The organism is Gluconobacter sp. DsW_058, assembly GCF_002153615.1.
Classification (GTDB): domain Bacteria; phylum Pseudomonadota; class Alphaproteobacteria; order Acetobacterales; family Acetobacteraceae; genus Gluconobacter; species Gluconobacter cerinus.
The window spans coordinates 286,816-343,467 of record NZ_JOPH01000005.1 but is presented as its reverse complement, the minus strand read 5'-3'; the positions used below and the strand labels follow the sequence as shown (position 1 = coordinate 343,467).

The following is a 56,652-nucleotide window of genomic DNA, read 5'->3' as shown; positions in this document are numbered from 1 at the left end:
CGATCACTACACTCTGGCAGATCTTCTTCAGCCTGCGGATCTGGCGAGACTGTTTCCAGAATTAGCCGAACCCCCGTCCAACAATATTGAAAAAAAACTGATTTCCCTGCCGCTCCAGCAGGGTTGAACCGCGTCCTTTGGGTGATCCGTGCAATGTGATTGGAAGAGTCTCCAATCCCGCGCGAAGGTCAGTCGTTACTTCTGGTCATGTGACTGAAGAAAAGGATGTAGTGTTCATGCCTGATGCAAAAATGGCCGAGCAGGTGTCAAAAACTCCCGGATTTATCGCGGCTCTTGATCAAAGCGGCGGATCGACTCCCAAGGCTCTGGCACACTATGGCATCGGGCCGGATGCCTACTCGAACGACGCGGACATGTTCCGTCTGATGCATGAAATGCGCGTTCGCATCATTTCCTCTCCTGCTTTCCAGAGCCACGAGGTCCTTGCCGCAATCCTGTTTGAGAAAACAATGGATGGCACGGTCGACGGCACTCCAGTGCCGTCCCATCTCTGGAAAACCTGTGGAATCGTCCCGTTTCTGAAGATCGATAAAGGTCTCGAAGACGAAAAAGACGGTGTTCAGCTCATGAAGCCCATTCCGGGCCTGGATGAACTGCTGGAACGAGCGGCGAAGCTTGGCATTTACGGTACCAAGGAACGGTCAGTGATCCGTCTGGCCAATCCTGCTGCCATTAAGAGCATTGTTCAGCAGCAGTTCGATATTGCGGCGCAGGTGGCATCGCACGGACTCGTCCCCATCCTTGAGCCGGAAGTCCTGGTGAAGAGCCCGGAAAAGGCTGAGGCTGAAGTGCTCCTCGAAGACGCTGTTCTGAGTGGACTGGAAGCGCTTCCGGGAGATTATCCGGTTATGCTGAAGGTGACGTTGCCTGAAAAGCCGGACCTGTATGCCCGCGTGATGAAGCATCCGCGCATGCAGCGCGTTGTCGCGCTTTCAGGCGGTTATCCTCTCGATGAAGCCTGCCAGAAGCTCAAAGCCAATCATGGCATGATCGCCAGCTTCTCGCGGGCTCTCGTGGATGATCTGCGCGTTTCACAGTCCGATCAGGCGTTCAACGAAACCCTGAGTAAGGTCGTGGACAAGATTTACGACGCTTCTGTTCACAAGATCTGAACAGCGGCTTGAGAGGCGGGTGAGCATACGAAATCCGCGCGCCATTCGCCTCTGATCCAGAAATTTCAGCAATCCAGCTTCGGGCTGGCAAAGGGCTTCCAGTTACTGAAAGCCCATAGGGAAGGCATGCGCCATGAGCACCACCCTCTGGCTAATTCGCCACGGCGAAACAGAATGGACCATCAGCGGCCAGCACACGGGGCGTACGGATATTGCCCTGACGGAAAACGGACGTAAGCAGGCGCGGTCTCTTAAGGGCCGTCTGGAACATCAGAACTTTGATCAGGTGTTCACCAGTCCGCTTCAGCGGGCGCATGAAACCTGTGTTCTTGCCGGGCTGGGCGAGCAGGCTCAGATCGAGCCTGATCTCATGGAATGGAATTATGGCGTGTACGAAGGGCTCACCACGCCGGAAATTTTGAAAGCCGAGCCCGACTGGTCTTTGTGGACGTCTGACGTGGAAAATGGCGAGACGGCTGCCCAGGTTCAGAAACGGGTCAGTGGCTTGCTGGAGCGGCTGACAGCACAGGGAGGAACAATTGCCCTGTTTGCACACGGTCATATTCTTCGCAGCTTGATTGGTGTGTGGATCCATAATGATGTGCGACTTGGAGAAAATCTGGCCCTGGATACGGCATCAGTGTCTGTTCTTGATGTTCATCGAGGCGTACGCGTTTTACGCAGGCTGAATGCCTGATCGGCAAGGATGAGGAGCCAGTGCCGCGTTCCTGCCGGGAGTTTTGTGCAACATAACGTCAGGGCAGACGATAGTGCCTTGGTTGTCATCAAACAGGCTGGCAGTCTCCCGTTCATTAAAGACTCATGGGAGCTGCCAGATGATTATTTCCTCAGCCACTGATTATCGTGAGGCAGCCCGACGCCGTCTGCCGCCTTTTCTGTTCCAGTATATTGATGGCGGTTCCTACGCAGAGCAGACAATGCGGCGGAACATCACAGACCTTGCAGATATTTCCCTACGGCAACGCATCTTGAAAAACGTGTCCGGTTTGACGACCGGGACTGAGTTGTTCGGGCGCAAACTGAATATTCCTGCGGTTCTTGCCCCTGTTGGACTGACGGGCATGTATGCTCGCCGCGGGGAAGTGCAGGCAGCAAGGGCTGCGGCGCGTAAGGGCATTCCTTTCACGTTGTCCACAGTATCGGTGTGCCCCATCGAGGAGGTGCAGGGTAGAAGCCCGGTGCCCATCTGGTTCCAGCTTTATGTTCTCAAAGACAGGGGATTCATGAAGAATGCCCTGGAACGCGCGAAAGCTGCGGGCATTACGACTCTGGTGTTCACCGTAGATATGCCGACGCCGGGTGCGCGTTATCGCGATGCCCATTCGGGAATGTCCGGCTCCCATGCCAACATCCGGCGTTACCTTCAGGCCGTGACACATCCTATATGGGCTTGGGATGTGGGTCTTCGCGGCAGACCGCACGACTTGGGCAATATTTCACGCTATCGCGGAAATCCAACCAAGCTGGAAGATTATATCGGCTGGCTCGCCAATAATTTTGATCCGTCCATTAGCTGGAAAGATCTGGAATGGATCCGCGAGTACTGGGATGGTCCCATGATTATCAAAGGTATTCTCGATCCTGAAGATGCCAAAGATGCTGTCCGTTTCGGTGCGGATGGCATTGTTGTTTCCAATCACGGCGGTCGCCAGCTTGATGGTGTCCTCTCCAGTGCCCGCGCACTCCCGCCGATCGTGGATGCCGTGAAGGGCGACCTGAAAATCCTGGCAGATTCAGGCATTCGATCCGGCCTCGACATCGCCCGGATGGTTGCGATGGGGGCGGATGCTGTTCTGCTGGGGCGCGCCTTCGTCTACGCGCTTGCTGCCGGTGGCCAGAAAGGTGTGGAGAATGTGCTCGACATCATGGAGAAGGAGCTCCGTGTTGCCATGACCCTGACAGGGGCCAGTGCCATATCCGATCTGACACCAGAGAGTCTTGCACGGCTGGCTGCGGAGTGCAGGTGATCTTTTTCAAACTCTGCCGCGTAAACTGAGGCGCTGTTCCAAACGCTATATCGGGGCGTTTTGACCCATCCCGCACCCGTTAAGGGGCAGATTTGATAATTGCGGATTAAAGAAAAAGATCCGCAATTTTAAAAGCTGTAGCAATCAGCCCTGGCTTAGGTTTGTCGTGATCAAAGGTCGCTCTATTCGCGAGCTCAAAGCATGTGCCTCAATGAATGGATACAGAAGAAATGTCCCAATTTTCTGCGAAACGTCACTAGAAGAGTAGCTCTAAAACTGGCGGCTCTCAGACTTGATACGGTTCTGGACTGAAGCCTGATGATCGGTCAGCATTCAGTAACTGCCGCTCGTCGTATGGCGGCGCTTCACGGGCTTTGCTCCACCCGAAAAGGATGATGTTCATGCTGCGCGGTATTGCTCTCACCCTAGTCCTTGTTACGACCACACTCTGTGGGTCCAGTCTCCAGGCTAAGTCACAGAGCCAGAGTAAGGGACGCGTACTGGTCGTTCTTTCCAGCGCAAATGAACTCACATTGCGCAGCGGTCAAAAGTATCCCACGGGCTTCTATCTCAATGAATTCGCAGTCCCGGTAAAAGCCCTGATCCAGGCTGGCTATGAACCCGTATTCGCTGACCCGAAAGGCAATGCTGTGAAGTGGGACGCACACTCTGCATCCCCTCGATATTTTGGAGGCAGTGAGAAAGCTCTACAGGATACGATACAGTTCGTCGAAGGCCTGGACTCACTCAAACATCCCCGCTCTCTCGCTTCGGTCAATGCTGAGGGGATTAATGCCTATGTTGGGATTGTTATTCCCGGTGGCCATGCACCACTAGAGGATCTGATGACCGATCCTGACCTGGGGAAGATCCTGCGTGCTTTCCACTCTGCTGGAAAAACGACTGCTCTGATCTGCCATGGTCCGGTTGCATTGGCGTCCAGCTTGCCAGATGCCAGCGGTTTTCATGACGCACTGATGACCGGCAATATGAATGACATTCGCCAACTGGCAGGAGGGTGGCCGTACGCAGGCTACCGTATGACTGTTTTTTCGATACCAGAAGAGCACTTCGCCGAAACGCATCAACTCAACGGACACGTTTTTTTCTACCCCGCTACCGCGCTGACGGATGCAGGAGCTACTGTTGAGACGGCCAAAGCCTGGACCCCTAACGTCGTGACAGACCGTGAGCTTATCACGGCACAGCAGCCGTTTTCCGATAAGGAATTTAGTGTGGCTTTAATAAAAGCTCTCGATAATCAGACAAAACCACAGGACGTGCCGTCGCTTAAATGACGTCTCCTGACAGCGTTCATGTCTGTGGTTGAAGGTGGAAAACAATAAATCCCGCCGCAGAAGTGCGAGTTAGCAGCAGGGATTTTCCAAAAAAATACCCCTCCGTTTCGGGAGGGGTATTTTAAAATCAGCGACCTTCGAAGAAATCACGGACCTTGGCAAAGAAGCCGCTGTTTTCAGGGCTTGCCTTGGCGTGATCGTCACCCGCTTCTTTCTCGAACTCTTCAAGAAGTTCGCGCTGGCGCTTGGTCAGGTGATGCGGTGTTTCCACCGAGACCTGAATGTACATGTCGCCACGGGCAGAAGACCGCAATACGGAGAATCCCTTGCCGCGCAGGCGGAAGGTTTCACCTGTCTGCGTCCCTGCAGGAATGCGGACGCGGGTGCGGCTTCCGTCAATGACTGGAACCTCAACCTCCGTCCCCAGTGCAGCCTGCGTCATGCGCAGCGGAACGCGGCAGTAGATATTGGCGCCGTCACGCTGGAAGATGTCATGCGACAGGACCGAGACGTGCACATACAGATCGCCGGGCTGCACACCTTCTCCCCCGGCTTCACCGCGGCCTGCCATGCGGATGCGCGTGCCATCCTCAACGCCAGCTGGGATTTCGATCTGAAGGGTCTCAGTCTTTGCCTGCGTGCCTGTGCCCTGACAGACCTTGCACGGATTGCGAACCGTACGGCCTGACCCATGACAGGTGGGGCAGGGACGCTCGACAAGGAAGAAACCCTGCTGCGCGCGGACTTTACCCGCACCGTGGCAGGTAGCGCAGGTCGTGCTGCCACCACCGGCATCCGCGGAGCCAGAACCATGACAGGATTCACAGGCAACGCGCGTGCGGACTTCAACGCTCTTGGTTACGCCGGAGAAGGCTTCGGTCAGACTGATTTCAACCTGAACCTGAACGTCAGCACCTGTACGACGTCCACCGCCACGGCGGCCGCCCATCATGTCTCCGAACATCTGGTCAAAGATGTCCCCAAGACCACCGGCGCCGAAACCACCAAAGCCTCCGCCGCCGCCGCCCATTCCACCCATGCCGCCGTCAAAGGCTGCGTGTCCGTACTGGTCGTAGGCTGCGCGCTTCTGCTCGTCCTTCAGGACGTCATAGGCTTCGTTGATTTCCTTGAATTTCTGCTCGGCTGCATCATCACCAGGGTTACGATCCGGGTGATAACGCATGGCCTGCTTGCGGAAAGCTTTCTTCAGCTCATCTCCGGAAGCAGTACGCGAAACTTCGAGGCTTTCGTAGTAATCGATCTTCGTGGCCATGATCGGTCCTTGTCTGAGGGCCGGAAACAAGAACGGCGCCCACCCCCTTGCGGGAACGGGCGCCCTTCGGAAAACAGGTCAGGTGGGGCGGGAAGCCCCACCTGGGGAAGTCACCCGATCAGTGCTTCTTGCTGTCGTCGACGTCTTCGAAGTCGGCGTCAACAACGTTTTCGTCCTTGGCTTCCGCACCCGCAGCTTCACCACCCTGCTGGGCCTGATCTGCCTGATACATGGCCTGACCAACCTTCATGGCAGCCTGCGTCAGACGCTCGCTTGCGCTCTTCAGCGTTTCGATATTCTCGCCACCCAGAGCTTCACGGGCTGCTGCGATAGCGGCTTCTGCTTCAGACTTGTCAGCCGCCGGAACCTTGTCGCCACCTTCCGTGAGGGACTTTTCGGTCTGGTGGATCATGCTCTCGGTGCTGTTGCGCAGCTCGACCAGCTCGCGCTTGGCCTTGTCAGCGGAAGCGTTGGCTTCAGCTTCCTTGACCATGCGATCAATGTCACCGTCGGACAGACCACCAGAAGCCTGGATCTTGATCTGCTGTTCCTTGTTCGTCGCCTTGTCCTTGGCGGACACGTTGACGATACCGTTGGCATCAATGTCGAACGTAACTTCAATCTGCGGAACGCCACGCGGCGCCGGAGCAATGCCCTGCAGGTCGAAGTTGCCAAGCAGCTTGTTGTCCGCTGCCATCTCACGCTCGCCCTGATAGACCTTGATGGTCACGGCGTTCTGGTTGTCTTCAGCCGTGGAGAAGGTCTGGCTCTTCTTGGTCGGGATCGTCGTGTTGCGGTCGATCAGACGGGTGAACACGCCACCCAGCGTTTCGATACCCAGCGACAGCGGCGTCACGTCGAGGAGCAGAACGTCCTTCACGTCACCCTTCAGGACGGCGCCCTGAACGGCTGCACCGATAGCGACCACTTCGTCAGGGTTGACGTTGCGTGCCGGATCCTTGCCGAAGAATTCCTTAACCGTCTCGATGACCTTCGGCATACGGGTCATGCCGCCAACGAGGATGACTTCGTCAATCTCGCTCGTGGACACGCCAGCATCCTTGATAGCGGAACGGCACGGACCAAGCGTACGCTGAACCAGATCGTCAACCAGGCTTTCCAGCTTGGCACGGGACAGCTTGACCACAAGGTGCTTCGGGCCAGATGCATCAGCCGTGATGAACGGCAGGTTGATCTCGGTTTCCTTGGAGGAGGAAAGCTCGATCTTGGCCTTTTCAGCGGCTTCCTTCAGACGCTGCAGAGCAAGCTTGTCGCCACGCAGGTCGATGCCCTGGTCCTTCTTGAACTCATCAGCCAGGAAGTCGATGACGCGGTTATCAAAGTCTTCACCACCCAGGAACGTATCACCGTTCGTGGACTTCACTTCGATCACGCCGTCAGAGATCTCGAGGATGGAAACGTCGAACGTACCACCACCAAGGTCATACACAGCCACCGTGCCGGAATCGCGCTTGCCAAGGCCATAAGCCAGTGCAGCTGCGGTCGGCTCGTTAATGATACGCAGGACTTCGAGGCCGGCAATCTTGCCAGCGTCACGAGTTGCCTGACGCTGTGCGTCGTTGAAGTAAGCCGGCACCGTGATGACGGCCTGTGTAACCGTTTCACCGAGGTAGGACTCGGCCGTTTCCTTCATCTTGCCAAGAACGAATGCAGCGATCTGGGACGGGGCGTAATCTTCGCCACGGGCGCGAACCCATGCATCGCCGTTGTCGCCCTTGACGATTTCGTAAGGGACCATGCCCTTGTCCTTGGCGACGGTCGGGTCATCGTAACGACGGCCAATCAGACGCTTGACGGCATACAGGGTGTTGGTCGGGTTCGTGACAGCCTGACGCTTCGCGGCCTGTCCAACCAGACGCTCACCGTTTTCGGTGAATGCGACCATGGACGGCGTCGTACGTGCGCCTTCGCTGTTTTCGATAACGCGGGTCTCGTCGCCTTCACGCACTGCAACGCAGGAGTTGGTCGTGCCGAGGTCAATACCGATGACTTTGCTCATAATATGTCCTTTCAGCGGCTCGCATCGGCCCTGTCAGGCACCGGGGCGAGCCCTTGTGACGTAAAATCCGATCCATCAAGGGATCGTGTTTCCGAGACCAGATTTAGGCGGGGCAGCAAAGTGTTTCAAGCCTTGGCGGTAACATCTTTCATGAAAAATATACGTTCGCATCATTCAGGAAACGGTTGTGACTTCCGCTTGGCCACGGAATGGTCCACTTTGAGATAAGTCATGAAAATTAATCTGATATTCCGGGCCACGCCCCTGGCTGCACTTATCTGTCTTGCTGCCTGTGGGCCGATAGGGCCATCCAGGCTTCAGCATGACGAGCTTGAATACTCGCGCGCTCTGGGCGAATCCCAGAAGCACGAGATGCTCCTGAATATCGTTCGCCTGCGCTATGCTGATCCGCCGACGTTTCTGGATACGACGCAGGTTATTGCCGGATATAGCGTATCCAAGAGCGTGAGTGGCGGGTTCTATGCCTATCCTGCCACTGCTGTCGGCAATTATCTCTTCGGAACGGGGACGATGACATCGGGTGAAAGTCCGACCTTCACCTATCAGCCGGTGACGGGGCAGCAATACGCCGAGAATATCGTGCGGCCGATTTCTCCCACTGTTATCATGCCCCTGAGTCTCGGTGGTCTTCCCATTGACACCCTCTTGCGCCTGACAGCGCAGTCGATCGATGGACTGTCCAACGTTCGGGGTTTGGGAGCAGGGCCATTTGGTGGAGGTTCTGTCCGCTTCTATCTTTTGCTGCATGATCTGCGTCAGCTTCAGATCGCAGGCGCGATGACTATCCGCATCACAACCGATGCGCCGCCTCCGACAGATGACAACAATACCAAGAAGAGTTCTTCCAAGCCGGAAAACGGCAACGGCCAAGAGCATTCCTATCTGGTGCTGTCTTCGACATCCGATAGCAGCCTCCTTTCGACGCAGGCGGAAGTGCGTCGCCTCCTGCATCTGGATGCCCAGGCTGAAGAGGCGGAAATTGTTTACGGCCCCTATCCCAAGCATCCTGGGCAGATTGCCATCCTGACGCGCTCGATGCTCGCGATGCTCACGCAGCTTGCTTATGAGGTTGAGGTTCCGGAAGAGGACATCAAGGTCGGCCGGACACCGCCAACGATCGGGCAGGTGGGTATTGAGAACCGGCCGGAAGTTGTCATCCATTCAGGACATAAGGTTCCCGACCGCCGATATGCGGCTGTTGAATATAATGATATGTGGTTCTGGATTGATGAGAAAGACTTCCAGAGCAAGCTCGCCTTTACAATGGTTCAGGTTCTCAGTGCTCTCGCTGCAACCAACCATACAGGTGGCGCAGTGGTCACGATTCCAGCTGGATAATGCTGATATTTGCTGAAATGATCATTTCTCAAATAGTTCTAAGCACATTTTTGTTACCGCAAACACGCCTTTGTTAAAGGATATTCAGAATAACTCTAATGGACCTCGCTGGATAATCGACATACCGTCCCGGGTATTCAGTCTGGGAGGCATCCGGTTATGCCGAATATTAACGGCACGAAGACTCTGACGGAGTGGCTGACGCTGCTTCTGGGGGTCGTTATTCTTCTTGTGGGCCTGATCTTTGTCATCATGGGGGCTGACCTCGCGATGCTGGGTGGCTCTGTTTACTACGTCATTTGTGGGATCGTGCTGGTTGCCAGCGGGGTGTTCATGGTGATGGGTCGCACGCTCGGCGCATTCCTGTACCTCGGCGCCCTGGCCTACACATGGGTCTGGTCCCTGTGGGAAGTCGGGGTTAGCCCGATTGACCTTCTGCCGCGCGCTTTCGGCCCGACCATTCTCGGCATTCTTGTGGTCCTGACCATTCCGGTCCTTCGCCGCCTGGAATCCCGCCGTACACTCAGAGGAGCCGTCTGATGCGTCGGTCTAACCTTCTCGCAACAGCCGCAGGCCTTGCACTCGCCTGTTCACCTCTCGCCGCCCACGCTCAGTTCGCTCCCGCAGGCTCGGGTGGTTCCCCGACCGCCGCAGTTCCTGGTCCAGGCAATGCGAATGAGCCTACTGAGAGCGGTCCTAAAGAGCAGAGCTATTTTGCCGGACCCTCTCCGTATGCCCCGCAGGCTCCGGGCGTAAACGCCGCGAACCTGCCGGATATCGAGTCAATTGATCCGTCAGAAGTGCCTGCCATGGCACCCCAGCAGAGCGCAAACCCTGCTCCTGGAGACTGGGTTGCTTATGGTCGTGATGATCATCAGACGCGTTATTCGCCGCTGTCTGAAATCACGCCTGAGAACGCTGGCAACCTGAAGGTCGCGTTCACCTATCATACGGGCAGCTATCCACGTCCGGGTCAGACCAACAAATGGGCGGCTGAAACCACACCCATCAAGGTGGGTGACGGCCTCTATATGTGTTCGGCCATGAACGACATCATGAAGCTGGACCCGGTGACGGGGAAGCAGATCTGGCGTCGGAATGTGGATGTGAAGTACCACTCCATTCCCTACACGGCAGCCTGCAAGGGCGTGACGTATTTCACGTCGTCCGTCGTGCCTGAAGGGCAGCCCTGTCACAATCGGCTTATCGAAGGCACGCTCGATATGCGCCTGATTGCTGTTGATGCGGCAACAGGTGAGTTCTGTCCTAGCTTTGGTCACAATGGTCAGGTCAATCTGATGCAAGGCCTTGGAGAGTCCGTTCCCGGTTTCGTCTCCATGACCGCTCCTCCGCCAATCATTAACGGTGTTGCGGTCGTGAACCACGAAGTGCTGGACGGTCAGCGTCGCTGGGCACCGTCTGGCGTGATCCGTGGCTACGATGCTGAAACTGGCAAATTCGTCTGGGCCTGGGACGTCAATAACCCGACCGATCACAGCCAGCCTACCGGCAATCGTCATTACAGCCGTGGAACACCAAACTCCTGGGCCACCCTGACCGGTGATAACGAGGAGGGCCTTGTTTACGTACCGACAGGAAACTCTGCAGCTGACTATTATAGCGCCCTGCGAAGCGACGCTGAAAACAAGGTGTCGTCCGCTGTTGTGGCTATTGACGTCAAGACAGGGTCTCCGCGTTGGGTTTTCCAGACGGCCCACAAGGACGTCTGGGATTATGACATCGGTTCCCAGGCAACTTTGATGGATATGCCGGGCCCGGATGGCCAGACGGTTCCTGCTCTCATCATGCCGACCAAGCGTGGTCAGACCTTCGTGCTAGACCGCCGTACAGGCAAGCCAGTTCTGCCGGTCGAAGAACGTCCTGCTCCGTCACCTGGCGTTGTTCCAGGCGACCCGCGTTCTCCGACGCAGCCCTGGTCTGTCGGGATGCCTGCTCTGCGCGTGCCTGATCTGAAAGAGACGGATATGTGGGGCATGTCTCCCATTGATCAGCTCTTCTGCCGGATAAAGTTCCGTCGTGCGAACTACGTTGGTGAATTCACGCCGCCGAGCGTTGATAAGCCATGGATTGAATACCCAGGCTACAATGGTGGCAGTGACTGGGGTTCCATGTCCTATGACGAGAAGAGCGGAATCCTGATCGCGAACTGGAACATCACCCCGATGTACGACCAGCTCGTCACCCGCAAGAAGGCCGACAAGCTTGGTCTGATGCCGATCGACGATCCTAACTTCAAGCCAGGTGGCGGTGGCGCCGAAGGTAATGGTGCCATGGACGGGACGCCATACGGCATCGTCGTGACGCCGTTCTGGGATCAGTACACGGGCATGATGTGCAACCGCCCGCCTTACGGCATGATCACGGCCATCGACATGAAGCACGGTCAGAAGGTGCTCTGGCAGCATCCGCTGGGAACGGCTCGTGCTAATGGTCCATGGGGTCTGCCGACAGGCCTTCCCTGGGAGATCGGAACACCGAACAACGGCGGTTCCGTCGTGACAGGTGGCGGTCTGGTGTTCATCGCCGCGGCTACGGATAACCAGATCCGTGCCATTGACGAACACACCGGCAAGGTCGTGTGGAGCGCAGTGCTCCCGGGTGGCGGTCAGGCCAACCCGATGACCTATGAAGCCAATGGCCATCAGTACGTTGCCATCATGGCAGGTGGTCATCACTTCATGATGACGCCAGTCAGCGATCAGCTCGTGGTTTACGCTTTGCCTGACGCCGTTAAGTAAAGCCGACGACTGTGGCGGATGTGCTGTGCACATTCGCTACACTCCATCGTCAAGGGGGGACTTCTGTGCTAGCAGGGCATGGACGTCTCCCTTTTTCGTTTCTGCCTGTTTTTCATTCTGAAAGCCTCAGGCGCAGACCGATCAGGAAGGCTTCTCGTTCGGATCAAATTTTCAGAATGGCCCGCCGAAACGCTCATGACTGACCGTTCTCCCGTGATCCTCCAGGTCCTTCCTGCACTCAGTACTGGGGGGCTTGAGCGCGGTGCCATCGAAATCGCCGCTGCCATCACTCAGGCAGGCGGGAAAGCCATTGTCGCTTCAAAGCCGGGCCCATTGCTGATCCAGCTGAGGCATGCCGGCGCAGTTCATGTGCCGCTCAACCTGAAATCCAAGTCACCTGTTGCTGTACTGCGCCGGGCCCGTGATCTTCAGAAACTGATCCGCCAGCAGGGGGTGGATCTGGTGCATGCCCGCTCCCGTATTCCTGCATGGGCGGCCTGGCTGGCCTGTCGTCGTGAAGGGATCCCGCTCGTCACGACATGGCATGGTGTTCATGGTGCGGGCTGGTGGGGCAAGAAGCTTTACAATTCTGTTTTGGCCCGTGGCACGCGCGTGATTGCCATTTCGAATTTCATCGCTGGCCGTTTGTCCGGGCAATATGGTGTTCAGTCAGATCGTCTGCGGACCATTCCCCGTGGGGCCGACCCCTCTCTTTTTGACCCGGAAAAGGTCTCCGGCGAGCGCATCCAGCAGCTTGCCGAAGCTTGGTCAGTGCCTCACGGCGCCCGCGTGATCCTGATGCCTGCACGTCTAACGGCGTGGAAAGGGCAGAGAGTCCTGATCGAAGCGCTGAAGTTTCTCAAACAGGTCTCTGTTGCTCCCTGGATCTGTGTTCTGGTTGGCCCGGAAACGGATCATAAATTCGCGCTTTCTCTTGGGCAAAGAATTCAGGAGCTGGGTCTGGAAGACAGGGTTCGCTTCGCAGGGACATGCCAGGACATGCCAGCGGCCTGCGCTTTGGCGGCCGTTGTCGTCGCACCGTCTCTGCGGCCTGAACCCTTCGGGCGAACGCTTGTAGAGGCGCAGATGATGGGCAAACCCGTTATCGGAACGGCACAGGGCGCCATGATGGAGACGGTACTGCCCGGACAGACCGGTCTCGTTATCCCTCCCGATAACCCTCAGGCATTGGCCGAAGCACTTGTCGGCATTTTGTCGGCCGATGATGAAACGCTTGCCTATCTGGCAGAAAATGCCCGTGAGCATGTCTTGCGAAATTATACGATCCGGCAGATGCAGTCGGCGACACTCGGTGTATATGACGAGCTGCTTGGAACGCATCTTCGAGCATCTTTCGACGGACAGACTGATGACAACTGACAAGACGGAAAACGGCAAAGCTACGGCCCACCTGACTGATAAGGCGCAGGCTGCCAAAGAGGCACGCGCAGCTCGCGAAGCCAAGGCGCTCCGGGCCAATCTTCTGCGTCGCAAACAGCAGCAGCGCATCAGGCCCACAGCGCCCACACCGTCTTCCGAAAGCTAAGGCGTCATGAAAATTCGTCTGCCAACGCCATCGCCACAGGAATTGGCGTTGGCGGGCGTTACGGCGCTCTGGGGAGGCACTTTTCTGATCCTGCATCTGGCCATGCAGCATTGCGGACCGATGTTTTTTGTCGGTGTGCGATTTCTGATGGCCGCAGCCATGGTGGCGTGTCTGGCAGGTCGTCACATGACGGGTCTGACACGGAAAGAAGTGCGATCCGGTATTCTGATCGGGATTGCCCTTTCAATCGGGTATGTTCTGCAAAGTGCAGGGTTGCGTGAGGTGACCAGCAGCCGTTCTGCATTCATCACGGCTCTCTATGTGCCGTTGGTGCCATTATTTCAGTGGGCCATCCTGCGTAAGTCCCCGCACATCATGAGCTGGGTCGGAATCGGCCTGGCGTTTGCCGGATTGATTGCGCTGGCAGGGCCGGCAGCCCTGACCCTGACCTTTAGTCATGGTGATTTGCTGACGGTGCTCTCAGCATGCGCCATCGCTGCCGAAATTGTTTTGATCAGCCTGTTTGCCCAAGGCGTGGACAGTCGTAGAATCACAGTCTGTCAGCTTGTTGGAGGCGGCCTTTTTGCACTTTTGCTCATGCCGGTCGCCGGGGAGCATGTGCCAACGTTTTCATGGATCTGGGTTGTCTGTGCTGCAGCTCTCGGAAGCCTGAGTGCTCTGGTACAACTCGTGATGAACTGGGCTCAGAAGTCCGTCCCACCTTCAAAAGCTGCTGTGATTTATGCAGGAGAGCCTGTCTGGGGTGGGCTGGTCGGTTGGCTGGCGGGCGATCAGCTGCAGGCCACCACGCTTCTTGGGGCTGCTTTGATTGTCTGTGGTGTTCTTGCCAGTGAGATGAGACCGCGCTGGCTTGTCAAAAGGCAACAGCACCTCACGGAAAATGGCTAAACCGACACATTGCGTGATCGGGCGGCTGTCGGTAGAGCAGATCGATCCCCCCGTGTAGGAGTTAATGCGTCCATGCCAATCATGCCTGATACCTGGATCCGCCAGATGGCCAAAGAACACGGCATGATTGAACCGTTTGTGGAAAACCAGAAGCGGGAAGGCGTTATTTCCTATGGTCTGTCGTCATACGGCTATGACGCGCGTGTCGCGGAAGACTTCAAAATCTTTACCGATGTGGACAGTGCCGTCGTCGATCCAAAGAACTTCGCCGCGAACAGCTTCGTGACACGGACGGGTGACATCACGATTCCCCCAAACAGCTTCGCACTGGCGCACACGATCGAATATTTCCGTATTCCGCGGGACACATTGGTCGTCTGCCTTGGCAAGTCCACCTATGCGCGCTGCGGTATCATCGTGAATGTGACGCCGCTTGAGCCGGAGTGGGAAGGGCAGGTCACCATCGAAATCAGTAACACGACGCCGCTGCCTGCGCGCATCTATGCGAACGAAGGCATCTGCCAGTTTCTGTTCTTCCAGGGCGCCAGCCCTTGCGAAGTCAGCTACGCGGATCGTGCCGGTAAATACATGCGCCAGTCCGGCGTAACCACGCCTCGGCTGTAAGGAGCGCATCACTCATGGACCGTTTCATTATTCGTGGTGGCCATCGCCTGACGGGCGAAATCGAGATCGGGGGCGCAAAGAACTCCGGCCTCAAGCTCATGGTCGCAGGCCTGCTGACCTCTGATCGTCTGGTACTGTCCAACGTTCCGCAGATTGCCGACATCAAGACGATGCGCGATCTTCTCAAGGGGCTGGGCATCGCCGTCGAGGCTGTGGGTGAGCGCACCCTCTCTATCGGAGGCGAAATCGGATCGGTGGAAGCCCCGTACGACATCGTTTCCAAGATGCGTGCTTCCATTCTTGTTCTTGGCCCGCTTCTGGCGCGTGCCCGTGAAGCCAAGGTTTCGCTGCCGGGTGGCTGCGCTATTGGCACGCGCCCTGTGGACATGCACCTCAAAGGTCTTGAAGCTCTGGGTGCTGAAATTCGTCTTGAGAACGGATACATCAATGCCCGTGCGCCCGAAGGCCTGAAGGGCGACCGGATTATCCTGCCGTTCGCCAGTGTTGGTGCGACGGAAAATCTGCTGATGGCGTCCACGCTCGCCAAAGGCCGTACCGAAATCGTCAACGCAGCGCGTGAGCCCGAAATCAGCGATCTGGTGCACTGTCTCAACGCGATGGGCGCACAGATTACGGGCGAAGGTTCCGGTACACTGATCATTGAAGGCGTAGAGCGCCTGCATGGTGCCAACTATGCGGTCATGCCAGATCGTATCGAGTGCGGCACCTATGCTTGCGCTGCGGGCATCACGGGCGGTGACCTTCTGCTCGTCGGTGGTCGTGCCGATGATCTGGGGGCTGTAATCCGAACCCTGCAGGAAACCGGTGTTGAAGTTGAGGAAGATCCGCGTGGTCTGCGTGTCCGTCGCACGGGCAAGCTGACAGGCGTGGACATCATGACGGAGCCATATCCGGGTTTCCCGACGGACATGCAGGCCCAGTTCATGGCGATGCTCTCTGTTGCGGATGGTGCATCCATGATTACCGAGACGATTTTCGAAAATCGTTTCATGCATGTTCCTGAGCTGAACCGGATGGGTGCGCGCATCAATCCGCATGGTCGCTCGGCAATTATCCGTGGCGTTCCGAAGCTGTCCGGTGCCCCGGTCATGGCAACTGATCTTCGGGCGTCTTTCTCGCTCATCCTGGCTGGACTTGCTGCTGAAGGCGAGACGCAGCTCAGCCGGATTTACCATCTGGATCGTGGGTATGAGGGCGTAGATCGCAAGCTCGCAGCATGTGGTGCTGATATCGAACGCGTTTCAGACTGAAGACTGTTCAGGCTTCTTTTGAGACAAGCGGTGAGCCATTTCGGCTCACCGCTTTTTTTATGTCTCGTGCATCTGAAGCCATCCGTTATGAAACGCTTCCTCTCTGTCGGGCGTAATAAGTCAAACCCGAAAAGTCTTCCTTAGGCATTTGATAAATCCCCAAGGGATTGAATGCGGCAGAGTCAGGAGAAGCAGAGAATGACGATTCCGACAGTCACGCTCAATGACGGCACAACCATTCCGGCGATTACGTTCGGAACCTATAAGCTCAATGGCGCTGCGGGCGTTGAAGCCATGAACAGTGCCCTCAACGTGGGCTATGACGCTCTGGACAGTGCGTTCAATTATGAGAATGAAGGGGCAGTTGGGCGCGCCGTGCGTGAGAGCGGCCGCCCCCGGGAAGAACTGCGCGTCGCCTCAAAGCTACCAGGCCGCCATCATGACTATGATGCTGCGCTGATAACGATCGAGGAGTCCCTCTATCGCACACAGCTTGATTACTTTGACCTGTATTACATTCACTGGCCTAACCCGAAGCAGGGTAAGTACGTTGAAGCCTGGAAAGCCCTGATTGAGGCAAAGAAGCGCGGCTATATCCGATCAATTGCTGTATGCAATTTTCTGCCAGAACATCTTGAGCGGCTGAAAGCTGAAACAGGCGTCCTTCCGTCGATCAACCAGATTGAACTGCATCCCTATTTCCCGCAGGACGAGATGCGGAAGTGGAATGATGATCACGGGATCATTACGCAGGCCTGGAGCCCCTTGGGGCGCGCAAGTGACCTTCTGACAAATCCGCTGTTGAAAACAATTGCTGAGCGGTTAGGCAAGGAAGTCGGGCAGGTTATTCTCCGCTGGCATCATCAGCTTGGTTCTGTGCCCATTCCCAAGTCTGCCACGCCTGAGCGGCAGATTAAGAACAGGTCCATTTTCGACTTTGCCCTGACAGAAGACGATATGACGAAAATTGCCTCTCTGGCGCGTGCGGATGGGCGTCTCGCCGATCAGGATCCCGCCACTTACGAGGAATTTTGACGTTTGAAGGGCTTCCTGCAGCGCAAGCCCCCTTTGATTACCCTCGCGTCAAAGCGCGCTGAAATAGAGCATTCGTCCAGTTCATGGCCTGCAGGAAGAGAGCAGCATCGAAGCGTGGTGCTCCATCACGCAGGAATGCATGTTGGGCGTTAACTTCATGCCACTCCAGCGTGACGCCCGCGTCCTCAAGTCTATCCCGGATTATGCGCCGTCCCGCATAGGGAACATGCGGGTCTGACTGGCCCCAAACCATCATCAGTTCACCAGTGATGTCTGTGGCCCGAATAAGCGAGTCATCAGACTTGCCTTCACCAAGCGTCGCTGAATGCAGGTCGGTGGCATAGAAACACGCTGTTGCTTTGACTGCAGGATGAAGAGCCGCCCGATAGGCGAGATGCCCCCCTAGGCACACACCAAAAGCACCAATGGCGCCTGTGCAGAAGCTGCTGTCTTGCAGCCATTCGACAAGGGCCGCCGTGTCAGAGTCAAAGGCTGAGACAGGTTTGGCGTATTTCAGATCATTCCCGCGATCTGTTCCATCCTTGTCATAGGTAAGGACAGTCCCGGCAGGTTCGTACTCATGATACACTTCGGGGATTGCGACGAGATATCCCTGTCCCGCAATCATGGCGCCCAATCGTTCGATAGGTGCCGTGACCTGATAGATTTCCGAAAACAGCATGACAGCTGGGAAACGGCCATCCTGAACCGGTCGAAAAATATGGACACGCATTGAGCCAGTCGGCGTTTGAAGATCGATTTTTTCGTCAGTTCTGATGATCATGAGACGATCCACCCTGCGAGAGTTTGCAAGTAACGCATCTGGCTCTGTTTGTAGGCGGCCCACTGGCGTGCCGCAACGTCGTCTGAAAAAAGGGCTTTGTGCCGGTTGTTAATCTCAACCGGCACAGGACACCCTGATTAGCCCTTTGGCGTGATGACGTCCGCAAGTGTCGCAGCGGTTCCACGGTCCTGCAGGCTCTGCCGCATGTCAGTGAAAAGCTGGACGAAAGCAGGGTTGTCAGTGAGGCCCCAGCCTGCAAAGACGCCCATATCCAGAGCGCGCGCCGGATCGGTGTCCGTCACCAGTGCACGATCTTCCTTGCTGAGACGTGGCTCTGTGACAGGGAAGTCTGCGTTTGTGTCGTCCCGGCCGTTCATGTAGGCGCAGTAGCAGGCCAGCAGGAACGCGATCCGGCGCATGTCACCGTTGTCTTTCACCACAATCTCGGCTGTCGGGCGAATAAAGACCGGCAGTTTGGATGTGCTGTCCGACGCAATGCGCAGAAGCTGATCACTGACAGCCTTGTTGCGGAAACGCTGGAGCAGGAGGGCCCCATATTCCGGAAGGCTGATGCCCGGAGGAGCGGTCAGGTGTGGTTCTGAGTCGAAACCCAGAAACTGCTGAAGCAGGCGGAAAAGGTTCTCGTCTTCCATGGCTTCGCTGACGAAGCGGTAACCCATCAGGACGGCGGGGAGGGCCAGCATGGAGTGGGACGCGTTGAGCATGCGCAGCTTGACCTGTTCGTATGGCTCAACATTGTTCGTGAACAGCACACCGGCCTGCTCCCAAGCCGGGCGCCCTTCGGGGAAATTGTCTTCCACAACCCACTGGATGAAGTCTTCGCAGAACAGCGGCGCGCGGTCTTCAATGCCGCTCTCACTATTGAGGCGAGCAATGTCTGCCGGTCCAACCGCTGGGGTAATACGATCAACCATGCAGGCCGGGAACGAGACGTTCCGGGAAATCCAGTCTGCCAGTTCGTCGTCTCGCAGGCGTGCGAAGGACAGGACAGCGTGGCGCGCAACCTCTCCGTTCGACGGAACATTGTCGCAGGAGAGGATTGTAAAGGCATTCACACCGGCTTCACGGCGCAGACGAAGGGCCTCGGTGAGGATACCAAAGGCTGTTTCCGGCACTTCACGCTTGAGGTCCGCAACGATGGTCGGATGGTCAGCCATGAAGTGGCCTGCCTCATCCATGTAATATCCACCTTCCGTGATCGTCATGGTGACGATGCGGATTGCTGGATCGGTCAGACGCTTTAGGGCTGCCAGACGGTCTGCGGGAGCGTGGATGTATTCCACCAGGGATTTTACAACCCGTACGACGTCCGGACGGCCCGATGGGCATTCCCGCAATGTGTAAAGACCGCCCTGAGACTGAAGGGCTTCAGCCTTCTGCACTTCAGACGGCACATCCATCAGCCCAAGGCCAACAATGCCCCAGCTTTCCTGGCCCGGCAGAGCCAGTGTGCGGTCTGTGTACACGGCCTGATGGGCGCGGTGAAAGTTTCCGACACTGAGATGGGCAATCCCCGCAGTCACCTTCTGGCGATCATAAGGGGAGGTGAGGATGGTCTCTGGAAGGTGGGCCAGAGTTTCCGGGGTCAGTTTCATGATGGTTCTTCCGAACGAAAGGCCCGACCCTTTTAAGAAGAAGACGTGATGAGGAAACTGTTTTTATTAAATATAAATTTTTTCTAATATTTCTCGCACCAACGAGAGGATTCATTAGAGAAATGAAAATATTCATAACCCGAAAGCAGATGCTTCCGGCATGGGAATAAAGTCAGGCAGCGCTTCTATACACTCCAGCCATTGTTGAACGGCAGAATAAGGCACTAGAGAGACCTCGCCCTCAGGTACGCGTTTGATGTAAGCGTAACAGGACAGATAGGCGAGTGTGGGCATGTCACCTGCGAGAAATGGCCGCTGTTTCAGTTCATCATTCATGAAGGGAAGCAGCTTCGCAGCCTTTACCTGAGCCGAGGCAATATCATCCGGGCGCTTCCAGAGCGTTGCCGCACGTGCCATAGCCGGTCCATATCGCAACTCGCCAGCAGCAATGGAAAACCATTTCTGAACTCGAGCCGTGCCGAGTGCATCTTCTGGCAGCCATGAACTGTCGGATGCATAGGTTTTCGCGAGATAGACCAGAATGGCATTGCTGTCTGTCAGGATAATATCGCCGTCTTCCAGAATCGGAATTTGGCCCAGCGGATTAAGCTTCAGCACTTCAGACGACTGCATTGACGCTTCTACGAAGCTGTAATCCAGCTTCAGGATCGACAGGAACAGCCGGACGCGATGCACATGGCCGGACAGAGGAATTCCATAAACTAGCCATGATCTGGTCCGGTAATGGTGAAAAGGACAGAGTGGCCATCGTGACGGAGACACGCAACGGCTTTATGGTCCTGTTTCATCTCATTTTAACTCAGGATCATCCGACATGAGTGCGCCTATCCATCGTCTGACCATAGAAGATCTGGTGGAAACCGTTGAATCGGTTGTCGCGTCTGAAACGGATCAGATTGCGAACATGGCCAATATCGCGGCCCTGCTGTTCGAGGCCTTGCCAGATATTAACTGGGCCGGATTCTATCTTTTCAAGGATGATCAGCTGGTTCTTGGGCCGTTTCAGGGGCGTCTGGCCTGCACGCGCATTCCGCTTGGGAAAGGCGTCTGTGGAACTGTTGCCCAGCAGAAAATCACGCTCGTCGTCCCGGATGTGCATGCGTTTCCAGGGCATATTGCCTGTGATGCTGCCTCGGCTTCCGAAATCGTGGTCCCTATCCTCCATGATGGAAACCTGATCGGAGTTCTGGATATTGATAGCCCTGTGAAGAACCGCTTCGATGCGGAAGATCAGGCCATGATCGAGAAGATTGTCAGCGCCTTTGAAAAGACGCTGACAGCCTGATTTTCAGGCGGGAACGTTTTCGCGCAGATGGTTCATCAGCGCGGGAACGTCTTCCACAACGGTGAACAGCTTAAGCGTGTTGGGGGAGGCAAAGCCCTGCTCAACGGCATCGGTTAGGGTGCGGACAAGGGATTTTGCCCAGCCACCAATATTGACGATGTAAATCGGGTCCTGGTGCAGACCGAGTTGCTTCCAGGTCAGAATTTCCATCAGTTCATCAAACGTGCCGAATCCACCTGGGATGATGGCATACGCATCTGAAAGCTCGAACATGCGGGCTTTGCGGCTATGCATGTTGGGTGTCACTTCAAGCTCTGTCACGCCTTTATGCATGACTTCGCGATCATGCAGGAACCCGGGAATAACGCCTATGACCTGCCCCCCTGCAGTCAGGGCTGCATCCGCGACGGTTCCCATCAGACCCACATGACCCCCGCCGTAAACAAGCGTAATTCCGTTCTGGGCCAGAGCCGTTCCAAGTTCGGATGCACCTTCTGCATACACAGGGGAGTTGCCGAAGCGGGAGCCGCAGAAAACAGCGCAGGAACGAATGGTCATGGGAAGCAGGTCCTGTAAGGAAGCGGGCAGAACGCTTAGACGGCAGGCTTCCGCCCAAGCGAACGGCTGATGAGCACACCGACCAGACAGCACACCGCAGTCGTGCCGAACATGGTCTTGTAGCCAGCAAACTCGATGACCTGCCCGAGCACAAGACCCGAACATGCAATCGCCAGATCAATGAAGATCGAATAGGCGCCCAAAGCGGCCCCACGGTTCTGTGGGCCAGCACTGTTGACGGCCAGCACACCAAGGGCAGGGAACAGCAGGGAGAAACCTGCGCCAGTCAGCGCCGCACCGATCAGAGCGGCCCCTTGTGAGGGGAAAATTGCCAGACAGGCCAGCCCGACAGCTTCGATCAGCAGAGAAACAATTGCCACGAAGACGCCGCCACGCCGGGCAATCTGTGAGGCGAAAAAGAACCGGATAACAACGAATACGATACCGAAGACGGACAGGGCTGTTGCAGCGCCTTCCCAGTGTAGAACGGCATAATACAAAGCAAGAAAGGACGAGATGGCACCGAATCCGATGGAGCCAGCCGCCAGCGCCATGCCATGCGGCAGAACCAGACGAAGCGCGCGCGTGAATGGAACGGGCTTTTCCGTGGAGGGAAGAGGCTTGATGCCCTTGTAAAAGCCGATCAGGGCAAGACCAAAGAGCGGAAGAATAACGGATAGGATACCGACCGAGACAATGCCGCCATAAGGATGAGGAAGCTGTGAGAGCTTGGCGCCAATCGGTGCACCAAGAGCAATGCCTCCATAAGAACAGATACCGTTCCACGAAATGGCAATAGCTGTGTTTTCAGCTCCGGCCCGGCGAATATTCCAGACAATAACGCCCGTGGCGGCCCAGCTTTCTGCCCATCCTAGAAACAGACGACTTAAGAGCAAAATTCCAAGGGAAACGGCTGGTGTTTCGCCTGACCAACCCGCACCGATCATCAGCAGGCCTGATATGAGGCATGTCACCAATCCGCCTAAAACAACCGGTTTGGGGCCTATGCTATCTACCAGCCGACCAGCAGAAGGGCGCGCTGCAAATGTCGCAAGATATTGCAGGGAGAAGGCCAGACCAGCGATCGTCGTGCTGTAGCCCAGCGTATGGTGTACAAAGATCGTCAGGACGGCATTGGGAAGCCCGATAACGATGTAAACCAGAAGATTGAACAGAACGACGGTAAGAACCCGCTTCGTCGGTGAACTCACCGGCGTTTCTTCCGCAGTCATGCCTTCAATCTCCTGTTTCTCTAAGTAACTAACTGGTTACGTCCTGTCTGGCATAGGACAGTTTGAACGATCAGTCACGGTCAATGGACCCCTCAGGTCCAAAAAACAACAGTATGTGATCTCTCGGGAATGAACATCCCGAGAGAAGGTGGCCTTAAAGCATGTTCTGCAGGCGGCTTGAAACCGCTGAGCATACTTTCTGGCGCAACGGCTCTGCCAGGGAGGACAGGGAGTATTGCTGGGACGTGTTTGTCTGGTTGCTGACGGCCTGAAGAATGCCCTGCTGGCCAGCACTGTATGCCGGGCTATTGGTCACGCCTGCTGCCTGTGTGGCAGTGGAGAGAAGACCCGTAGCATTCGTCCCCGTAGCCAGGTTGTTCGTCACGCAATAGTTCAGCACGCCGGCCAGATTGCTGGTGGAGGTGGAGGAGAGATTGGGCAGCCCAAGGGCGCCCGTCAGGCCTCCGGTTAACTGTGAAGCTGTGCTCTGGGCTGCGGCAGTTGCAGCGGAGGTTGCCGCTGCCTGCGTTTCCGGATTCTGGGCAGCCGACATCCCGGATGTGCAGCCTCCAAGAGAGAGGGCTGCAATGGCAGCAATTGCGCCAGTCGAGAGCAGGGCTGGCAGGCGGAACGGAACCATAAAATTTCAACTCCTGTAAGGACAACCATGAGGCGTGATCTGCCTCTACGCGTCCTAACAACGCTCAAAAGAGAGAAAGTGAGCGAAAAACCTGTCGATTTTCGGGGAGCGCCGTTTCTGGCTGATCGAAAGCAAGCTGCATCTGTGAACTCTCGTCCGGTATCTCCAGCGATGGCGCCGCGAGAGCCGATAACGTGAGGCCGAGAAGACGCACGCCGGGCACTAAAGGAAAAAGCGGCGTCAGGAGAGACTGCCCAACTTCGGCTAGAAGGGCCTCGGACCCAACAGAGACAGGCAGACTGCGGGCACGGGTAATTTGACGAAAATCTGAGTATTTGACCTTGAGCGTTATGGTTCGGCCTGTGATCTGTTTGCGCTGGGCCTGTAGCCAGAGTTTGGTGGCAATCATTCCAAGAGCATTGCGTGCAGCGGCTTCATCTCGCAGGTCTGTCAGATAGGTCTGTTCCGTTCCCAAAGACTTGCGCTCGCGATTAACCAGGACGGGGCGGTCATCAATCCCGCGGGAAATGCCATGATAAAAGGAAGCGGCCTTTCCAAAGTGGCGTGTGAGCGTGAGCAGATCCATTGTCCGTAGGTCCGCGCCGGTTTTAATGCCCAGAGCATTCATTTTTCGAGCGGTCGCCGGGCCAATTCCATGGAACTGGTCTACGGACAAATTCAGCACAAAATCCGGTCCCATTCGCGGCGTGATGACAAAAAGCCCATCAGGTTTGCGGTAATCGGACGCCAGTTTGGCCAGAAACCGGTTGTAAGAAACTCCAGCGGAAGCTGTAAGGCCGGTTTCTTTGCGGATGTCTGCACGAATGCGTTCCGCAACCAACGTGGCCGAACCATAGGCGCCCAGATAATCCGTGAGATCCAGATAGGCCTCATCAAGGGAAAGAGGCTGGATGAGGGGCGTATATCGGGCAAAGATCTCGTGGATCTGCATGGAAACAGCGCGATAGACGTCAAACCTGGCCGGTACGAATACAAGGTCCGGACAGAGGCGCTTGGCTTTCAGGGACGGCATTGCAGAGCGCACACCAAAAGGACGCGCTTCATAACTGGCAGCGGCAACAACGCCACGGGCCTCGCCCCGTCCAACCGCGAGGGGACGGCCACGTAAGGACGGGTTATCTCGCTGTTCGACAGACGCATAAAAAGCGTCCATGTCGATATGCACGATCCGGCGGGACTCCATGTGTACAGTGTCGCCGATCAACAAGAACGAAACAAGATCGGATTAGTCCATGAGCATCGAAGACGCCCGTCGCGCCGCTGGTTTCCAGACAGTCTCAACCCGTTTGGCTTACAGCAATCCGTGGACGGCCTTGCGAGAGGACATCATCATTCACCCCAACGGCAAGAAGGGCCTTTATGGCATTGTCGAGCGTGGAGAGTTTGTGGTGATCCTGCCCATGCATGCTGATGGCCGCGTGACCCTGATCCAGCAGTTTCGGTACCCGGTTGGGGAGCGCCTGCTCGAACTGCCAATGGGAATGTGGGAGACGAAGGAGAACGTCGATCCTGTCGAGCTTGCTCTTGGTGAACTCCGCGAGGAAACGGGCCTGCGCGCGGGCGAGATGATTCATGTGGGAACGATGTATCAGGGGGCCGGATACTCGAACCAGAAAGGCCACGTCTTTCTGGCGCGTAACCTCACGCGTGGGGAAACCGAGCTGGAAGACACCGAGCAGGACATCACGACGCAGGACATGACGCTGGGCGAATTTGAAAACCTGATCGCCCGTGGCGAACTTAAATGCATGGTGTCTCTGGCTGCCTTTGCGCTGATTCGCGCAAAGGGCCTGATCTGACGTCCGTTCAGATTACGGTATCAAGAAACACAACTTTCGAGCCACCGTCTTCAACCAGTGTTTCGATTGCCTGGTTGAAGACGCGGCCGTGGTCTGTGCCCATGTGAGCCTTGAAGGCGTCTTCGTCGCGGTAAGTTTCTTCGACATGAAAGAAGTCAGGATCAGTCGCCAGTGTGTGAACGACAAACCGTTCACAGCCGGGTTCGGCCCGAACGTCGGCTGCCAGACCTAAGAGAAGGTCGCGAACTTTTTCACGGCAGCCAGGAAGGGCTTTCATCGTGGCATAAAGGGATTTCGGCATAGGTCTTGATCCGCTTGAAAAGACTGAGATGCGTCTGAGCGCCGATCATCAATGGGCCGCTTGGGGGCTTCCTTCAAGGGGAGAACCGTTCAACCTTTCCCGATGAGTTCCTGACATCGCATGAATGACAGTTTTTCGCGAAAGATGAACAGAACATAGTAGTCCAGCTCACGGCTGCGGGTCTTTGTCGTGCGGGTATAAAATGGATAAATATCCAGCGGTCCCTGCAACCCTGCAGGGCGCGGCTCTGACTTTAAAATACAGTCCACCCGGAACAGCGGCATATAAACCGCATCTTCCCCAGGATTGCGCCGGACGTGCCACAGATTGCGCCGGAATTTCTTGAGCCGGTCAGGAAGCGCAAAGATCATTGATTTTTCAATGAAGCCAGCTGGAAAGACTTCAGGCCGATAGTACTGCATGTCTTCGGGCATATTGCAGAAGTAAGGGTGGTCCTGAACAATCATGACCACCCTTTACTCCATACATTCGCTCAGACGAAGAGGCGTGATCTTCAGTCGGCGGACGGCTTGTCTTCTGGTGTTTCACCGCTGATGTCGGCTGCAGCCTGCCGCAGGATCTGCACTACCCGGCGCAGTTCCTCTGCATTTGCTCCGCGACGGGATTTCAGTGCCAGCTTCAGAGCAAGACGTGCTTCATGCAGGTCCTGACCCAGGCTTGGATCAAGATCATTCACTCCACTGAAGGCATCCCGAACTTCCGACATCCGGGCACCAATCCGGGCGAGGACCTCGAGAATACGATTCGCCGTCTCCCGGTTCGCTTCGTAATGGGTGCGCCCCTCATCCGTGAGGCTGTAAAGCTTACGGTTGCCTTCCTGCGTGACAGCGGTGAGGCCAGCCTCTTCAAGATAGGTGAGGGAAGGGTAAATGACGCCAGGACTTGGCTTGTAGAAGCCACCGGAGTGCTCTTCGAGGCGGCGGATCAGCTCGTAGCCATGCGCAGGCTGATCATGGAGAAGGGCTTCAATGACAATCTGAAGTTCCTCAGCTGTCAGTTTACGACCACGTCCGAAAGTGTCGTCACCAAAGCCGCCGCCACCGAACCGGCCGCCACCGCGTGATCCCCGACCACCAAAGCCGCGTCCGCCACGGCCTTCTCCACCCCGGCCACCAAATCGGCGCCCCGCGTGTTCGCCACGCTCTGGAGGAAATCCGCCTTCGCGGAAGTCCGGACCATCCTGCATTTTTTCTCCTTCGCTGGTTGATGCGTCGCTGCGGCGTCGACCACCCTTGCGATGCTTGTGTCCGCCGAAGCCAAAACCCCGGGAGAACCTTGAGAAACCGCGCTCAGCGCGATCGGTATCATGTTTGAACATTCTGTTTTCCTTCATTCGATATGTCGTACGATATAGTATCTTAAGATATATCTGCAAGTGTTTCTTTTTCAAAATCTGTGCGTGCCATAGCCGCGTGCCGTTTCCGCTGGTATCCGGCGGAGATGGGTAGCCCGATCTCTTCCCCTCCTGATCCCGAACTGCGGCGCACATTTCGTCAGCTTGTGCCCTGGCGTGCTGCTTTGACGATTGGGGCGATGCTGTTGTGTGTGGCGCTGTTGCAGCGGTTGCCCTTCATTCATCGTCTGCTGGAAAACGCGCCGCATTGGCACGAGACTCCCTATGCAGCAGTCTGGTTCCTGCTACTGGCCATTCCCTATTGTGCCTGCGGTCTGCCGCGACAGGCGTTGTGCATTGCCGCGGGGCTGGCGTTCGGAGTCTGGGGTGGGCTGGGCCTGTGTTCTCTGGCGTATATGCTGGGTGCGATGGCGGCTTATGGCTGGGCCAGAGTGCTTGCACCGGTAAAATTTCGACAAAGGTTGCATGACCGCCTGCAAAGGAATTATGCAGCGCTGGCAAGAATCCTTCATCGCAAACCCTTCCGTGCTGTTCTGACCTTGCGGCTTATGCCTGTAGGGTCTGCTCTGCTGGTCTCCATGGCAGCCGGATTATTTGAACTTCCGCTTCCAGCCTTTGCGTTGGCAACCTGCCTTGGCGGTTTGCCTCAGAACCTGGTGTTTGTTCTGGTAGGGGCTGGCACACGTATTGGTCATATGATCCAGCTTGGTCTCGCGGGTGGCCTGTTTGTGGTTTCTGGCGTTCTGGGAGCGTTGCTCCTGCGTCAGGCAGATGAATAACCGTTCGAACATCTCGTTCTGAACGATTCACTGGTTTGATCCGTTCGTGAGGGACGGGTCCTTTCTCATCTTCTGAACATTGCTTTTTCACAGGCAGAAACGAATGACAGAACAGAGCATGGCGTTCCGGCGTGGAGATACCATTCCGGGATGGTTGCCGCTTATGCTGGGTATCTTCACGGCAGTCGGACCTGTCTCCACAGATATCTATCTTCCGGCCCTCCCTGAAATGGAACGCCAGCTTCATTCTGCTCCCGGTTCAGGCAGTATCACCATGGCTGCCTGGGTTATCGGCCTGGCCATTGGTCAGATCACGATTGGCCCGGTGTCAGACAGGTTCGGCCGACGGCTGCCGCTGCTGATTGGCATGATCGGATACACAATCGGCGAGATCGGCTGCGCACTGGCCCCGACCATGACCATCATGTGCATCTGTCGGGTTTTTTCAGCTCTGATGGCCTCGGCCGGACTGGTGATTCCCAATGCATGTCTTCGGGATCTGACGGAAGGTGATGAGGCATCCCGCCTCATGTCGCGCCTGATCGTTGTGCAAGGCGTTGTTCCGATTCTCGCGCCCATGCTGGGTGGCTTTGCGCTGAAGTTTGTGGACTGGCGTGTCATTTTCTGGGCCACGGCCGTCTATGGCGGGCTCTGTACCCTGATGCTCCTGACCGTATTCCCGGAGACGCTCCCCACGCAGGAGCGCCGGGACATGCGGCCTCTCTCCATCATCGAACGCTATATCTATATTCTGCGGACACGCAGCTTCATCACGAATGGCCTCGTCTGGAGCTTTCTGGGCTTCGTGACCTTCACCTATCTGACAGGCGCTCCCACGCTGTTCGAAGAGCGCTTCGGCATGTCTCCGTTCCATTACGGAATGCTGTTTGGTCTGTTCGCTGTCTGCATGATCGGGGCCTCTGCCATTAATGGGCTTGTGGTGGGGAAGGTCAGTACGACGCACATGCTTTTCAGTGCGCTGGGGATCAGTCTGACAGGCAGTATCCTTTTCCTGGCGCTGGCCGTCATTTCCGCTGTTGATCTGACATCGGGCGGACAGCTTCGATCCTTCTTTCTCTGGCCGCTGATCATCTCGCTTGTCATCACAATGGCGCCAACAGGCATCATTGGACCCAATTCAATGGTTGGCATTCTGTCCGAACAGTCCGAACGTGCAGGCTCGGCTTCTGCTCTGGCAGGAACAATGCAGTACCTGTTCGGAGCGGTAGCAAGTGCGCTGTTCGGTCTGATGTCCCCCGGGACGGCCATTCCATTTGCGGGCTTTCTGGTGTTCGCCTTCTGCGCGGCAACCGTGTTTGCTCTGCTGAGGCCCAGACTGCCATCATCAGCGCCCTGAAGGAGTTGAGAGTGATGCAGGTACTTCTTGTTGAAGACGATGTGGCCGTAGCCCTCGTGGTGAAGACGGTTCTGACGCGGGAAGGGTGGGATGTTCATCTGGTTGAGGATGCTGAAAGTGCCTTGGCATGGGACGGGTCCGCAGACCTGCTGGTGACCGACTACAATCTTCCAGGTGTGCTCAATGGTCTGCTGCTGGCCCGGAAACTGCGGGACCAGAATGCCAGCCTTGCTGTGGTTCTCATGTCGGGAGACTTCGAGGAGGGGCAACTGATGGGGGAAAGTGTCGCTGTTCTGCCCAAGCCATTTCGCAGGAATGCGCTGCTTGAAGCCATCGATCAGGCCCGGAACGCAATCCGGGCTTGAGTTGTAGGGGAAGAGTCCCCTACATGGCCCGCTGTTTGCCACGCCCAGAAGAAAGCAGTGCCGCCATGTCGTTTCAGGAACCCCAGCCGCTCAACCTCAAGGACTACATCCGTGAGGTTCCCGATTTTCCGAAGCCGGGCATCCTGTTTTACGACATTTCCACGCTCATCCGCTCTGCCGAAGCCTGGCAGGTTGCAACGGGCCGTCTGGCACGTATCATTTCTGCTTGGCAGCCGGACCTGCTGGCTGGCATCGAAAGCCGCGGCTTCCTGACAGCAGCGCCTCTGGCACAGCGCCTCGGCTGCGGCTTCACCATGTTGCGCAAGCCGGGCAAGCTGCCGGGTAAGACAATCTCCCTGAAGTATGGTCTCGAATATGGCGAGGACGAACTTCATATTCAGGCTGATGCCATCAAGCCGGGTCAGCGCGTTGTCGTTCTTGATGATCTGTTGGCCACCGGTGGCACGCTCGCGGCCTCCATCGACCTCCTGCGCAAGGTTGGTGCAGAAGTTGTGGGTGCCAGTGTGTTGATCGAGCTTGCAGGTCTCAAGGGACGTGACAAACTGGATGTCCCGCTGAATTCGCTCATCACTTACGAAGACTGAGGAACCACCATGTCCGGCATTTCTTCCCTGTGGCAGACCCGCTATCGTACTGACGCCCCGAAAGACCTGCCGGACAATCCGGTTCTTCAAACTCTCCTGAAACACCATTCCGTCCGGGCATATCTGCCGGACGCGTTGCCAACCGGGACGCTGGAGGCTGGAATCGCGGCATCCTCTTCTGCTGCAACGTCCAGCAATCTGCAGGTGTGGTCCGTTGTTGCGGTTGAAAATCCGGAGACACGGGCAAAGCTTGCCGAGCTCTGCGGTAATCAGAAGCACATCGAAGTTGCACCGTTGTTTCTGGCCTGGATCGTCGATCTGGCGCGTCTGGAACGGATTGCGGAACGGGCAGGCAAGGGGAGTGAAGCGCTGGATTATGAGGAGATCTTTCTCATGAGCACGCTGGATGTCGGTATCGCTGCCCAGAATGCTGTGACGGCTTTCGAGTCCATGGGGCTTGGGACCGTTTACATCGGAGGTTTGCGGAATCATCCGGAAGACGTTGCCAGGCTGCTAAACCTTCCGCCCAAAACCGTTGCAGTTGTTGGTCTCTGTGTGGGACGTCCTGATCCGTCGGCTCAGAACGGTTACAAGCCGCGTCTGGGGCAGGATGTCGTTGTGCACCGTGAACGCTACACTTCCGCAAATGAAGCCGAAGGTGTTGCCGCTTATGACCGCGTTGCTGATGCCTATCAGCAGGAGCAGGGCCTTGCACCGCGAGCATGGTCTGAAACCGTGGCAAGTCGTGTGGATAGCTACCACGGGTTGAGCGGCCGCCATGTCATGAAAGCCGTGCTCAACCGGCTTGGGTTTGCGCTGAAATAAGATGGGGGTGACGGAAGCTGGGTGTGGATGCTCGAACCTTTGAGCACCCATTGAAGAGAGCCGGCTTTTGAGACATCTGCCTCCAACCACGCTCAGTATTGCTGTTCTACGTCGAGCCTCTAATTCCGGAGTTTTGTCCTGAGCGATTTCTTTTCTCCGGATCTTCCGGTTGCGGCTGTTCTTCCTGATCTTCTGAAAACATTAGAGCAGCAGCCGAACGCTGTTCTCGTTGCTCCTCCCGGTGCCGGTAAGACAACCCTGACGCCACTGGCTCTGCTTGAGGCACCATGGCTTGCGGGACAGAAAATCATTCTGGTCGAACCTCGCCGTGTGGCTGTGCGAGGGGCCGCGGCACGGATGGCCTCCACGCTGGGCGAGCGACCGGGTGAAACTGTAGGCTTTCGTACGCGCACCGACAGCGCCGTATCAGGCCGAACGCGTATTGAAGTTGTGACGGAAGGGTTGCTTGTACGGCGCCTTTTGGCAGACCCAACGTTGGATGGGGTTGGCGCTGTCCTGTTTGATGAGGTGCATGAGCGCTCGTTGGATCTGGATGCAGCTTTGGGGTTCTGTCTGGACCTTCAGCGTGAACTCAGGCCAGATCTCCGCATTCTGGCCATGTCCGCAACGCCTGATGGGCGTGCGTTTACAGATCTTATGAATGCCGCCCTGATCGAGAGTGAAGGCCGACAGTATCCCATCGATATACGCCACACCCGGGATGTAATGCACCCGCGTGACCTGCCAGAGGCCTGCGCACGCGCTATCCGGCAGGCTTTTACAGAGGAAGAGGGCGATATTCTTGCGTTCCTTCCCGGTGTTGGGGAAATTCGCCGAACACAGGCTCTGCTTGGAGATGCTGTGCCTGTTTTTCTTCTTCATGGAGAACAGACGACAGAAGATCAGGACCGCGCGATTGCGCCATCCGACAGACGGCGTGTTGTGCTGGCAACGTCGATTGCCGAAACTTCCGTGACGGTTTCTGGCGTTCGGATTGTTGTCGATGGTGGTCTGCGCCGGGCACCGCGTCTGGATTCCAACACGGGGTTATCCCGGCTGGAAACACTGAAGATTTCGCGTGCGACGGCCACTCAGCGTGCGGGGCGTGCGGGGCGTCAGTCTCCTGGTATCGCGATCCGTCTGTGGTCCGAGGCTACGCAACGCTCTCTGCGGCCACAGGATGCGCCCGAAATCCTTGTTGCGGATTTAACGGACTTCGCTCTCGTGACGGCAGCCTGGCAGGACGTCATGGGAACAGCGCCCGACATGTTGCCACTCCTTGATGCGCCTCCTACCGGAGTGCTTGCGGGCGGGCGTGAGTTGTTGCGTGAGTTGGGTGCCCTGAATGAAGTCGGTCAGATTACGGCTCTTGGAAAACGGATGGTAGGGCTCGGAACTCACCCGCGTCTTGCGGCCATGCTCTGTGCGGCGAAAACCATCCCTGAGCGTGTCACGGCAGCCTGCCTCGCCGCTCTTCTTGAAGAGCGTGATCCTTTACGCCCCAGACCGAATATGCCTTCCGGGGCATCTGCGGGAGCGGACATCCGCACACGTCTGGCTTTGTTTGAGCGGGATGATCCACGAGCGGACAGGGCCAGCCTGTTCCATATGCGTCAGGCGGCGAAGCGGTTTCTGCGTCGTATGGGTGGCAAAGACCTTCCACTAAGTCCAATGCCGTTTCATGCAGGGCCACTTCTGGCCGCCGGTTTTCCTGATCGTGTGGCGCAGGCTGCGGGAGAGATTGGACGATTTCGGCTTGCAGGCGGCGGGAGTGCCCGTGTGCAGGCCAATGACGGTCTTGCGCGGGAAAAGCTTTTGGCTGCCGCAGCTTTTCACACGCGGACTTCGACGGAAATCACGCTTGCGGCGCCTCTGGATGCTGAACATTTGCCCCAGACGCTTCTGGATCGGACAACGGAGCAGGTTGAAACCAGTCTGGACGGGGCTTCAGGTCGGATCATCGCGCGACGCAGGCTGCGTCTGGGCGCGTTGATCCTGCGTGATCGCAATACAGAAGTAACGCCTGAGGAGGCGCAGGCACTTCTTCTACAGCAAATTGCGGCTGATCTTGCGCGTGCTCTGAACTGGTCTGACTCAGCCTTTCAGTTCCAGGCCCGTGTGGCGCATGCACGCGCGACCTACGCGCCTCATCTGCCGGACCTGTCGATGGCCGCTCTTGCTGATGATCTGGCATGGCTGGAGCCATATCTGGCAGGTTGCGACCGTCTGACCCAGGTGAAAGCTCTCGATCTTCTGTCCATTCTCCGCGCCCGTCTGGACTACAGCGACCTGTCCGCGCTGGATCGAAAGCTGCCGCCTCGTCTGACGCTCAAAGCCAGTACCCACGACATTGATTATACAGGGGCAGTGCCAACAGTGTCTGCGCGAGCACAGGCATTCTATGGCACGGTCGGAACGCCGTTGCTTGCTGATGGCGCCGTGCCGCTTCAGTGTGCGTTGCTGTCGCCGGCGGGCCGCCCACAGGCCATTACTGCTGATCTTGCCGGTTTCTGGAAAGGGAGCTGGTCAGATATGCGCAAGGATATGCGAGGGCGCTACCCAAGGCATGACTGGCCTGAAGATCCGGCAACGGCTGAACCGCCCAAGCCACGTCCCAAACGCTAGGTTCCATCAGGCCATCTGAAAAACTGCCTTACGGAACAGGGAACGCACGCCCTCGGCGTCCACGTCCGTGCAGATCTGAACAGATGGGCGATTGTCCCAGTCTCCGGGTGGATAAACCCGACTGTCTGCTTTCTGAACAGATTCACCAAGGGTGACGCCTTCCGTCGAGACGCGAACAGCACCTTTCTGCGTTTTGAACAATTCCGGCGCAATCACGTATGCTGCGGCAGAGGCATCGTTGACATAAATGCCGTCCAGACCCAGCCCCCGATGAAACGTCATGTAGACCCGCGTGATATCCCACAGGAAACGGCCTGACTGGCCTCCATGCTGGCGCAGGTTTTCGAAGTAGGCGTCTGTCATCAGAGTTTGTGTCGTGACATCGAGCCCTACGATTGTCACCGGCCAACGCGCGGCACAGATCTCATCGGCCGCTCGGGGGTCCCCATGGAAATTGGCTTCCGCTGCGGGTGTCACATTTCCCCGCGCATCGTGATGCCCGAATGCGCCGCCCATCAGCACAACATCCTTTACCAGACTGGCAATGTCTGGCGCCTTGCGCAGAGCAAGCGCGAGGTTTGTCATGTGTCCTGTCGCGACGAGAGTGATCTCGTGTGGGTTGGCGCGCACCAGATCAATGATGAGATCATGCGCGGGGCGAGGATCGAGTTTTTTGTGGACGGCCGCGAGAGGAATATCTCCCAGAGCGTTTCGTCCATGAATGGTGACAGGAGGGGACGATGTCACACCATCCAGAGACGCGCCCTGGCCTTTTGAAACCGGGACATCGATCCGGAAGCGTTCGGCCAGATAGAGCGCATTGCGTGTTGTGGTGTCGATCAATCCATTGCCGGCCGCAGTTGTAATGCCCACCAGCTCGATGTTTGGCGTGCCATGCAGCAAAAGAAGCGCCATTGCGTCATCAATGCCGGGATCTGTGTCGAAAATGACTTTTCGTTGGGCAGGTGCAGCGCGGGTCATATTCGGGAGCAGAGACAAGGATGCAAACCCGGCGGACTGAGCGAGCAGGGAGCGACGGGACAGGCGCATGACGGGTCATTCCTTGAGAAAACGAAGTTACCGTTACCATCAAGGAATGACCTGTCTGCGGCAAGCTTTTAGCGGAGCCTGATTGCGAAGCGTCCTGCGCCAGCGGCGGCAAGAGCGAGTAGGCCCCCTGCAATGCTGATGTTCTTATAGAAATGAATCATCATGTCGTAGCGGAGCATTCCGGACATCGTCCAGAAATGATGGCCGATCAGCCCTGTCACGATGGTGTAGAGGGCAAGAACAATCGCAATGGGTTCCACTAAAATGCCGCCAAGCAAAGCCAGTCCTGCCCCGAGTTCCACGACGATAGCGAGGATGGCTGACAGGGTGGGAACAGGCGCACCGGTCTGAATCATGTAGGACACTGCTGCGGGGAAGTCCGCGAGTTTGCCCCATCCCATCACGAGGAAGAGACCGGCGAGCAATACGCGACCTGTGAGGAGAAGGGCATCGCGAGGCAGAAAATTGGTGAGCATCGGGAAAATCTTTCGAAGCAGAAGAACTGCCTTGAAAGTATGAAAAGTAGATATTCTAAAAAATAGAAATGATGGAATGGTATGATTTCCAAAATACTCATTATCGGGTTTTTACATCTCCTTCCGACCTGGCAGGAAACCCCTGTCTGCGGCTTCTTTTAGGAGCTTTGACGGTTTTGTGTTAGCAGCTGAAACATGACGATGTTCGTGACCTGTTTCCCATGAATCGCTCTCTTCAGGCCGCTGCAATCGGGGCCGGAACAGCGACTGTCGTGACAGTAGGCCTGATGCTGGCATTGCGTCTGCACAGCCAAGGAGAGCAACACGCTCCCACATCTCAGCCCGCTACAACGACCATTCAACAGCAGGCCGTTAAACCGCTTTCGTCCATTAGTCCGGATAGCCCTCTGGCAGGAGAAAGCACGGACGCACACGGGATTCCGACGCAGCCTCCGGTTCCGGCTGCGGCACCGGCACTGCCTCCCTTGTTGGTTAAATACGGTCCTCTGAGTTTTGCGCCGCTTGTGCGTCAGGTCATTCCGGCCGTTGTGAATATTGCCATTACCCAGAGCAGCCCGGACGGACATGATCACGTTCCACCGCAAATCAAGGGAACCCCGCTGGAGAAGCGCTATCATGACCGTATGAAGCGCCAGCAGGACGAAATGGTTGGCGCAGGCTCGGGCTTCATCGTGGATGCGACCGGAATCATTGTGACCAACCGGCACGTTGTCGGCGGAGCGGATAAGGTGGTCGTCTCCCTTTCCAACGGTCATGAAATGCCGGCCCGTCTTCTGGGAGCTGACCCGCTGACGGATATTGCCGTTATCAAGGTCGATAGTCCTGAGCCGCTGCCGCACGTCACCTGGGGCGACAGCCGCCAGACGGATATCGGAGACTGGATTCTGGTGGCAGGAAATCCGTTCGGGTTTGGCTCGTCTGTGACGGCGGGCATTGTTTCCGCCGTAGGGCGTGACCTGGGTATCGGCTCCCTGGACGATTTCATTCAGCTTGATGCCCCCATTAATCCGGGAAATTCTGGCGGTCCGGCCTTCAATATGCGGGGACAGGTCGTGGCGGTGAATGCTGCTATCGTGACGCCTGCTGGGGGCTCCGTAGGCATTGGCTTTGGTATTCCATCTGAAATCGTTGCCCCGATCGTGGCTGAAATCGAAGCAACCGGACATGTCGAGCACGGCTGGCTCGGTATTACCCTTGATGACGGGGACACGGACGTTGGTATTGCGGGTGTCGATAACGGCGGACCGGCCCAGAAAAGCGGTCTGCGTCGTGGCGACATCGTGCGGCAGGTAGATGGAGCGCCCGTCATCAGCGCCCGTATGCTGTTGCGAAGCATCGCTGCGGCCCGGCCGGGCATGGTTCTGAACTTTGGCGTCAGGCGTGGCGGCACGGACCTGACGCTTCCCGTTCATATCGGACCACGCCCCAAGAACGCGGATAACTGATCGAGCTCCACTTTGACCCGTGGACACAAGCCGGTATTCTGAGGCCCTGATACGGCGCCCAGTCGCCCGGAAGGAAGAGAGTAAAATCAATGCGTATCCTGCTCGTTGAGGACGATTCCACAGTCCGCGCCTTTGTGCTCAAGGGATTGCGTGAAGCCGGGCACGTCGTGGATGAGGCGGATAACGGCAAGGATGGTCTGTTTCTGGCTGTCAGTGAAAATTATGACGTTGTGATCCTGGACCGTATGCTGCCCGGCGGGATTGACGGCCTGCGTATTCTGGAAACGCTGCGTGGACAGCAGAATGCGACGCCGGTTCTGTTGCTGTCCGCTCTCGCAGATGTCGATGAACGAGTGGCTGGCCTGAAGGCTGGTGGCGATGACTACATGACAAAGCCATTTGCCTTCTCAGAGCTTCTGGCCCGGATTGAGGCGCTCGGCCGCCGTGGCCGGCCTGAGTCTGCCCCTCAGACACGTTTGACTGTGGGCGATCTGGAGATGGATCTGCTTTCCCGGACGGTGAAGCGTGGGAATGAGAAGATTGATCTTCAGCCCCGCGAATTTCGTCTGCTGGAATTTCTGATTCGTCATGCGGGGCAGGTCGTCACGCGGACCATGCTGCTGGAGCGCGTGTGGGACTATCATTTTGACCCACAGACCAACGTGATTGACGTGCACGTTTCACGCCTGCGCCAGAAAGTGGACAAGCCGTTTGCAACGCCCCTCATCCATACGATCCGCAACGCCGGATACATCCTGCGCGCGGACTGACCCGTGAAAATCTGGCGCGGGTTTCGCCGTCTCGAGAAGCGTTTGCGCTGGCCGATCCGGTCTGCAGGGCTGAATTTCGCGCTGGCTTACGGGTTGGTGTTCATCATTTCTGCGGGTGTGTTCCTGTCGTTCATCTGGTGGAACACCACTGGCCAGCTGGACCGCCAGGTCGAAGCTGCCGTGCAGGTGGATGCCCACGATCTGGCACAACGCTGGGTTCATGGTGGCCCGGCGGCTCTGGCGCTCGCCATTCAGGACCGACTGGATCAGAACGTCGAAGATGACGAGCTGTATTTGCTCGTCGGGCCTGATGGTCGCAAATATGCTGGAAATCTACCGGGCTGGCCTGTGGTCATCACCCAGATGGATGAGTTTTATGAACTCTCCATCCGCCGGGATGGTTTTCGCACCCAAGCCAAGATGCACGCCTTTCCGCTATCGGAAGGCTTTCGCCTGATTGTTGGGCGGGATGTTCGGGGCCGACAGGTCGTCCGACACGTTCTGACCGATACGCTCATCTGGGCCTGGGTCATGGTGTCGCTGCTGGCGGCGGGTGGGACGCTCGCCATTCGGCGGATTTTCCGACAGGTCGTGCGCTCCATTGCCCGCACGACGTCTGCTGTAGCGCAGGGGGACCTCAGTCGTCGCATACCGCTGACCGGCAATGAAACCGATCTTGTCGCCCAGACGGTCAACACCATGCTCGAGCGTATCAACCGTTTGATGGATGGCGTGCGGCAGGTCTCGAATGCCATTGCCCATGACCTGAGGACGCCCATTGCACGAGCGCGAGCACGTCTGGAAGATGCGAGCCTGACTGCCACGTCTGAAGACGAGCTCCGTGCGGCGATTGATCGTGCCGTTCTGGATCTGGACCACGTGACCTCCATTTTCGAAGCTCTTCTGCGTATCGCCCAGCTTGAAGCTGGCGCGCAGCGGGCGGCGTTTACAGTGCTGGACATTCCGCCTTTGCTGGAAGGTCTGAGCGAGCTTTATGAAGCATCCATGGAAGATGCTGGTCTGAAACTCGATTTCCGGATCGGGGCACTGGCGCGGGTCAATGGAGACCCGCATCTTCTTCAGCAGGCCGTTGCCAATCTTCTCGATAATGCCATCAAATTCGCGCCGGAAAATACGACGATCACCCTTTCTGCTGTCATGCAGAAAGGGCGTGTTGCCGTCAGTGTTTCGGATCAGGGCCCTGGCATGAGTGAACAGGACATGGCCCGTGCGTCAGAGCGATTTTTCCGTGCAGAAACAGCGCGGAATACCCCTGGCGCAGGGCTTGGCCTTTCTCTGGTTCAGGCCGTTGTTCAACTGCACGGTGGAACCATGGAACTCTCGGACGGAAAGCCAGGGCTGCGAGTAACACTGCTTTTGCCAGCTCTTCAGAATGCAAAGACTCTCCCTGCATGACGGAAGTTTCATTCCTCCCTCACCCGTGGCTTAGGTGAGACTGTGTAAAGAGGGCGGAATGCGCCTTCTGCCTCCAATGTCTGTCTGTCTTCTGGGTCTGGTGGGAAGCCTTGCGGCTGCCCCGGCTGGACATGCGCCACCGCAGAATGCGCCTGCCCGACCTGTTCCCGGGAAAGAAGAAGGCGTGATTTCCGTGACGTCTGACAGCGCGGAATACTGCACCCAGCTGACACAAAACGTGGATCACCTTCTGGCGACACCCCATGGAATTCCTGTTGGGGCTATGGACGATGCGCATCGTCTCCGGATTGAAGGCGATACACTCTGCAAGCACCATCACCTGCGGGCAGGGATCGCGAGGCTGCGTCGTGCGTTGGTCCTTTTGGAACATAGTCAGGAGCACTCATGAAGCGTCTTTTCCGTCTGGCCACCCCACTCGCTGTCTTGTCTCTGGCAATTTGCTGTCAGGCCCGGGCAACAGAACCCCAGACGACCGGGACAGAGCTGGATTTCACAGTCACGGGTGAAGCCCATGCCGCGCCAACGCTTCTGACGGTGCGTCTTTTTGGGCGAGCGGACAGTGCCTCTGCCATCGAAGCGCAGAGAACCCTGAACGCCCATATGGCCGAAGCCATGAAAATGGCATCCGGGGTGTCAGGAATTGAGGCGCAAGCTGGCAGTTATTCCCTGTCGGACCAGACGCCAGAGCATGGTCCGACGCGCTGGACCGCCCGTCAGGATTTGAGTCTGAGCGGGAAGGACGCCGTGTCCCTTCTGGATTTGTCAGGCAAGCTGCAAAGTCACGGTTTGATGATGGATGGCCTGGATTGGTCTCTGGACTCGGAAACACGGGAGACCTTACTGCGCCAGGCCCGTACCCAGGCACTCCAGAAAGTCCGGCAGGAAGCCGATGAAAGTGCCAGAACGCTGGGGCTACATGTTGTGCGACTGAAGCAGGTTCGAGTGTCTTCGATGGAACCGGGCCCGCGGCCGGTCATGTTGATGGCGGCTCGTGCGGCTAGCGATTCGTTCACACCGCCGCAAGGCACCCCGCAGGAACAAACCCTTCGCGTTACAGTGAGTGTTGAAGCCGAACTGGCTCCCTGACATGTCACGTTTGACAGTCTGGCATGATGGAAACTGTCCTTTATGCCAACGTGAAATCGCCTTGATGCGTCGGCTGGACCGGCGTGGAAACATCCATTTCATTGATGCCTCCGGAGAAATGGCGGATTGCCCGTTGGACCGTGCAGCCTTGCTCGCCCGGTTTCACGCACGCGAGGGCGAGCAGCTCTATGACGGCGCGGCTGCTTTTGCGGCCATGTGGCGTGCCATTCCGGTTCTCCGGCCTTTGGGCGAAGTCGCCCGTTATCCGCTGGTGCTTAAAGGCCTTGAGGCTCTGTATGGGCAGTTTTTAAAAGTACGGCCCATCCTTCAACGGCTGGTTCGCAAGGCTGGCCGATAAGGCATCCTTCATTTTTTATTCGGAATAGTTGTACAAGCTGTAAAATTCAGACATGGTTTGACATGAAATGTCGTAAAGGGCTGTGTCATGAAAGTCTGGATGCCTCTTGTTGCCGCATTGCTTGCCTTAGCGCCTTCTCTTCACGGTCAGGAGAAACTGGTCGTGCAGGGTTACTCTGCCGATCAGACCTGACATGCCGTGGAAGAAATCGTTCAGCCTGCCAGTGGTCGTCAGATTGCTCGTTGGGACCGAACGGTCTGTTCGCAGTTCATTGGTTTTCCAGCCGGGGTGGAAGAAAATTTTCAGACCCATCTGACGGAGCGTTTTGCGAAATATGGTGTTCACCTGCGGGCGAATTGCAGGATACCCCGTCTTTTCATTCTCGCGACTGTCCACGAAGACGATCTCATCTCCCATATCCTGGATCGTGATCCCTATCTCATGCAGGGTCTCGACACATCGCCCGTGTTTACGGACAACATCCGTCTTCCGTCTCCACGCGTGAAGAAAGCCTTGCAGGAAAGTTATCCTGTTCGCTGGTTTGCGGATGTCGGGATTGAGGACACTTACCACATGCCAATGCATGTTGGTCCCACACTTATGGCCCCAGCTTATGTGCATGAGCCGTTAATGACGTCTTTCCTCGGATCACAGACGGTCGAAACGATCAAGTATATGGCTGTGACGGTAGATCTTTCGAAGATGGATGGCGTCTCATGGCTGTCTCTTTACGAGTATGTCTCCATGATCGCTCTCACAAATCCGGCGCTTAAGGATTACGACACCACCGAGAGCATTCTGGGCAGCTTCGTACAGAAGAAGCAGCCACAGCAGGGGAGTTTTTCCATGACTAACCTGGATGACGCGATTGTTCACCAGGTCTATTCCCTGGACCCTGCTGAAGATGGCCGCTCAGAGACGCAGAAAATCACGTGGGACGTTACGGCCAGTCTTCATCACTGAAGTGCTTTCAGGACAGAGCCATCGTGGTCAGATCGCCGCAAAGGGCAGCGGTATTAACGGTCACGACGTGCTCTTCCAGAAGCCATTCGGGGCGCAGACAATCCAACACATGAATGGGCACAATGCGCCCTTCGCGTGCTGTCAGGGTTGAGGCAGCCTGCAGCGCGCGGGGGGAGTGTCTTTCCATGATCATGACGGCACATTCCGGCAAGGCCCCTGGATCAACGCGCTGGATACGGTCGGCCAAACCGGGTGAAAGACGCTGCATCCAGTCCAGTGCATGATCTGGGCCAAGAACCAGAGCAGGATTACCTGTTCCCAGAGCCATACCGACAGCCCTGAGAATGGCAGGCCAGCTTTCACCTGCGCAGAGTACCGGGCCACAGGGCTTGAGTGTCAGTGTGTTGGTCTCTCCAGCGGGGCCGGGGAGCGTCATTGAGAAGCCCGTCATGGCATGCGCAATATCCTGTCGGATCTGGCGGGCTGAGACGGCATCCCGGCTTTCAAGAAACGTCACCAAACTTTGCGCATGGCGCGGGATACTACCCGGATTTGCATCTTTAGGCGCAAACCATGGGGACGTGCGGGCACTCATACGGCGGAGGGCAAAGGGCCCCCCCGCCTTGGGGCCACAGCCGGAAAGTCCGGACCCACCAAAAGGCTGTGAGCCAATAACTGCCCCTGTTATGGCCCGATTGACGTAGATGTTCCCCGCCTGAATGCGGTTAGTCGTGCGATCCACTGTCATGGCGACACGCGAATGAACGCCAAAAGTCAGGCCGTACCCCATGGAATTTACAGCGTCGATCACGCCGTCCATTTCGTTGCGATTGAAGCGACGCACATGCAGGACCGGCCCGAACACTTCATGCGGAATATCGGCAACACGGCCGATTTCAATCAGCGTGGGGGGGAGGAAATGGCCGTATCGACAGTTTTCACCGAGTTCGGGGGACCACACCGTTCGGCCGGCCCGACGCATCATTTCAACATGATCCATCGCTTCCGTTCGAGCTTCCGGAGAGATAATTGGCCCGATATCCGTTGAAAGACGCGCTGGGTTCCCAATAGCCAGATCCTGAATCGCGCCCTTCAGAAGCTCAAGAACATGGTCTGCACAGTCTTCTTGAATCAATAGGATACGAAGAGACGAACAGCGTTGCCCCGCACTGTCAAAAGCAGAGCTCAGAATATCCTGCACGACCTGTTCTGCATGCGCGGAGCTATCGACCAGCATTGCATTCTGTCCACCCGTGCGCGCCACAAGAGGAACAGGTGTGCCCGTGCGCCCCTGCCGATCAAAGATCTGGCGTGAAACGGCTTTGCCAACTGGCGTTGAGCCAGTGAACATCACGGCATCGACCCGGTGATCAGCTACCAGACGCTCTCCCACCGACCCATCGCCTGGCAAAAGGTGCAGAACTTCAGGTGGAATCCCAGCATTGTGCAGAAGCTGAACGGTGCGGCTTGCAATAAACGGGGTTTGCTCGGCTGGCTTGGCCAGAACAACATTTCCCGCTGCAAGAGAGACGGAAATCTGTTGCACGAACGCCGCCAGTGGACTGCTCCAGGGACTGATACACGCAACAAGGCCGAGCGGTGAGGCCTGCAAATGATAATCCCGCCCTTGCAGACGTTCCGCATCATGGCGAAGAATACTGACGGCCTCACGGACTTCATCCTGAGCAGCTGGAAGGGTCTTTCCAGCTTCCCGTACCAGAAGCGCCATTAGCTCAATCCGGTGGGCCTCAATCAGATCAGCAGCTTTCCCCAGACAGGCAATCCGCACTTCAGGGCTGCTGCCTGCCCAACTGGCAAGCGCATGCTCCGCTGTCTCCAGTGCAGACAGCAGTGTCTTTCCATCAGTCTCGACAACGTCACCAATCGGGTCATGTCGGTCTGCGGGGTTGTAGAGCAGACGGGAGCGGTCGTGCTGACTGGTGACACCCGGCGTCAGAGCTCGGGCGTGGAGGAAGGGCGCATCTCCATCAAGGGTTTCATGGAGGGCCCGAAGTGTCAGCTCGTTGAAAAGATCCAGACCTGCCGCGTTGCGTCGCCCAGGCTGGAAAATATCTGACGGTGCACGAACTGCACGATTAGGGCGCTCGGTTCTCAGAATGGCGCGTGTTGCCTCGACGGGGTCAGCCGTTAACGCTTCGATCGTAATAGCCGGGTCCTCGTCGCGGCTGACAACAAGCGAGGCAGCCCCATTTTCCAGTAGCTGTCTCACGAAACTGGGCATGAGTGACGCGACTTCCCCGATGGGAGCATGCACCCGGCAGGGCAGGTTCATGCCCTGTTGGTTTCGCAGATGCTGCGCGAGAGCCAGCCCCAGCCCATGCAGGCATGCGAACTCGAAATCTCCCGGCCGAACCTGCCCTGCGAGCGCCAGAATATGACCAATAGTCCGCGGATTATGGGTGGCAAACTGCGGGTAGGTGGCATCCAGCGATTCAAGAAGCTGTCGGGCGCAGGCGAGATAACTGACATCCGTGTGGCAACGGCGCGTGAAAACAGGGAAGTCAGCCAGTCCGGTTTTCTGGGCTTGTCGAATTTCTGAATTCCAGCAGGAGCCTTTGACCAGTCTGACAAGAACGCGGCGCCCGGTGCGCCGGCCCAGATCAATAAGAAAATCTACGACAGATGAAGCACGACGATCATAGGTCTGGACGGTCATGCCAAGCCCGTTCCAGTTCCTGAGTTCAGGCAACACACAGAGAGCCTCAAGCAGATCCAGCGTCAGCTCAAGATGTGTGCTGTCTTCGCTGGAGAGCAGGATGCCGACATCCAGTTGCCGGGCCCGGATGGTAAGCCTTTGTAGGATCGGCAACAGCTCCGTCATGATCCGCTCGCGCCTGAAACGGCTGAATCGCGCGCTCAATGCGGGCAGGCGTACATACAGCATCGGGCGGTCATGAAAGTCGCCGGTGATGCCCGCGTGTTGGCTGATATCTTCCAGTGCGTCTTCATAGACGGTAAGGGCATCGAGGGCTTGATAAGCCGTCAGAGCGGTGTTGACCTGCGGATCATATGCATATGTCAGCCCGTATTTTTCTGCAGGGGCGGACAGTCTCAGAGCCTGAGCCAGTGTGGAGCCGAGAATGAATCCGCTTCCTATGGCACGGATAGCTTTTTCCAGACTGCGACGAACCATGGGAGTAGATGTCTGAAGGGTTAGCCGACGAAGGCTGAACCCCTTGCTCTGGTTGAAACGCCCTGCAAGGGACAGGTTCAACGCAATCGAGTTCACAACCGACGCACGGCGTTTACTGATATGCCGTCCCCAGTCGGTATCTCCCACGAGAGAACGGATCAGCGCATCCTGCGTCGCAGAATCCGGAATGCGCAGGAGCGCCTCTTCCAGAGCCAGAACAGATTGCCCTTCAGGTGAAGACAGAGGGAATGCCTGTAAAAGGCTCCCCACAATATCGGGCGAGGAGTCTCGTGCGGCCTCAGCAAGGCCATGGGCTATTCTGGTAGCCTGACGATCCTGCTCAGGTGTCAGGTCAGCACGTGGCAGCAGCGCGTCTACACATTCCGCCTCGGGGCGGTAGTGAGCAGCGGAGACAGCGTTACGGAGCGGGGAGCGTGGTGCGCGTGAGAGTAGAAATTCCGCAAATGGCGCGGCGGGGCGTGAAGCCGGGTTCGTCGTCGGATGGGTCATGGAGTCCATTCCAGGCGGGTTAAAGCCCGGGGAGGCCTTTAAAACAGAATAGAAAGCGCTCTTAGCGCAACATCGTAGCCAAGACACCCAATGATTGATCTGAAATCGGATTTATTTCTGATCACAGCCTCTTTTTCAAACGCCCATAAGATGCACTGAGAGGATCATTTTATAAATATTGGAAATATTTTCGGACTTGTAATGTCCAATTTGAAAAGAGAATTTCTTTTAAATTATTAATTTATTTCAATCGTATCAAAGATATGATCTCAGAAACGATGTGATGAACGAATGGAGTTTGAGGAATTCTTAAGAATTTCCTCTTACAGACAAAGGACGAGGAGTCGGAATGACCACACTTTTCCCCAGCCCCTGTCTGCTTACACGTCGTACCTTCACAGAATATTTGCGAGTAGCAGTCGGCCTGGAAGAAGTGGGGCAGCGTGAGAGTGCTATCGACGTTCTGCGAGAGGCAGAAACGCTTCTGCCAGAAAGGCCTGAAAGCCTTTTTCTTCTTGGTGGCGTTTATGAGCGTCTTCAGTGCTGGGAAAAGGCATCCCTGTTCTATGGCAAGGCCCTCGAAGCAAGGCCTCATGCGGCAAGGGTCTGGCATCGACTGGGCATTGCCCTGCTGCATCAGGATGATCTGGGAGGGTCTATCAAAGCCCTGGAAACTGCCGTGCAGCAGGACCCGTCTATTCCTGAGTACGCTACCGACCTGAGTATGGTTCTGTCACGCGATGGACAGTTTGAAGCGGCGCTGGGTTTCGCACAGTCTGCTTTGAAAATGCAACCGGATGATGCAAATGCTCTCAATAACGCCGGGCATATTCTCCAATGTTTGAACCGCTCTGCAGAAGCCTTGCAGTTCTACGATGCTGCGCTTCAACGGTCTCCTGATCATCCCGTTATCCGTTTTGGCCGTGCGACGGCTTTGCTGAAATCGGGTGATTTTCTTTTAGGATGGCAGGAATACGAAAGTCGTTGGCTTTCTTCGAGAACAGTCAGGGCTGATATCGACGCGCCAGTCTGGGAAGGGGAATCCCTGAAGGGGGGCACCATTCTTGTTCATCACGAACAGGGATATGGAGACACACTGCATTTCATCCGCCTGATGCCGATACTGGCCCAGAGAGGGGCAGAAGTTGTGGTGCAGGTTCCAGTTCCATTGGTACGGCTTGTTCAGCGTGTAGCGGGCGTATCCCGGGTAGTCTCAGTTCTCGATCCTGCCGACAGCTTCGACTATCATTGCCCGATGATGAGCCTTCCCGTGAGGCTCGGACTGACGGCAGAGTTTGTTGGACAGTTTCCCTATCTGTCTGTGTCAGAAGAAGACATGACAACTCAGGGAGGCAAGCTCAGCGCCCAGGTTCAAGGTTCCTGCCAGCCTCCGGATTTTATCGTCGGGCTTGTCTGGAGCGGAGATCCAAGACCTCATGACCTGCGTGCGACGCAGACGGATCGCCGCCGCAGCATGTCGCTGGAGACATTGAGGCCTTTGTTTTCAGTAAAAGGCGTGCGTTTCGTAAGTTTCCAAATGGGAGCGGCCCGCCATCAAGTTGCTGAAACCGGACTACCACTGGTTGATGGGACCGAGAATATTCTCGATTTCGCTGATACCGCTGCCAGACTCTCAGGTGTGGATCTTCTGATTACGGTGGATACGTCCATGGCTCATCTGGCGGGTGGACTGTGTAAACCCGTCTGGATGCTGTCACGCTCTGACGCTTGCTGGCGTTGGAGAGATGCAGGAACTCAGACCGCCTGGTATCCGGATATGCGAATTTTCCGTCAGCCTGTGGCAGGAGATTGGGGGAGCGTGGTTGACAATGTCCGGCTCACTCTTGTCCGGCTCATGGATTTGTATCGCGGCTATCAGCATGAGTCCGGCGAATAGGCGAGCTCCAAGACTAAAGGCATAAAAAAAAGCAGCCTTCCGAAGAAGGCTGCTTTTCCTGTGGATCTCGTAAGAACCTAGGTTTTAGCGCGGAGCTATAACCATGAGCATCTGACGGTTTTCCATACGGGGCATCTGCTCAACCTTGGCCTTTTCTTCGACCTCGATGCGGATGCGCTCCATCATCTTTGCACCCAGCTCCTGGTGAGCCATTTCACGGCCCTTGAAGCGAAGGGATACCTTTACCTTGTCGCCATCATCCAGAAACGAGTTGATGGCCTTGAGCTTCGTCTGGAAGTCATGCTCGCCCGTGCCGGGACGAACCTTCACTTCCTTGATCTCAACGACCTTCTGCTTCTTGCGGGCTTCGTTCTTCTTCTTCTGCTGCTCGTACTTGAACTTGCCGTAGTCCAAGATCTTCACAACAGGGGGAACAGCGGTCGGGCTGATTTCCAGGAGGTCAAGGCCAACCGAGAAAGCACGCATCAGAGCATCCCGGGTCGTCATGACGCCTTGCATTTCGCCTTCTTCGTCAATCAGACGAACCTGCGGAACACGGATTTCCTCATTGACGCGCGGCCCCTCACGTGTGGGCGCGGCCTGCATCGGCGGTCTAGCTATGGTCAGCTCCTGTCGTAATTTTCATACAAGGACCAGCACTGACCCGAACGCCCGCGCCTCGTCAAAGAGGGGCGGGTTTCGATCTTTGCCGATCCCATTCCTTTTGCACATAGTCCTGCGCCCTTCCGGGCGCAAGGGTATTACGCTCAATCCTTCGAAAACCGGGTAATATCAGGTGGGGTGGCCTCGGCTGTGAGAGTTTTTACAGCCTCTTCGAGTCCCAGGATTTCCTGATTGGCGCCGCCAAGGCGACGCATGGCTACTTTGCGCTCTTCTGCTTCACGGCGGCCAACCACCAGAATAACGGGAACGCGCGCAAGGCTGTGTTCGCGGATCTTGGCGTTAATCTTGTCGTTGCGAACGTCGGTTACAACCTGAAGCCCGGCTGCCTTCAGTTCGGCAGCAACCTCATTGGCGTAATCAGCAGCATCGGAAACGATGGACGCCACTACAACCTGCGTCGGCGCCAGCCAGAGCGGGAACTTGCCAGCATACTGCTCGATCAGGATGCCGATGAAGCGCTCGAAGCTGCCCAGGATGGCGCGGTGCAGCATGACCGGGCGGTGACGCTGGCTGTCCTCCCCAATATAGGACGCATCCAGACGCTCTGGCAGAACATAGTCCACCTGAAGCGTACCACACTGCCAGTCACGACCGATGGCGTCCGTCAGAACGAACTCCAGCTTCGGGCCATAGAAGGCGCCTTCGCCGGGGTTGTACTCGTACTCAACACCAGCGATTTCACAAGCCGTCTTGAGCGAGCCTTCGGCCCGATCCCAGACTTCGTCAGAGCCGGCGCGCGTCTCCGGACGGTCAGAGAACTTCACGCGGAAGCTCTCGAAGCCCAGATCCGTGTAAACTTCCGCCAGCATCTTCACGAACTTTGCGGTTTCATCCGCAATCTGGTCGTCCGTGCAGAAGATATGAGCATCATCCTGCGTGAAGCCACGAACGCGCATGATGCCATGCAGCGAGCCGGACGGCTCATAACGATGGCACGCTCCGAATTCAGCCATACGCAGCGGCAGTTCACGGTAAGACCGCAGGCCATGGCGGAAGATCTGCACATGGCACGGGCAGTTCATCGGCTTCAGAGCAAGGGTTTTGTCCTCATCCTCAACCTGCGCGATGAACATGTTCTCACGGTACTTGTCCCAGTGACCGGAGGCTTCCCAGAGGGCACGGTCCACGAGCTGTGGCGTGCGAACTTCTTCGTAACCATTCCGGGACTGTGCGCGGCGCATGTAGTCCTGAAGGACCGTGTACAGACGCCAGCCTTTGTGGTGCCAGAAGATCTGTCCGACGGCTTCTTCCTGAATGTGGAAGAGGTCCATCTCGCGGCCAATGCGGCGATGATCGCGCTTCTCGGCTTCTTCCAGACGCATCAGATGAGCGTCCAGCTCCTTCTTGTCGCGCCATGCTGTGCCGTAAATGCGGGTCAGCATGGGGTTGCGATGGTCACCACGCCAGTAAGCACCGGCCACGCGCATAAGCTTGAAGGCCGTGCCAACGTCTGCTGTGCCGCGCAGATGCGGGCCGCGGCAGAGATCGAGCCATTCGCCCTGACGGTAGATCGAAATCTGCTCGCTTTCCGGCAGATCGCGGATCAGTTCGGCCTTGAAGTCTTCACCCTTCTCTTCGAAGAAGCGAATGGCTTCGTCACGGTCCCACACTTCACGGGTGAAAGGAGCGTTGGCAGCGACGATTTCGCGCATCTTGGCTTCGATGGCTTCGAAGTCATCGGGTGTGAACGGCTTTTCACGGGAGAAGTCGTAATAGAAGCCATCCTTGATGCTCGGACCGATCGTGACCTGCGTTTCCGGCCAGAGCGACTGCACGGCTTCTGCCAGAACATGCGCCGCATCATGGCGGATCATCTCAAGTGAGGCATCGTCTTTTTTCGTGACGAACTTGACGGCCGCATCGTCCGCAATCTCGGTTGAAAGATCGACGAGCTTGCCGTTCACCTCCATGGCCAGAGCGGCTTTTGCCAGCCCCGGGCCGATGGAGGCGGCGATAGTCGTGCCCGTCACGGTCCCGTCGAACGTGCGGACGCTTCCGTCGGGGAGTGTGATGGCGGGCATGGGATCGCTCCTCTGCGATTGCTCCCGGCAGCCCTCTGCCGGGAAAAAGACACGCGTAAATGGCCTCAATCGGGGATTGGCCGCAAGCCCTGCACCGGCCGGAAAGCGGATTTATAAGGTAGGAACTGCCGCCTGAAGCAGAAATGGCTCCATTCCGTTGGCATTCGGGCGCCGTCCTTCGCGCCATCCGGCGTCCATGTAATGGATCAGCGGCCAGATGCAATAAAAGGCGTCTTTCACCACATCTTCATTCTCGTAGGCGTAGGCGAGGGGATCAAACAGGCCGTATTCGTGCTGTGATCCATCTTCCAGGCGACGGTGAGCCAGAAAATTCTGTGGAACATGCACTGGGAACTGCGGCGCGGACGTATCTCCGAGAATTGGTGCAGGATCTACGCCTAACGCCCGGAAATGGTCTGCGATGACGGGCGCATAAATATCGGGCGTGTGCAGGTAGCTGCGGAGGAAATCTTCCTGACTGGCCTGAAAATAATACCGAAGATGATATCCCTCTTTGGGGTTCTCGGGTGTGATCTGGCCCGCTCTTGGCTTTTCCCCTGGAATGGCGCCAGCGATATGAGCGAGCTTCTGACGGGCAAAGCGGCGGATGTCTTCGTAGTCAGGTCGATTGTGCAGATGAAGATGCACAAAGGGCGTCCGCACGCAGCGCTCTGGGTAGATGGTCTGCGGGGCATGTAGGCCCCGATCCAGTCCTACAATCGTATGAGCCTTGAACAGTGCTCTCGGAACCGACTGGGGGCGGTAGTAACTCGGAGCATTCGGCACGTTCAAGAGAAGGCGGTCGGTAATCAGGGTCGCCTGTTCGTCTTTCAGAAGCTCGAACTGCGCGCGGATTTCCGCCGGGTCCACCGATAGGCGATCGAGGAAGAACGCAAGAAATTCATCGCAATCCATGGGAAGTGCGAAATCACAGGCATTTTCCGCATCCCAGCCCCGGATAATGTCCGTGAAGATTTCACCTTTCCGCAAAAAATCCTTTTGGGACCGATATTTGCGGATGATCTGCACACCCTGCGCTTCATAACGCTTCTGCACATCCTTGACGTGTGGGTCTGTAGAGCCGTTGTCGACAACGGTCAGATTGGAGAGACCGAAAATGGCCCCGTGCCAGAGGATCCACGGCTCAAGAAGGGTGGCCTCGTTCTTCTGCATCGTGACGCAACGGATAACTGTCATGTGGGGAGTAGAGCCTCTATGCGCGATGCAGGTAACAGAGCCAGATCTGGAACATCCAGAATGGTTGTGCGTCCCGGTGTGAGTGAAAGTGGAGCCGTCAGGCGTGGATCACTGTCCTGGGAAAACAGGGCGATGATAGGACGATCCATAGCCGCCGCCAGATGGATCGGACCTGTATCGTTGCCAATGACGATGTCAGCTCTGTGGAGAACGCCCGCCAGCTCAACAAGACTGGTCTGTCCTGTGAGGTCCAGGGCGCTCGGGCAGTCCTGCAAAATATGTTCAGCAAGAGGTTTTTCGGCCGCACAGCCTACAATGACCGGAGTCAGGCCGCGGGCAGCGACAGCTTGAGCAACCTCTGAAAACCGCGTGACGGGCCAGCGTTTCTGTGGCCGATGCGGAGCCGCTCCGGGAATAAGCACGACGGAGCGACCGGAAATCTCTGGCCCATGCCCCTTCAGCCATTCCGGAACCTCTCGCGGAATGGGCTGAAGACCGGCGGCACGGAGCTGGTCTTCAAGGCGGGTCAGAGTGTGCATTTCATTGCGCGACGGATTGGCATGCGGATGGCAGCAGCCGTCAGAGATGCCGGACCAGTTGCGTGGTCTGCCTGCCAGCCGGAAATAGGTGCGAGACCGCCCGGAGGTCTGGAGATCAAAAATGCGATCAAATCCGCGCAGCGCACGCGACAGGCGAAGCAGAGCGACTGGGTGTGCCAGAGACGGGCGACGATCCGTCGTGACGTCATCGAACCAGGGCGCCGCCTGTGCCAGCTCCACGAAGGGAGGGGTCGTCAGCAGGGTGATGCTGTCGTGCGGGAACGCGGCCCGGATCGAAGCGAAGGCCCCAAACGCCTGAACGAAATCGCCCAGAGCACCGAGCTTGATGACAAGAATACGACTCATGACCCTATTTTCTAACAGGGTCTGACGGAACGCCAACCATTAGAGCTGACGTTCCGCAAAAAGAAATCCTGCGTGAGCGGGATCAGGCGGTCGTGTCGAGACCTGGAGACGCCTTTGCTGCATCAGCTTCCGGCGTTCCCTTGGCGACAACAACCATGGCTGGCTTCAGCAAACGGCCCTTCAGAAGCCATGCTGGCGTCCAGGACTGCATGACGTGGCCGGGCGTATGCTGATCGGAGGGTTGTTCCGCCATGGCCTGATGCAGGTTGGCATCAAACGGCTTGCCGGTCGGGTCTTCACAGGTGATGCCGTGACGTTCCAGAATGTTGATGAAGGACCGTTCCGTGCCTTCAATTCCTTCACGCAGCTTTGTGATGAGGCTGTCTTCGCCCTCGGTCTTCGTCGGAAGGGAGGCAAGGCCGCGCTGGAGATTTTCAGCTGCCTCGACGACGTCACGCGCAAATTTCTGGATGGCGTACTGACGAGCGTCTTCCACATCCCGCTTGGCGCGGGCGCGGATGTTCTGGTTCTCTGCTTCAGAACGGACCCAGCGATCCTTGAGTTCTGCCACTTCGGCTTCAAGAGCCTCAATGCGCGCTTCCGGCGTGGTTTCTTCCAGCGTTTCGCCGCCGGTTTCGTTCATGCCGGGGGTCTCGACGCCCTGCTCAGGCACGTCGTTTACAGTTTCCGGCGTAGTCTTCTGGTCTGTCATGTCACGACCTTATCTTGTGGGACGGGCCAACTCATGGCCCCGTTCTTCTTCAGGAGATAACGCGGATTGTCTCAAAGACAAGGGTTGCAACGTGGTAGGATGTCATTGAAATGCCTATTTCCCGCCACAGTGCGCCATGCGTTATAGATAATCTACGCATCAGATTTTAGCAGACGGACCCCATATGGAGACGCCCCACACTTCCTTTCCGCCTCAATCGGCCAACTGTCAGACGCCTTCTGGCATCGCTGCAGCACCGATTATCGCGCTTGTGGATGACGATCGGAACATTCTTGCTTCCGTCCAGATGACCCTCGAATCCGAAGGGTTCACCGTTCACACCTATACGGATGGTGAAAGTGCGCTTCAGGGAATCACCAGCCGCCCGGTCAGCCTGGCGGTGCTGGACGTCAAGATGCCGCGCATGGACGGTATGGAGCTGCTTCAGCGCCTGCGCGCCCGATCCAACCTTCCTGTCATTTTCCTGACGTCGAAAGACGAGGAGCTGGATCAGCTCATGGGGCTGCGCCTCGGGGCTGACGATTACATCACCAAGCCGTTTTCCCAGCGTCTGCTGATCGAACGCATTCGTGCATTGCTGCGTCGGCAGGATGCCAGCCGCGCCGAAGCGGCAGGAGCCACAACTGTGGGCTCAGCCATCGTTCGTGGTCAGCTTTCTCTGGATGAAACACGACATCAGTGTCTGTGGGGCGGTCAGGATATTGCCCTGACTGTTACGGAATTTCTTCTGGTGAAGGCGCTGGCCATGCGCCCGGGAATGGTGAAGTCCCGCGATCAGCTGATTGATGCGGCATACGGCGACAACATTTACGTCGATGACCGGACGATCGACAGCCACATCAAGCGCGTTCGCAAGAAATTCCGGCAGGTGGATGACAGCTTCAATCAGATCGAAACGCTCTACGGCATTGGATACCGTTACAAGGATGAGTGAGGCGCTGTGACGGGTTTGCTTGTGAGGCAGAAGGTACGTCATGGGTCGTAGAGAGCCGGCCCATGCACTCCCCTACGATCTGGATTCGGATCGCCTTGAGCAGGGGCGTGACCGTCGTCGTGCAGCGGCCGTCAGAGCTGGTGTCTGGCAGTCCATCCGTCGTGTGCTCAATGCGGGCACAGGGGGGGACGGGGATCGCAGTCAACGGCGCAGGCTTGCCTCACCTCTGCTGGGGCGTATCCTTCTTCTGAACATACTGCCTTTGGCTCTTTTGGCTGTGACATTGCTGTTTCTGGACCAGTTTCAGAACGGCTTGCTCGAAACAGACGTCAATGCTCTGCGCGAGCAGGCTCACATTTATGCCGCGGCCATCGGGCAGTCAGCCGTCAGTGCTGCGCCCAAAACAGGCGGGAAGCCTGCGCCAGGGGGTGATTATGTTCTGGATTTCCGCGCAAGGCCGCTCCTTGCGCGCCTGACAGAGCCAAGCCCCAATGCTCATGCCCTGTTGTTTGATCCGGATGGCAAGCTGGTTGCGGATAGTCGGACGGAGCCAAAACTGCCGCCTAAAGCCGTAGCGCCCGATGCAGTTCCCGAGGGGGAAACATGGCATCCGCCGCGGAACAACGCGCTGGAAACCTTTTATGACTGGCTCCTGTCGCTGCTGCCGCTCACATCCAGTGAAGGCATTGTCACACTCGACACGCCAGATGCCGCAACTGACGGTCCCCATGATGCACAGCCGCTCAGAGCGCAGTCCGAACTGCCGCCCTTCATCCGTCGGACCAAGGATCATCAGCTGGTCGTGACGGTTGTGGAGCCTGTGGTGCATGATGGGCTGACAGTTGGGGAAATCCAGTTGACCCGGCATGCCCCGGAAGTAGATCGATCCTTGTTTGCGGTTCGCTCTTCCATCCTGTCGCTTGTGCTGGCGGCGTTGATCGTGACGGTCCTGCTGTCCTGGTATCTGTCCCTGACAATTGCTCGCCCGCTGCTGACACTGGCGCGTGCCTCACACGAAATGAGGGAATCTGACGGGCGCAAGGACCTTGTCCCGGAGCGCCTCTTGGCCAGACGTGACGAAATCGGTGTTCTGGCGCGCTCACTGCGTGGAAGTGCTTTGGCTTTGTGGGCGCGTATGGATGACATCGAACGCTTTGCTGCGGACGTCAGTCACGAAATCAAAAACCCGCTTTCGTCTATCCGGTCAGCCATTGAAACACTTCCCAGAATTGCGATTCCAGAACGGCGGGATCGTCTGTTGGGGATCATCAATAGTGACGTCAAACGGCTGGATCGTTTGATTACGGATATTTCGGATGCAAGCCGGATCGACGCCGAGCTTTCGCGCGTGCGGCCGGAACCCGTAACGGTCGTGGCGCTCCTTGCCATTCTGGCCGAAATGCACCAGACCACGCGTAAGGAAGATGCTCCCATTCTGCGTCTGGATGTTCGGGATCAAGAGCCACCGCTTCGGGCGTTTGCTGTCGAAGACCGTCTTGTTCAGGTGCTGCGGAACCTGATTGGCAATGCAGTCTCGTTTTCGCCTCCTAATGGGATCATCGCGCTTCATGCCAGTGCGCGGGAAGTCGCTGGCAACGGACCCGGAACCGGTAGCGTGGTGGAAATTACCATCAGTGATCAAGGGCCCGGAATTCCACCAGGAAAGCTCGAAAGCGTCTTTGACCGCTTTTATTCAGAGCGGCCGCAGACTGAGAATTTCGGGCAGCATTCCGGCCTTGGTCTGGCGATCAGCCGTCAGATTATCCACGCTCTGCGGGGAAGCCTGTTTGCCGAGAATATCGTGGACGCTTCTGGTGCAATCTCCGGTGCATGTTTCGTGGTCAGATTGCCTCGGGCTCCCTGATCTGAGCGGTGAGGCATGCTGATATGCTGCAAGCCCAAACTGATTTCCGGTGACGATAATACTCTTCTGTTGTTCCGTGCCGCCCTCCTGCAACAGGAGTGTCGCGGCGAACGGAATTGCTAGCGTGAGGATGCACAGGGGCGAAATAATATCCTTAGCCATGAGGATATGCGTCAGGCTTGGCAGCAAGCAGAACGTGCCCAACCCGATGGCTGTCTCTCTGTTCTGACCGGATGTCCCGTAGGGTCTGTAAAGCGCCTTCACGGGCTCTTTCGGCGCAGGAGGACACATCGTCCAGAGTCGCCATATCCATCGGATTCGAGATGCTGCACACCGCCCGCGATGCATCTTCGATTCGATTTTCAGCAATTTGCCAACCCTGTTTAGACGTCAGGTCCAATCCGGAAACGCTGATTGTCTGGCTGGACGTCGTAGGCACGACAGCTGGGAGAAGGGGGGCGGCTCTGCTGTGTGACACAGGGGCGAGGGAGAGTGCAGCGACAAGAGCGGTGCAGACGGAGATGGAAATACGAGACATGACGAGGGCCTTTCTGCCTGAAAGATGAGGCGATCATGTCGCCTGATTTTCACTATGCAGAAGGCGTGCCAAACTTGGTTTTCAGCGATAAAAATTATTCAAAAGCTGAAAAATTAGAGATCGAACTTAGATAGTTGGCTCACAAATACATAATGTGGTGAAATTCACCACATTATGGAGAAGGGCTGGCAATCAGGCTGAGAGCGATCCGCTGATTGGTATCGGGAAAGCCCTGAACAATTCGCAGCGTCAGGGCCGGTCTGGCTGAGGCGAGGGCTTCTCCAAGTGCGCTTTGACACTGACTGAAACCATCTCCTTCACGCAGCATCGCAGCGACGTGGCGCGTCTGGTCAAGGGTCAGTCCATGTTCTGCCAGGGCGCCGGAGATCGCGTTCAGTGCGGCCTGGCATTCTTCGGCAAGGCGCTGCGGGCGTTCTCCCTGCGGTCCAAGGCCGTCAAAGTCCGTGCAGGTCACTTCGTCACCGTGAACGGTAACAATATCATTCCTGGAAAAATCGCCCATAAGATCCGTATTTCCGATTCATCATCGGAGGCTGCGGTTGCCTCCCCAGACTCTTGATGAGCTGATGGCGATACAGCTCGATCTATCGCAAACGCTTCTAGCCCCGTCTTGAAAAGGCCGCAATCAGTGTCATCTCAGAAACGGTTTCCTGAAAGCGAAACATTTTATGCGTCCTGCGTGGCACACGACGGAGATGCGATCCTTCTGTGCGGTCCATCAGGCTCCGGAAAATCGATGCTCGCCCTGCAACTGATGGAACGCGGTTTCTCGCTTGTGTCTGATGATCGTGTTCTGTTGGATGGACCGCTGGTTAGCCCCCCATCTGCGTTGGAAGGACTGCTTGAGGTGCGCGGAGTGGGGATTCTCAGGACACCTTTTGTCACAAATGCGAGAGTGATTCTCAAAGTGCTGCTCGGGATGCAGGGAGACCGCCTGCCGACCCCGGAAAAAGACCCACAAACCGGAGCTGTTGTTCTGCACATAAACGGCTGTCTGCCGGGGGATTCATCCCGCGTGATGGCCGCGTTTCAGGCCTGTCGGGGAACGTATGACTGGGTAACGGGGGCAGGGGGCGACACTGCGGGAATCTGAAGCTGCGAAATAGTTCCTTCTCTTTTGAAAAAGGGCTAGAGTAGGGCACATGACACCGGCGAATATTCCCGAGTCCGAACCTTCGGCAGGAT

At 56.8% G+C, this 56,652-nt stretch carries 56 protein-coding genes (2 of these 56 cut by a window edge); 34 read left to right on the top strand and 22 right to left on the bottom strand.

Annotated elements, in window-relative coordinates; all coding sequences use genetic code 11:
* From HK24_RS04975 to HK24_RS04955, 5 genes are all read left to right on the top strand, one after another.
* Positions 1-127, top strand: the end of a protein-coding gene (locus HK24_RS04975) for an Rrf2 family transcriptional regulator (RefSeq protein ID WP_086633547.1). The gene continues 371 nt to the left of window position 1, outside the view; 127 of the gene's 498 nt are visible here — the last part of the coding sequence; the start codon falls outside the window, past its left edge; its stop codon occupies positions 125-127.
* 109 nt (positions 128-236) lie between these two features.
* Complete coding sequence (locus HK24_RS04970; RefSeq protein WP_086633546.1) at positions 237-1,133, top strand: fructose bisphosphate aldolase; 897 nt, start codon at positions 237-239, stop codon at positions 1,131-1,133.
* Positions 1,134-1,266: 133 nt separating this feature from the next.
* Positions 1,267-1,830, top strand: a complete 564-nt coding sequence (locus HK24_RS04965; RefSeq protein WP_086633545.1) for a histidine phosphatase family protein — start codon at positions 1,267-1,269, stop codon at positions 1,828-1,830.
* Between the two features lie 139 nt (positions 1,831-1,969).
* Positions 1,970-3,121: an FMN-dependent L-lactate dehydrogenase LldD gene (gene lldD, locus HK24_RS04960; RefSeq protein ID WP_086633544.1), complete on the top strand. Its 1,152-nt coding sequence runs from the start codon at positions 1,970-1,972 to the stop codon at positions 3,119-3,121.
* Between the two features lie 401 nt (positions 3,122-3,522).
* The gene (locus HK24_RS04955; RefSeq protein WP_233126114.1) at positions 3,523-4,419 is read left to right on the top strand and encodes a type 1 glutamine amidotransferase domain-containing protein; all 897 of its coding nucleotides are present in this window, start codon (positions 3,523-3,525) and stop codon (positions 4,417-4,419) included.
* Between the two features lie 127 nt (positions 4,420-4,546).
* Here the strand turns inward: HK24_RS04955 and dnaJ are convergent, their stop codons facing one another.
* Complete coding sequence (gene dnaJ / locus HK24_RS04950; protein ID WP_086633542.1) at positions 4,547-5,692, bottom strand: molecular chaperone DnaJ; 1,146 nt, start codon at positions 5,690-5,692, stop codon at positions 4,547-4,549.
* 118 nt (positions 5,693-5,810) lie between these two features.
* Positions 5,811-7,712: a molecular chaperone DnaK gene (dnaK, locus tag HK24_RS04945; protein WP_086633541.1), complete on the bottom strand. Its 1,902-nt coding sequence runs from the start codon at positions 7,710-7,712 to the stop codon at positions 5,811-5,813.
* Positions 7,713-7,943: 231 nt separating this feature from the next.
* On the opposite strand from dnaK, the gene HK24_RS04940 reads away from it, so the two are divergent.
* The 9 genes from HK24_RS04940 (at position 7,944) to HK24_RS04905 (ending at position 17,215) form a co-directional block, all read left to right on the top strand.
* Positions 7,944-9,071 carry a hypothetical protein gene (locus HK24_RS04940; protein WP_198942057.1) on the top strand — a complete coding sequence of 376 codons (1,128 nt, stop codon included), beginning with the start codon at positions 7,944-7,946 and terminating at the stop codon, positions 9,069-9,071.
* Between the two features lie 159 nt (positions 9,072-9,230).
* A complete protein-coding gene (locus tag HK24_RS04935) occupies positions 9,231-9,611 on the top strand; it encodes a glycerol dehydrogenase (RefSeq protein WP_086633540.1) in 381 nt (126 codons plus the stop codon).
* Positions 9,611-11,830, top strand: coding sequence for a pyrroloquinoline quinone-dependent dehydrogenase (locus HK24_RS04930; protein WP_086633539.1), 2,220 nt, complete (start codon positions 9,611-9,613; stop codon positions 11,828-11,830). Before HK24_RS04935 ends, HK24_RS04930 begins: the two co-directional genes overlap by 1 nt.
* 195 nt (positions 11,831-12,025) lie before the next feature.
* Positions 12,026-13,210 (top strand): glycosyltransferase family 4 protein, encoded by a 1,185-nt coding sequence (locus HK24_RS04925; protein ID WP_086633598.1) that lies wholly within the window; start codon positions 12,026-12,028, stop codon positions 13,208-13,210.
* On the top strand, positions 13,200-13,376 hold the full coding sequence (locus tag HK24_RS13685; protein ID WP_198150547.1) for a hypothetical protein: 177 nt from the start codon (positions 13,200-13,202) through the stop codon (positions 13,374-13,376). The genes HK24_RS04925 and HK24_RS13685 overlap by 11 nt, the downstream gene beginning before the upstream one ends.
* A 6-nt stretch (positions 13,377-13,382) precedes the next feature.
* A complete protein-coding gene (locus tag HK24_RS04920; RefSeq protein ID WP_086633538.1) occupies positions 13,383-14,285 on the top strand; it encodes a DMT family transporter in 903 nt (300 codons plus the stop codon).
* A gap of 72 nt (positions 14,286-14,357) precedes the next feature.
* Complete coding sequence (gene dcd, locus HK24_RS04915) at positions 14,358-14,909, top strand: dCTP deaminase (protein WP_064275649.1); 552 nt, start codon at positions 14,358-14,360, stop codon at positions 14,907-14,909.
* Positions 14,910-14,923: 14 nt separating this feature from the next.
* Positions 14,924-16,180, top strand: a complete 1,257-nt coding sequence (gene murA / locus HK24_RS04910) for a UDP-N-acetylglucosamine 1-carboxyvinyltransferase (protein WP_046900589.1) — start codon at positions 14,924-14,926, stop codon at positions 16,178-16,180.
* 198 nt (positions 16,181-16,378) lie between these two features.
* Positions 16,379-17,215, top strand: a complete 837-nt coding sequence (locus tag HK24_RS04905) for an aldo/keto reductase (protein ID WP_086633537.1) — start codon at positions 16,379-16,381, stop codon at positions 17,213-17,215.
* Positions 17,216-17,252: 37 nt separating this feature from the next.
* On the opposite strand, the gene HK24_RS04900 is transcribed toward HK24_RS04905, so the two are convergent.
* The 3 genes from HK24_RS04900 to HK24_RS04890 form a co-directional block, all read right to left on the bottom strand.
* Positions 17,253-17,999, bottom strand: coding sequence for a dienelactone hydrolase family protein (locus tag HK24_RS04900; protein WP_086633536.1), 747 nt, complete (start codon positions 17,997-17,999; stop codon positions 17,253-17,255).
* A 137-nt stretch (positions 18,000-18,136) separates the two neighbouring features.
* Entirely contained in the window at positions 18,137-19,615 is a 1,479-nt protein-coding gene (locus HK24_RS04895; protein ID WP_086633535.1) for a mannitol dehydrogenase family protein, read from the bottom strand.
* Positions 19,616-19,747: 132 nt separating this feature from the next.
* Positions 19,748-20,398 (bottom strand): glutathione S-transferase family protein, encoded by a 651-nt coding sequence (locus HK24_RS04890; RefSeq protein ID WP_086633534.1) that lies wholly within the window; start codon positions 20,396-20,398, stop codon positions 19,748-19,750.
* 52 nt (positions 20,399-20,450) lie between these two features.
* On the opposite strand from HK24_RS04890, the gene HK24_RS04885 reads away from it, so the two are divergent.
* Positions 20,451-20,921: a GAF domain-containing protein gene (locus HK24_RS04885; protein WP_086633533.1), complete on the top strand. Its 471-nt coding sequence runs from the start codon at positions 20,451-20,453 to the stop codon at positions 20,919-20,921.
* A gap of 3 nt (positions 20,922-20,924) precedes the next feature.
* Here the strand turns inward: HK24_RS04885 and HK24_RS04880 are convergent, their stop codons facing one another.
* The 4 genes from HK24_RS04880 to dinB all read right to left on the bottom strand — a co-directional run bounded on the left by HK24_RS04880 (position 20,925) and on the right by dinB (position 24,555).
* Positions 20,925-21,479 carry a TIGR00730 family Rossman fold protein gene (locus HK24_RS04880; RefSeq protein WP_086633532.1) on the bottom strand — a complete coding sequence of 185 codons (555 nt, stop codon included), beginning with the start codon at positions 21,477-21,479 and terminating at the stop codon, positions 20,925-20,927.
* Positions 21,480-21,514: 35 nt separating this feature from the next.
* On the bottom strand, positions 21,515-22,711 hold the full coding sequence (locus HK24_RS04875) for an MFS transporter (protein WP_046900596.1): 1,197 nt from the start codon (positions 22,709-22,711) through the stop codon (positions 21,515-21,517).
* Positions 22,712-22,865: 154 nt separating this feature from the next.
* Positions 22,866-23,351, bottom strand: coding sequence for a DUF2501 domain-containing protein (locus tag HK24_RS04870; protein WP_046900597.1), 486 nt, complete (start codon positions 23,349-23,351; stop codon positions 22,866-22,868).
* Between the two features lie 64 nt (positions 23,352-23,415).
* Positions 23,416-24,555, bottom strand: a complete 1,140-nt coding sequence (dinB, locus tag HK24_RS04865; protein WP_086633531.1) for a DNA polymerase IV — start codon at positions 24,553-24,555, stop codon at positions 23,416-23,418.
* Between the two features lie 49 nt (positions 24,556-24,604).
* Here dinB and HK24_RS04860 point away from each other — a divergent pair, with 49 nt between their 5' ends.
* The gene (locus tag HK24_RS04860) at positions 24,605-25,171 is read left to right on the top strand and encodes an NUDIX hydrolase (RefSeq protein WP_086633530.1); all 567 of its coding nucleotides are present in this window, start codon (positions 24,605-24,607) and stop codon (positions 25,169-25,171) included.
* 7 nt (positions 25,172-25,178) lie between these two features.
* Here HK24_RS04860 and HK24_RS04855 read toward each other — a convergent pair whose 3' ends face one another.
* The 3 genes from HK24_RS04855 to HK24_RS04845 all read right to left on the bottom strand — a co-directional run bounded on the left by HK24_RS04855 (position 25,179) and on the right by HK24_RS04845 (position 26,811).
* Positions 25,179-25,472 (bottom strand): putative quinol monooxygenase, encoded by a 294-nt coding sequence (locus tag HK24_RS04855; protein WP_198942056.1) that lies wholly within the window; start codon positions 25,470-25,472, stop codon positions 25,179-25,181.
* An 89-nt stretch (positions 25,473-25,561) separates the two neighbouring features.
* Complete coding sequence (locus HK24_RS04850) at positions 25,562-25,939, bottom strand: hypothetical protein (protein WP_046900601.1); 378 nt, start codon at positions 25,937-25,939, stop codon at positions 25,562-25,564.
* A 47-nt stretch (positions 25,940-25,986) separates the two neighbouring features.
* On the bottom strand, positions 25,987-26,811 hold the full coding sequence (locus HK24_RS04845) for a PadR family transcriptional regulator (protein ID WP_198942055.1): 825 nt from the start codon (positions 26,809-26,811) through the stop codon (positions 25,987-25,989).
* 77 nt (positions 26,812-26,888) lie between these two features.
* Here HK24_RS04845 and HK24_RS04840 point away from each other — a divergent pair, with 77 nt between their 5' ends.
* The 6 genes from HK24_RS04840 to hrpB all read left to right on the top strand — a co-directional run bounded on the left by HK24_RS04840 (position 26,889) and on the right by hrpB (position 33,403).
* Positions 26,889-27,626: a TVP38/TMEM64 family protein gene (locus tag HK24_RS04840; protein WP_233126112.1), complete on the top strand. Its 738-nt coding sequence runs from the start codon at positions 26,889-26,891 to the stop codon at positions 27,624-27,626.
* A 103-nt stretch (positions 27,627-27,729) separates the two neighbouring features.
* Entirely contained in the window at positions 27,730-28,983 is a 1,254-nt protein-coding gene (locus HK24_RS04835) for a multidrug effflux MFS transporter (protein WP_086633529.1), read from the top strand.
* Positions 28,984-28,997: 14 nt separating this feature from the next.
* Entirely contained in the window at positions 28,998-29,348 is a 351-nt protein-coding gene (locus tag HK24_RS04830; protein ID WP_086633528.1) for a response regulator, read from the top strand.
* Positions 29,349-29,413: 65 nt separating this feature from the next.
* Positions 29,414-29,953 carry an adenine phosphoribosyltransferase gene (locus HK24_RS04825; protein WP_198942063.1) on the top strand — a complete coding sequence of 180 codons (540 nt, stop codon included), beginning with the start codon at positions 29,414-29,416 and terminating at the stop codon, positions 29,951-29,953.
* 9 nt (positions 29,954-29,962) lie between these two features.
* Complete coding sequence (locus HK24_RS04820) at positions 29,963-30,778, top strand: NADPH-dependent oxidoreductase (RefSeq protein WP_086633526.1); 816 nt, start codon at positions 29,963-29,965, stop codon at positions 30,776-30,778.
* Positions 30,779-30,916: 138 nt separating this feature from the next.
* Positions 30,917-33,403 carry an ATP-dependent helicase HrpB gene (gene hrpB / locus HK24_RS04815; RefSeq protein ID WP_086633525.1) on the top strand — a complete coding sequence of 829 codons (2,487 nt, stop codon included), beginning with the start codon at positions 30,917-30,919 and terminating at the stop codon, positions 33,401-33,403.
* A 6-nt stretch (positions 33,404-33,409) separates the two neighbouring features.
* On the opposite strand, the gene HK24_RS04810 is transcribed toward hrpB, so the two are convergent.
* Both HK24_RS04810 and HK24_RS04805 read right to left on the bottom strand, forming a co-directional pair.
* Positions 33,410-34,453, bottom strand: coding sequence for a nucleoside hydrolase (locus HK24_RS04810; RefSeq protein ID WP_086633524.1), 1,044 nt, complete (start codon positions 34,451-34,453; stop codon positions 33,410-33,412).
* A gap of 68 nt (positions 34,454-34,521) precedes the next feature.
* The gene (locus HK24_RS04805) at positions 34,522-34,929 is read right to left on the bottom strand and encodes a DoxX family protein (protein ID WP_086633523.1); all 408 of its coding nucleotides are present in this window, start codon (positions 34,927-34,929) and stop codon (positions 34,522-34,524) included.
* A 221-nt stretch (positions 34,930-35,150) separates the two neighbouring features.
* On the opposite strand from HK24_RS04805, the gene HK24_RS04800 reads away from it, so the two are divergent.
* The 7 genes from HK24_RS04800 to HK24_RS04770 all read left to right on the top strand — a co-directional run bounded on the left by HK24_RS04800 (position 35,151) and on the right by HK24_RS04770 (position 41,009).
* Positions 35,151-36,395 carry a S1C family serine protease gene (locus HK24_RS04800; RefSeq protein ID WP_086633522.1) on the top strand — a complete coding sequence of 415 codons (1,245 nt, stop codon included), beginning with the start codon at positions 35,151-35,153 and terminating at the stop codon, positions 36,393-36,395.
* Between the two features lie 89 nt (positions 36,396-36,484).
* Positions 36,485-37,165 carry a response regulator transcription factor gene (locus tag HK24_RS04795; protein WP_046900612.1) on the top strand — a complete coding sequence of 227 codons (681 nt, stop codon included), beginning with the start codon at positions 36,485-36,487 and terminating at the stop codon, positions 37,163-37,165.
* 3 nt (positions 37,166-37,168) lie between these two features.
* The gene (locus HK24_RS04790) at positions 37,169-38,581 is read left to right on the top strand and encodes a HAMP domain-containing sensor histidine kinase (RefSeq protein ID WP_086633521.1); all 1,413 of its coding nucleotides are present in this window, start codon (positions 37,169-37,171) and stop codon (positions 38,579-38,581) included.
* Between the two features lie 58 nt (positions 38,582-38,639).
* Complete coding sequence (locus tag HK24_RS04785) at positions 38,640-38,990, top strand: hypothetical protein (RefSeq protein WP_086633520.1); 351 nt, start codon at positions 38,640-38,642, stop codon at positions 38,988-38,990.
* Positions 38,987-39,688, top strand: coding sequence for an SIMPL domain-containing protein (locus tag HK24_RS04780; RefSeq protein WP_086633519.1), 702 nt, complete (start codon positions 38,987-38,989; stop codon positions 39,686-39,688). The genes HK24_RS04785 and HK24_RS04780 overlap by 4 nt, the downstream gene beginning before the upstream one ends.
* 1 nt (position 39,689) lies before the next feature.
* Positions 39,690-40,046 (top strand): thiol-disulfide oxidoreductase DCC family protein, encoded by a 357-nt coding sequence (locus HK24_RS04775; protein ID WP_086633518.1) that lies wholly within the window; start codon positions 39,690-39,692, stop codon positions 40,044-40,046.
* Positions 40,047-40,244: 198 nt separating this feature from the next.
* Complete coding sequence (locus HK24_RS04770) at positions 40,245-41,009, top strand: hypothetical protein (RefSeq protein ID WP_233126111.1); 765 nt, start codon at positions 40,245-40,247, stop codon at positions 41,007-41,009.
* Positions 41,010-41,016: 7 nt separating this feature from the next.
* Here HK24_RS04770 and putA read toward each other — a convergent pair whose 3' ends face one another.
* Entirely contained in the window at positions 41,017-44,673 is a 3,657-nt protein-coding gene (gene putA, locus HK24_RS04765) for a bifunctional proline dehydrogenase/L-glutamate gamma-semialdehyde dehydrogenase PutA (protein WP_086633595.1), read from the bottom strand.
* Positions 44,674-45,022: 349 nt separating this feature from the next.
* On the opposite strand from putA, the gene HK24_RS04760 reads away from it, so the two are divergent.
* On the top strand, positions 45,023-46,570 hold the full coding sequence (locus HK24_RS04760) for a tetratricopeptide repeat protein (protein WP_086633517.1): 1,548 nt from the start codon (positions 45,023-45,025) through the stop codon (positions 46,568-46,570).
* Between the two features lie 84 nt (positions 46,571-46,654).
* Here the strand turns inward: HK24_RS04760 and infC are convergent, their stop codons facing one another.
* The 5 genes from infC to HK24_RS04735 all read right to left on the bottom strand — a co-directional run bounded on the left by infC (position 46,655) and on the right by HK24_RS04735 (position 52,089).
* A complete protein-coding gene (gene infC, locus HK24_RS04755; RefSeq protein WP_046900620.1) occupies positions 46,655-47,176 on the bottom strand; it encodes a translation initiation factor IF-3 in 522 nt (173 codons plus the stop codon).
* A 161-nt stretch (positions 47,177-47,337) separates the two neighbouring features.
* Complete coding sequence (gene thrS, locus HK24_RS04750; RefSeq protein ID WP_086633516.1) at positions 47,338-49,275, bottom strand: threonine--tRNA ligase; 1,938 nt, start codon at positions 49,273-49,275, stop codon at positions 47,338-47,340.
* Positions 49,276-49,386: 111 nt separating this feature from the next.
* Positions 49,387-50,472 carry a glycosyltransferase family 2 protein gene (locus tag HK24_RS04745; protein ID WP_086633515.1) on the bottom strand — a complete coding sequence of 362 codons (1,086 nt, stop codon included), beginning with the start codon at positions 50,470-50,472 and terminating at the stop codon, positions 49,387-49,389.
* On the bottom strand, positions 50,469-51,377 hold the full coding sequence (locus HK24_RS04740; RefSeq protein WP_086633514.1) for a glycosyltransferase family 9 protein: 909 nt from the start codon (positions 51,375-51,377) through the stop codon (positions 50,469-50,471). Before HK24_RS04740 ends, HK24_RS04745 begins: the two co-directional genes overlap by 4 nt.
* 82 nt (positions 51,378-51,459) lie before the next feature.
* The gene (locus HK24_RS04735; RefSeq protein ID WP_064274586.1) at positions 51,460-52,089 is read right to left on the bottom strand and encodes a nucleotide exchange factor GrpE; all 630 of its coding nucleotides are present in this window, start codon (positions 52,087-52,089) and stop codon (positions 51,460-51,462) included.
* Between the two features lie 184 nt (positions 52,090-52,273).
* On the opposite strand from HK24_RS04735, the gene HK24_RS04730 reads away from it, so the two are divergent.
* Positions 52,274-53,044, top strand: a complete 771-nt coding sequence (locus HK24_RS04730; protein ID WP_086633513.1) for a response regulator transcription factor — start codon at positions 52,274-52,276, stop codon at positions 53,042-53,044.
* Between the two features lie 40 nt (positions 53,045-53,084).
* A complete protein-coding gene (locus tag HK24_RS04725; RefSeq protein ID WP_086633512.1) occupies positions 53,085-54,908 on the top strand; it encodes a stimulus-sensing domain-containing protein in 1,824 nt (607 codons plus the stop codon).
* A gap of 154 nt (positions 54,909-55,062) precedes the next feature.
* Here the strand turns inward: HK24_RS04725 and HK24_RS04720 are convergent, their stop codons facing one another.
* Entirely contained in the window at positions 55,063-55,446 is a 384-nt protein-coding gene (locus tag HK24_RS04720) for a UrcA family protein (protein ID WP_086633511.1), read from the bottom strand.
* A gap of 172 nt (positions 55,447-55,618) precedes the next feature.
* Positions 55,619-55,969, bottom strand: coding sequence for an endoribonuclease L-PSP (locus tag HK24_RS13785; protein WP_046900628.1), 351 nt, complete (start codon positions 55,967-55,969; stop codon positions 55,619-55,621).
* A 126-nt stretch (positions 55,970-56,095) separates the two neighbouring features.
* On the opposite strand from HK24_RS13785, the gene HK24_RS13780 reads away from it, so the two are divergent.
* Positions 56,096-56,560, top strand: coding sequence for an HPr kinase/phosphorylase (locus HK24_RS13780; RefSeq protein WP_255376433.1), 465 nt, complete (start codon positions 56,096-56,098; stop codon positions 56,558-56,560).
* Between the two features lie 49 nt (positions 56,561-56,609).
* On the top strand, positions 56,610-56,652 hold the beginning of the coding sequence (gene rapZ / locus HK24_RS04710) for an RNase adapter RapZ (RefSeq protein ID WP_086633510.1). 926 nt of this gene lie beyond the right edge of the window; 43 of the gene's 969 nt are visible here — the first part of the coding sequence; its start codon is at positions 56,610-56,612; the stop codon falls past the right edge of the window.

Coding starts and splice junctions, on each gene's coding strand:
- HK24_RS04970 (WP_086633546.1), top strand. CDS start 237: ATGCCTGATGCAAAAATGGCCGAGCAGGTGTCAAAAACTCCCGGATTT.
- HK24_RS04965 (WP_086633545.1), top strand. CDS start 1,267: ATGAGCACCACCCTCTGGCTAATTCGCCACGGCGAAACAGAATGGACC.
- lldD (WP_086633544.1), top strand. CDS start 1,970: ATGATTATTTCCTCAGCCACTGATTATCGTGAGGCAGCCCGACGCCGT.
- HK24_RS04955 (WP_233126114.1), top strand. CDS start 3,523: ATGCTGCGCGGTATTGCTCTCACCCTAGTCCTTGTTACGACCACACTC.
- dnaJ (WP_086633542.1), bottom strand. CDS start 5,692: ATGGCCACGAAGATCGATTACTACGAAAGCCTCGAAGTTTCGCGTACT.
- dnaK (WP_086633541.1), bottom strand. CDS start 7,712: ATGAGCAAAGTCATCGGTATTGACCTCGGCACGACCAACTCCTGCGTT.
- HK24_RS04940 (WP_198942057.1), top strand. CDS start 7,944: ATGAAAATTAATCTGATATTCCGGGCCACGCCCCTGGCTGCACTTATC.
- HK24_RS04935 (WP_086633540.1), top strand. CDS start 9,231: ATGCCGAATATTAACGGCACGAAGACTCTGACGGAGTGGCTGACGCTG.
- HK24_RS04930 (WP_086633539.1), top strand. CDS start 9,611: ATGCGTCGGTCTAACCTTCTCGCAACAGCCGCAGGCCTTGCACTCGCC.
- HK24_RS04925 (WP_086633598.1), top strand. CDS start 12,026: ATGACTGACCGTTCTCCCGTGATCCTCCAGGTCCTTCCTGCACTCAGT.
- HK24_RS13685 (WP_198150547.1), top strand. CDS start 13,200: ATGACAACTGACAAGACGGAAAACGGCAAAGCTACGGCCCACCTGACT.
- HK24_RS04920 (WP_086633538.1), top strand. CDS start 13,383: ATGAAAATTCGTCTGCCAACGCCATCGCCACAGGAATTGGCGTTGGCG.
- dcd (WP_064275649.1), top strand. CDS start 14,358: ATGCCAATCATGCCTGATACCTGGATCCGCCAGATGGCCAAAGAACAC.
- murA (WP_046900589.1), top strand. CDS start 14,924: ATGGACCGTTTCATTATTCGTGGTGGCCATCGCCTGACGGGCGAAATC.
- HK24_RS04905 (WP_086633537.1), top strand. CDS start 16,379: ATGACGATTCCGACAGTCACGCTCAATGACGGCACAACCATTCCGGCG.
- HK24_RS04900 (WP_086633536.1), bottom strand. CDS start 17,999: ATGATCATCAGAACTGACGAAAAAATCGATCTTCAAACGCCGACTGGC.
- HK24_RS04895 (WP_086633535.1), bottom strand. CDS start 19,615: ATGAAACTGACCCCGGAAACTCTGGCCCACCTTCCAGAGACCATCCTC.
- HK24_RS04885 (WP_086633533.1), top strand. CDS start 20,451: ATGAGTGCGCCTATCCATCGTCTGACCATAGAAGATCTGGTGGAAACC.
- HK24_RS04880 (WP_086633532.1), bottom strand. CDS start 21,479: ATGACCATTCGTTCCTGCGCTGTTTTCTGCGGCTCCCGCTTCGGCAAC.
- HK24_RS04875 (WP_046900596.1), bottom strand. CDS start 22,711: ATGACTGCGGAAGAAACGCCGGTGAGTTCACCGACGAAGCGGGTTCTT.
- HK24_RS04870 (WP_046900597.1), bottom strand. CDS start 23,351: ATGGTTCCGTTCCGCCTGCCAGCCCTGCTCTCGACTGGCGCAATTGCT.
- dinB (WP_086633531.1), bottom strand. CDS start 24,555: ATGGAGTCCCGCCGGATCGTGCATATCGACATGGACGCTTTTTATGCG.
- HK24_RS04860 (WP_086633530.1), top strand. CDS start 24,605: ATGAGCATCGAAGACGCCCGTCGCGCCGCTGGTTTCCAGACAGTCTCA.
- HK24_RS04855 (WP_198942056.1), bottom strand. CDS start 25,472: ATGCCGAAATCCCTTTATGCCACGATGAAAGCCCTTCCTGGCTGCCGT.
- HK24_RS04850 (WP_046900601.1), bottom strand. CDS start 25,939: ATGATTGTTCAGGACCACCCTTACTTCTGCAATATGCCCGAAGACATG.
- HK24_RS04845 (WP_198942055.1), bottom strand. CDS start 26,811: ATGTTCAAACATGATACCGATCGCGCTGAGCGCGGTTTCTCAAGGTTC.
- HK24_RS04835 (WP_086633529.1), top strand. CDS start 27,730: ATGACAGAACAGAGCATGGCGTTCCGGCGTGGAGATACCATTCCGGGA.
- HK24_RS04830 (WP_086633528.1), top strand. CDS start 28,998: ATGCAGGTACTTCTTGTTGAAGACGATGTGGCCGTAGCCCTCGTGGTG.
- HK24_RS04825 (WP_198942063.1), top strand. CDS start 29,414: ATGTCGTTTCAGGAACCCCAGCCGCTCAACCTCAAGGACTACATCCGT.
- HK24_RS04820 (WP_086633526.1), top strand. CDS start 29,963: ATGTCCGGCATTTCTTCCCTGTGGCAGACCCGCTATCGTACTGACGCC.
- HK24_RS04810 (WP_086633524.1), bottom strand. CDS start 34,453: ATGCGCCTGTCCCGTCGCTCCCTGCTCGCTCAGTCCGCCGGGTTTGCA.
- HK24_RS04805 (WP_086633523.1), bottom strand. CDS start 34,929: ATGCTCACCAATTTTCTGCCTCGCGATGCCCTTCTCCTCACAGGTCGC.
- HK24_RS04800 (WP_086633522.1), top strand. CDS start 35,151: ATGAATCGCTCTCTTCAGGCCGCTGCAATCGGGGCCGGAACAGCGACT.
- HK24_RS04795 (WP_046900612.1), top strand. CDS start 36,485: ATGCGTATCCTGCTCGTTGAGGACGATTCCACAGTCCGCGCCTTTGTG.
- HK24_RS04785 (WP_086633520.1), top strand. CDS start 38,640: ATGCGCCTTCTGCCTCCAATGTCTGTCTGTCTTCTGGGTCTGGTGGGA.
- HK24_RS04780 (WP_086633519.1), top strand. CDS start 38,987: ATGAAGCGTCTTTTCCGTCTGGCCACCCCACTCGCTGTCTTGTCTCTG.
- HK24_RS04775 (WP_086633518.1), top strand. CDS start 39,690: ATGTCACGTTTGACAGTCTGGCATGATGGAAACTGTCCTTTATGCCAA.
- putA (WP_086633595.1), bottom strand. CDS start 44,673: ATGACCCATCCGACGACGAACCCGGCTTCACGCCCCGCCGCGCCATTT.
- HK24_RS04760 (WP_086633517.1), top strand. CDS start 45,023: ATGACCACACTTTTCCCCAGCCCCTGTCTGCTTACACGTCGTACCTTC.
- infC (WP_046900620.1), bottom strand. CDS start 47,176: ATGCAGGCCGCGCCCACACGTGAGGGGCCGCGCGTCAATGAGGAAATC.
- thrS (WP_086633516.1), bottom strand. CDS start 49,275: ATGCCCGCCATCACACTCCCCGACGGAAGCGTCCGCACGTTCGACGGG.
- HK24_RS04745 (WP_086633515.1), bottom strand. CDS start 50,472: ATGACAGTTATCCGTTGCGTCACGATGCAGAAGAACGAGGCCACCCTT.
- HK24_RS04740 (WP_086633514.1), bottom strand. CDS start 51,377: ATGAGTCGTATTCTTGTCATCAAGCTCGGTGCTCTGGGCGATTTCGTT.
- HK24_RS04735 (WP_064274586.1), bottom strand. CDS start 52,089: ATGACAGACCAGAAGACTACGCCGGAAACTGTAAACGACGTGCCTGAG.
- HK24_RS04730 (WP_086633513.1), top strand. CDS start 52,274: ATGGAGACGCCCCACACTTCCTTTCCGCCTCAATCGGCCAACTGTCAG.
- HK24_RS04725 (WP_086633512.1), top strand. CDS start 53,085: ATGGGTCGTAGAGAGCCGGCCCATGCACTCCCCTACGATCTGGATTCG.
- HK24_RS04720 (WP_086633511.1), bottom strand. CDS start 55,446: ATGTCTCGTATTTCCATCTCCGTCTGCACCGCTCTTGTCGCTGCACTC.
- HK24_RS13785 (WP_046900628.1), bottom strand. CDS start 55,969: ATGGGCGATTTTTCCAGGAATGATATTGTTACCGTTCACGGTGACGAA.